At 68.5% G+C, this 40,875-nt stretch carries 45 protein-coding genes and 2 pseudogenes (1 of these 47 only partly in view); 27 read left to right on the top strand and 20 right to left on the bottom strand.

Going from position 1 to position 40,875, the window contains the following annotated elements; translation table 11 throughout:
• Nucleotides 1-205: 205 nt before the first annotated feature.
• The 4 genes from ABD256_RS25005 to ABD256_RS24990 are packed head-to-tail and all read left to right on the top strand — an operon-like array spanning nucleotide 206 to nucleotide 2,197.
• Nucleotides 206-889: a permease prefix domain 1-containing protein gene (locus ABD256_RS25005; RefSeq protein ID WP_344423539.1), complete on the top strand. Its 684-nt coding sequence runs from the start codon at nucleotides 206-208 to the stop codon at nucleotides 887-889.
• The gene (locus ABD256_RS25000) at nucleotides 886-1,188 is read left to right on the top strand and encodes a DivIVA domain-containing protein (RefSeq protein ID WP_344423536.1); all 303 of its coding nucleotides are present in this window, start codon (nucleotides 886-888) and stop codon (nucleotides 1,186-1,188) included. Before ABD256_RS25005 ends, ABD256_RS25000 begins: the two co-directional genes overlap by 4 nt.
• Nucleotides 1,185-1,637 carry an SRPBCC family protein gene (locus ABD256_RS24995; protein WP_344423534.1) on the top strand — a complete coding sequence of 151 codons (453 nt, stop codon included), beginning with the start codon at nucleotides 1,185-1,187 and terminating at the stop codon, nucleotides 1,635-1,637. Before ABD256_RS25000 ends, ABD256_RS24995 begins: the two co-directional genes overlap by 4 nt.
• Nucleotides 1,634-2,197 (top strand): DNA-3-methyladenine glycosylase I, encoded by a 564-nt coding sequence (locus ABD256_RS24990; RefSeq protein ID WP_344423531.1) that lies wholly within the window; start codon nucleotides 1,634-1,636, stop codon nucleotides 2,195-2,197. The genes ABD256_RS24995 and ABD256_RS24990 overlap by 4 nt, the downstream gene beginning before the upstream one ends.
• 624 nt (nucleotides 2,198-2,821) lie before the next feature.
• On the opposite strand, the gene ABD256_RS24985 is transcribed toward ABD256_RS24990, so the two are convergent.
• Nucleotides 2,822-3,616 carry an enoyl-CoA hydratase-related protein gene (locus ABD256_RS24985; protein ID WP_344423528.1) on the bottom strand — a complete coding sequence of 265 codons (795 nt, stop codon included), beginning with the start codon at nucleotides 3,614-3,616 and terminating at the stop codon, nucleotides 2,822-2,824.
• Between the two features lie 232 nt (nucleotides 3,617-3,848).
• Between ABD256_RS24985 and ABD256_RS24980 the strand changes: the two genes are divergently transcribed.
• Both ABD256_RS24980 and ABD256_RS24975 read left to right on the top strand, forming a co-directional pair.
• A complete protein-coding gene (locus ABD256_RS24980; RefSeq protein WP_091294302.1) occupies nucleotides 3,849-4,016 on the top strand; it encodes a DUF3117 domain-containing protein in 168 nt (55 codons plus the stop codon).
• A gap of 112 nt (nucleotides 4,017-4,128) precedes the next feature.
• On the top strand, nucleotides 4,129-5,562 hold the full coding sequence (locus tag ABD256_RS24975; protein ID WP_344423516.1) for a leucyl aminopeptidase family protein: 1,434 nt from the start codon (nucleotides 4,129-4,131) through the stop codon (nucleotides 5,560-5,562).
• On the opposite strand, the gene ABD256_RS24970 is transcribed toward ABD256_RS24975, so the two are convergent.
• Nucleotides 5,487-6,458 (bottom strand): LysR family transcriptional regulator, encoded by a 972-nt coding sequence (locus tag ABD256_RS24970; protein WP_344423514.1) that lies wholly within the window; start codon nucleotides 6,456-6,458, stop codon nucleotides 5,487-5,489. The two genes, ABD256_RS24975 and ABD256_RS24970, sit on opposite strands and share 76 nt — an antisense overlap.
• A 62-nt stretch (nucleotides 6,459-6,520) precedes the next feature.
• Between ABD256_RS24970 and ABD256_RS24965 the strand changes: the two genes are divergently transcribed.
• Nucleotides 6,521-7,741 carry an MFS transporter gene (locus ABD256_RS24965; RefSeq protein ID WP_344423511.1) on the top strand — a complete coding sequence of 407 codons (1,221 nt, stop codon included), beginning with the start codon at nucleotides 6,521-6,523 and terminating at the stop codon, nucleotides 7,739-7,741.
• Here the strand turns inward: ABD256_RS24965 and ABD256_RS24960 are convergent.
• A complete protein-coding gene (locus ABD256_RS24960) occupies nucleotides 7,697-8,353 on the bottom strand; it encodes an O-methyltransferase (protein ID WP_344423507.1) in 657 nt (218 codons plus the stop codon). The genes ABD256_RS24965 and ABD256_RS24960 overlap by 45 nt on opposite strands.
• Before the next feature lie 198 nt (nucleotides 8,354-8,551).
• Here ABD256_RS24960 and sigE point away from each other — a divergent pair, with 198 nt between their 5' ends.
• The 4 genes from sigE (at nucleotide 8,552) to tatB (ending at nucleotide 11,996) form a co-directional block, all read left to right on the top strand.
• A complete protein-coding gene (gene sigE, locus ABD256_RS24955; RefSeq protein WP_344423504.1) occupies nucleotides 8,552-9,166 on the top strand; it encodes an RNA polymerase sigma factor SigE in 615 nt (204 codons plus the stop codon).
• A 76-nt stretch (nucleotides 9,167-9,242) separates the two neighbouring features.
• On the top strand, nucleotides 9,243-9,923 hold the full coding sequence (locus ABD256_RS24950) for an anti-sigma factor family protein (protein ID WP_344423501.1): 681 nt from the start codon (nucleotides 9,243-9,245) through the stop codon (nucleotides 9,921-9,923).
• A gap of 92 nt (nucleotides 9,924-10,015) precedes the next feature.
• Nucleotides 10,016-11,539, top strand: a complete 1,524-nt coding sequence (locus ABD256_RS24945; RefSeq protein ID WP_344423498.1) for a S1C family serine protease — start codon at nucleotides 10,016-10,018, stop codon at nucleotides 11,537-11,539.
• A gap of 55 nt (nucleotides 11,540-11,594) precedes the next feature.
• On the top strand, nucleotides 11,595-11,996 hold the full coding sequence (gene tatB / locus ABD256_RS24940; RefSeq protein ID WP_344423495.1) for a Sec-independent protein translocase protein TatB: 402 nt from the start codon (nucleotides 11,595-11,597) through the stop codon (nucleotides 11,994-11,996).
• Between the two features lie 201 nt (nucleotides 11,997-12,197).
• Here the strand turns inward: tatB and ABD256_RS24935 are convergent, their stop codons facing one another.
• Genes ABD256_RS24935 through ABD256_RS24915 form a run of 5 tightly spaced genes read right to left on the bottom strand, consistent with a single transcriptional unit; the run spans nucleotide 12,198 to nucleotide 16,318 of the window.
• Nucleotides 12,198-13,343 carry an Mrp/NBP35 family ATP-binding protein gene (locus tag ABD256_RS24935; RefSeq protein WP_344423492.1) on the bottom strand — a complete coding sequence of 382 codons (1,146 nt, stop codon included), beginning with the start codon at nucleotides 13,341-13,343 and terminating at the stop codon, nucleotides 12,198-12,200.
• A gap of 41 nt (nucleotides 13,344-13,384) precedes the next feature.
• Nucleotides 13,385-13,909: a DUF1003 domain-containing protein gene (locus tag ABD256_RS24930; RefSeq protein WP_344423490.1), complete on the bottom strand. Its 525-nt coding sequence runs from the start codon at nucleotides 13,907-13,909 to the stop codon at nucleotides 13,385-13,387.
• Entirely contained in the window at nucleotides 13,902-15,197 is a 1,296-nt protein-coding gene (locus ABD256_RS24925; protein ID WP_344423488.1) for a magnesium transporter MgtE N-terminal domain-containing protein, read from the bottom strand. The genes ABD256_RS24930 and ABD256_RS24925 overlap by 8 nt, the downstream gene beginning before the upstream one ends.
• Before the next feature lie 46 nt (nucleotides 15,198-15,243).
• Nucleotides 15,244-15,420 carry a hypothetical protein gene (locus tag ABD256_RS24920; RefSeq protein WP_344423485.1) on the bottom strand — a complete coding sequence of 59 codons (177 nt, stop codon included), beginning with the start codon at nucleotides 15,418-15,420 and terminating at the stop codon, nucleotides 15,244-15,246.
• A 10-nt stretch (nucleotides 15,421-15,430) separates the two neighbouring features.
• Complete coding sequence (locus tag ABD256_RS24915) at nucleotides 15,431-16,318, bottom strand: aminoglycoside phosphotransferase family protein (RefSeq protein WP_344423482.1); 888 nt, start codon at nucleotides 16,316-16,318, stop codon at nucleotides 15,431-15,433.
• Nucleotides 16,319-16,790: 472 nt separating this feature from the next.
• Here ABD256_RS24915 and ABD256_RS24910 point away from each other — a divergent pair, with 472 nt between their 5' ends.
• From ABD256_RS24910 to ABD256_RS24860, 13 genes and pseudogenes are all read left to right on the top strand, one after another.
• Nucleotides 16,791-17,678 (top strand): slipin family protein, encoded by an 888-nt coding sequence (locus ABD256_RS24910; RefSeq protein WP_344423480.1) that lies wholly within the window; start codon nucleotides 16,791-16,793, stop codon nucleotides 17,676-17,678.
• Nucleotides 17,671-18,564: a hypothetical protein gene (locus ABD256_RS24905; RefSeq protein ID WP_344423477.1), complete on the top strand. Its 894-nt coding sequence runs from the start codon at nucleotides 17,671-17,673 to the stop codon at nucleotides 18,562-18,564. The genes ABD256_RS24910 and ABD256_RS24905 overlap by 8 nt, the downstream gene beginning before the upstream one ends.
• A gap of 62 nt (nucleotides 18,565-18,626) precedes the next feature.
• Complete coding sequence (locus ABD256_RS24900) at nucleotides 18,627-19,823, top strand: acyl-CoA dehydrogenase family protein (protein WP_344423474.1); 1,197 nt, start codon at nucleotides 18,627-18,629, stop codon at nucleotides 19,821-19,823.
• A gap of 288 nt (nucleotides 19,824-20,111) precedes the next feature.
• Complete coding sequence (locus tag ABD256_RS24895; protein ID WP_344423471.1) at nucleotides 20,112-20,681, top strand: OmpA family protein; 570 nt, start codon at nucleotides 20,112-20,114, stop codon at nucleotides 20,679-20,681.
• A 153-nt stretch (nucleotides 20,682-20,834) separates the two neighbouring features.
• A complete protein-coding gene (locus ABD256_RS24890; protein ID WP_344423468.1) occupies nucleotides 20,835-21,374 on the top strand; it encodes a YflT domain-containing protein in 540 nt (179 codons plus the stop codon).
• 273 nt (nucleotides 21,375-21,647) lie between these two features.
• On the top strand, nucleotides 21,648-22,964 hold the full coding sequence (locus ABD256_RS24885; protein ID WP_344423465.1) for an ABC transporter substrate-binding protein: 1,317 nt from the start codon (nucleotides 21,648-21,650) through the stop codon (nucleotides 22,962-22,964).
• A gap of 44 nt (nucleotides 22,965-23,008) precedes the next feature.
• On the top strand, nucleotides 23,009-23,938 hold the full coding sequence (locus ABD256_RS24880) for a carbohydrate ABC transporter permease (RefSeq protein ID WP_344423575.1): 930 nt from the start codon (nucleotides 23,009-23,011) through the stop codon (nucleotides 23,936-23,938).
• Nucleotides 23,938-24,780: a carbohydrate ABC transporter permease gene (locus ABD256_RS24875; protein ID WP_344423462.1), complete on the top strand. Its 843-nt coding sequence runs from the start codon at nucleotides 23,938-23,940 to the stop codon at nucleotides 24,778-24,780. The genes ABD256_RS24880 and ABD256_RS24875 overlap by 1 nt, the downstream gene beginning before the upstream one ends.
• 6 nt (nucleotides 24,781-24,786) lie before the next feature.
• On the top strand, nucleotides 24,787-25,968 hold the full coding sequence (locus tag ABD256_RS24870; RefSeq protein WP_344423458.1) for an ABC transporter ATP-binding protein: 1,182 nt from the start codon (nucleotides 24,787-24,789) through the stop codon (nucleotides 25,966-25,968).
• A gap of 700 nt (nucleotides 25,969-26,668) precedes the next feature.
• A pseudogene (locus ABD256_RS44475) lies at nucleotides 26,669-26,935 on the top strand (helix-turn-helix domain-containing protein); the annotation flags it as partial.
• A 54-nt stretch (nucleotides 26,936-26,989) separates the two neighbouring features.
• Nucleotides 26,990-27,145 (top strand): annotated as a pseudogene (locus tag ABD256_RS44470) (helix-turn-helix domain-containing protein); the annotation flags it as partial.
• A 649-nt stretch (nucleotides 27,146-27,794) separates the two neighbouring features.
• Nucleotides 27,795-28,343 (top strand): hypothetical protein, encoded by a 549-nt coding sequence (locus ABD256_RS24865; protein ID WP_344423455.1) that lies wholly within the window; start codon nucleotides 27,795-27,797, stop codon nucleotides 28,341-28,343.
• Nucleotides 28,344-28,363: 20 nt separating this feature from the next.
• A complete protein-coding gene (locus tag ABD256_RS24860; RefSeq protein WP_344423452.1) occupies nucleotides 28,364-28,810 on the top strand; it encodes a hypothetical protein in 447 nt (148 codons plus the stop codon).
• Between the two features lie 77 nt (nucleotides 28,811-28,887).
• Here ABD256_RS24860 and ABD256_RS24855 read toward each other — a convergent pair whose 3' ends face one another.
• Genes ABD256_RS24855 through ABD256_RS24845 form a run of 3 tightly spaced genes read right to left on the bottom strand, consistent with a single transcriptional unit; the run spans nucleotide 28,888 to nucleotide 30,875 of the window.
• Nucleotides 28,888-29,172, bottom strand: a complete 285-nt coding sequence (locus ABD256_RS24855) for a holin (protein WP_344423450.1) — start codon at nucleotides 29,170-29,172, stop codon at nucleotides 28,888-28,890.
• The gene (locus ABD256_RS24850; protein WP_344423572.1) at nucleotides 29,172-30,092 is read right to left on the bottom strand and encodes a glycoside hydrolase family 25 protein; all 921 of its coding nucleotides are present in this window, start codon (nucleotides 30,090-30,092) and stop codon (nucleotides 29,172-29,174) included. The genes ABD256_RS24855 and ABD256_RS24850 overlap by 1 nt, the downstream gene beginning before the upstream one ends.
• Before the next feature lie 24 nt (nucleotides 30,093-30,116).
• On the bottom strand, nucleotides 30,117-30,875 hold the full coding sequence (locus tag ABD256_RS24845) for a hypothetical protein (RefSeq protein ID WP_344423446.1): 759 nt from the start codon (nucleotides 30,873-30,875) through the stop codon (nucleotides 30,117-30,119).
• Between the two features lie 82 nt (nucleotides 30,876-30,957).
• On the opposite strand from ABD256_RS24845, the gene ABD256_RS24840 reads away from it, so the two are divergent.
• Complete coding sequence (locus ABD256_RS24840; RefSeq protein WP_344423443.1) at nucleotides 30,958-31,965, top strand: hypothetical protein; 1,008 nt, start codon at nucleotides 30,958-30,960, stop codon at nucleotides 31,963-31,965.
• A gap of 61 nt (nucleotides 31,966-32,026) precedes the next feature.
• On the opposite strand, the gene ABD256_RS24835 is transcribed toward ABD256_RS24840, so the two are convergent.
• The 5 genes from ABD256_RS24835 to ABD256_RS24815 all read right to left on the bottom strand — a co-directional run bounded on the left by ABD256_RS24835 (nucleotide 32,027) and on the right by ABD256_RS24815 (nucleotide 35,378).
• A complete protein-coding gene (locus ABD256_RS24835) occupies nucleotides 32,027-32,323 on the bottom strand; it encodes a hypothetical protein (protein WP_344423440.1) in 297 nt (98 codons plus the stop codon).
• Nucleotides 32,324-32,331: 8 nt separating this feature from the next.
• Nucleotides 32,332-32,514 carry a hypothetical protein gene (locus ABD256_RS24830; protein WP_344423437.1) on the bottom strand — a complete coding sequence of 61 codons (183 nt, stop codon included), beginning with the start codon at nucleotides 32,512-32,514 and terminating at the stop codon, nucleotides 32,332-32,334.
• Complete coding sequence (locus ABD256_RS24825; RefSeq protein WP_344423434.1) at nucleotides 32,514-33,308, bottom strand: hypothetical protein; 795 nt, start codon at nucleotides 33,306-33,308, stop codon at nucleotides 32,514-32,516. Before ABD256_RS24825 ends, ABD256_RS24830 begins: the two co-directional genes overlap by 1 nt.
• Nucleotides 33,309-33,641: 333 nt before the next feature.
• Entirely contained in the window at nucleotides 33,642-34,715 is a 1,074-nt protein-coding gene (locus ABD256_RS24820) for a DUF222 domain-containing protein (RefSeq protein WP_344423431.1), read from the bottom strand.
• 342 nt (nucleotides 34,716-35,057) lie between these two features.
• Entirely contained in the window at nucleotides 35,058-35,378 is a 321-nt protein-coding gene (locus ABD256_RS24815) for a hypothetical protein (RefSeq protein WP_344423428.1), read from the bottom strand.
• A gap of 191 nt (nucleotides 35,379-35,569) precedes the next feature.
• On the opposite strand from ABD256_RS24815, the gene ABD256_RS24810 reads away from it, so the two are divergent.
• Both ABD256_RS24810 and ABD256_RS24805 read left to right on the top strand, forming a co-directional pair.
• Complete coding sequence (locus ABD256_RS24810) at nucleotides 35,570-36,787, top strand: hypothetical protein (protein WP_344423425.1); 1,218 nt, start codon at nucleotides 35,570-35,572, stop codon at nucleotides 36,785-36,787.
• Between the two features lie 633 nt (nucleotides 36,788-37,420).
• Nucleotides 37,421-37,606: a PspC domain-containing protein gene (locus ABD256_RS24805; RefSeq protein WP_344423422.1), complete on the top strand. Its 186-nt coding sequence runs from the start codon at nucleotides 37,421-37,423 to the stop codon at nucleotides 37,604-37,606.
• Here ABD256_RS24805 and ABD256_RS24800 read toward each other — a convergent pair.
• The 4 genes from ABD256_RS24800 to ABD256_RS24785 all read right to left on the bottom strand — a co-directional run.
• Nucleotides 37,590-38,345: a PIG-L deacetylase family protein gene (locus tag ABD256_RS24800; protein WP_344423419.1), complete on the bottom strand. Its 756-nt coding sequence runs from the start codon at nucleotides 38,343-38,345 to the stop codon at nucleotides 37,590-37,592. The two genes, ABD256_RS24805 and ABD256_RS24800, sit on opposite strands and share 17 nt — an antisense overlap.
• Nucleotides 38,342-39,190 (bottom strand): ParB N-terminal domain-containing protein, encoded by an 849-nt coding sequence (locus tag ABD256_RS24795; RefSeq protein ID WP_344423417.1) that lies wholly within the window; start codon nucleotides 39,188-39,190, stop codon nucleotides 38,342-38,344. Before ABD256_RS24795 ends, ABD256_RS24800 begins: the two co-directional genes overlap by 4 nt.
• Nucleotides 39,187-39,855 (bottom strand): metallophosphoesterase family protein, encoded by a 669-nt coding sequence (locus ABD256_RS24790; protein WP_344423415.1) that lies wholly within the window; start codon nucleotides 39,853-39,855, stop codon nucleotides 39,187-39,189. The genes ABD256_RS24795 and ABD256_RS24790 overlap by 4 nt, the downstream gene beginning before the upstream one ends.
• A gap of 199 nt (nucleotides 39,856-40,054) precedes the next feature.
• Nucleotides 40,055-40,875 carry the 3' portion of a magnesium and cobalt transport protein CorA gene (locus tag ABD256_RS24785; protein ID WP_344423412.1) on the bottom strand. Its footprint extends 265 nt past the window's final position, so 821 of the gene's 1,086 nt are visible here — the last part of the coding sequence; its start codon lies beyond the right edge, outside the window; the stop codon is at nucleotides 40,055-40,057.

Raw genomic sequence — 40,875 nt, 5'->3', positions numbered from 1 at the left:
CCCAACGGAGGAGTCATGAGCACTGACGACGTGCTCTTCCCAACGGAGGAGTCATGAGCACCGACGACGTGCTCTTTCCAACGGAGGAGTCATGAGCACCGACGACGTGCTCTTCTCAACGGAGGAGTCATGAGCACTGACGACGTGCTCTTCCCAACGGAGGAGTCATGAGCACCGACGACGTGCTCTTTCCAACGGAGGAGTCATGAGCACCGGGGTGATCGACGGATACCTGGGTTCGCTGGGGGCGCGGCTGTACGGCCCGCGCGGGGCGAAGCGGGACCTGCTCGTCGAGGCGCGGGACGGGTTGGAGGACGCCGCGGCCGCGTACGCCGAGGCCGGGTACCCCGAGCCGGAGGCGCAGTCGCGCGCGGTGGCCGATTTCGGCGACGTGCCGGTGATCGCGCGCGAGTTCCAGGCCGAACTGGCGGTCGCGGGCGCGGTCCGCACGCTGTGGACGATGATCCTCGGGCTGTCCGCGACGCACCTGATGTGGGAGGTCGCCAGGGGCGTGTGGTGGGGCTCGTGGTCGCAGCTGCACACGCCGACCCCGCACTGGTACGTCGTGATCGCCTGGGTCTACGACGCGGTGTGGCAGGGCGTGCTGCCGGGGTTCGCGCTGCTCGCGCTGGTCGGCACCCGGTTCGCGGGCCGCCGCGCGGGGACCGTCCGGCTGATGCGCTGGCTCCGGGTGTTCCTCGCCGCGGCCGTCAGCGTGCTGGTGGCCACCCAGGCGCTGCTGCTCGGCTCGACCGGGATCATCGACGCCGCCAGGCTCATGCTTTCCGGTCCGTGCGTGGCGGTGGTGGCGATTTCGGTCGCGCTGACGGCGTGGCTCGTCGTGCTGGCGCGCCGTCTGTCGGCGTCCTGTGTCACGATCGTGGGGTGACCACCGCGCTGATCTACCTCGTTGTGATGCTGCTCGTCGCGGCCGTGGTGTTCCTGCTCGCCGCGGTCGTGTTCGGCCGTGGTGAGGAGATGGCTCCGCTGGCGCCCGGCAGCTCCCCGACGAGACTCCCGGTCGACGACATCACCGGCGAGGACGTGCAGAGCGTCCGCTACCAGCTCGTGCTGCGCGGGTACAAGATGTCCGAAGTGGACTGGGTGATGCACCGGCTCGGCGCCGAGATCGACGAGCTGCGCGCGCGGGTGCGCGAGCTGGAGGCCGCTCGGGAGAACGCGCAGTGACCGACGTGCTGCTTTCGGTCGAGATCGCCGCGCCGGCCGGGACCACCTGGCTCGCGCTGACCGACTGGGCCCGCCAGGGCGAGTGGATGCTCGGCACCGAGGTCGAAGTGCTGGCGGGCAACGGCCGCAGCGTCGGTTCGCGGCTGGCCGCGTTCACCGGTGTCGCCGGTGTCGGGTTCACCGACACCATGGAGATCATCGGCTGGGAGCCGCCCGTCCGGTGCACCGTGCGCCACCTCGGCACGCTCGTGCGCGGCACCGGCGCCTTCCACGTGCAGGACAAGGGGCCGCAGCGTTCGGTGTTCATCTGGTCGGAGCAGCTCGAGCTGCCGTTCGGGCTCGTCGGCAGGCTCGGCTGGCCGCTGGCGAAGCCCGCGTTCACGCTCGGGCTGAAGTATTCGCTGCACAGGTTCGCGAAGTTCGCGGAGAGGTATTCGGTGGGGGCATGAGCGAGTTGGTCGGTGCGGACGGGGTCGCGCGGTGCACGTGGGGGAACTCCGCGCCGGACTACGCGGAGTACCACGACAAGGAGTGGGGCGTCCCGCTCCGCGGCGAAGAAGCGCTGTACGAACGGCTTTCGCTCGAAGCGTTCCAGTCCGGGTTGTCCTGGATCGTGATCCTGCGCAAGCGGGAGGGGTTCCGGCGCGCGTTCGCCCGGTTCAAGCCGAAGAAGGTCGCCAAGTTCACCGACGCCGACGTCGAGCGGCTGCTCCAGGACGCCGGGATCGTGCGGAACCGGGCCAAGATCCTCGCCACGATCGCGAACGCCAAGGCCATCGCGAACCTCGACGAACCCCTCGACGAGCTGCTCTGGTCGTTCGCGCCGGAACGGGACAGCCGCCCGCGCACGATGGCCGACGTCCCCGCCGTCACCGACGAGTCGAAGGCGATGGCGAAGGCGTTGAAGAAGCGCGGTTTCTCCTTCGTCGGCCCGACCACGTGCTACGCGCTCATGCAGGCCACCGGCATGGTCGACGACCACGTCGAAGGCTGCTTCCGCGCCGGGTGACCGGATTCCCCGAAGGCGACCTTCGGGGAATCTGACGCCGTGAAGGCGTCCTTGAGGGCATGCGCTGGGATTTCGCGGCTCGCGCCTTGTGTCCGCGCTCGTGCCCCGAAGGCGTCCTTCAGGGCGTCGGCATCACCGTGCCGCGCGCCGTGAGGGGCGGGATGGGGGCGTCAGATTCCTTGAAGGATGCTCCTGTAGAGGTCAAAAGCGAGGTGCCCTTCACAGCATGCACTGGGACTTCGCCGTTCACGTCTCATTCTCATCTCCGCGCTGGCGCCCCAAAAAAAGGGCCTTCATAGGCGTGAATGCCACGGATGCGGCCTCCACGGACCCGCTTTGCTCCGGGCGCATGCCCCGAAGGGGCCCATGAGGGAATCTGACGCCGCGAAGGGCCCCTTCAGGGCATCAGCACCACCATGCCGCCCGCCGCGAGGGACGAGATCGCGGCGTCAGATTCCCTCAAGGCGACCTTCACGGACCAAGCCCCCGGGCGGCTCCGCGCATCCGCCACCCACCTCACCAGAATCAACGCGCACACATCATCACTGCACACATCATCACTGCACACATCATCACTGTGGCCTTCGGGCCTGCGTCCGTAGGCCACCTTCAGGAAAGGGCGCGCTACTTCCCCTGGAAGTTCGGGCGTCGCTTGGCGACGAAGGCGTCCACGGCTTCGGTGTGGTCCGCCGTCGCGCCGAGTGCGCCCTGCGCGGCGTCTTCCGCGGCCAGCGCCTCGTCGAGGGTGCTCTCCGCCGCGGTCGTCAGCACGTCCTTGATCTTCGCGTAGGCGACCGTCGGCCCCGCCGCGAACTTCGCCGCGAGCCGCTGCGCGTGCGCGGCCAACTCGTCGTCGGGCACGATCTCGGCGATCAGCCCGATCCGCAGCGCCTCCTCCGCGTCCACCGTCCGCCCGAGCAGCATCAGCTCGGCGGCGCGCCCGTACCCGATCAGCCGCTGCAACGTCCACGAAGCGCCGGAATCCGGCCCGAGGCCGACATTCGCGAAGGCCATCAGGAACGTCGACGAAGCCGCCGCGACGCGCAGGTCGGCGGCGTAGGCGAAGGCGGCGCCCGCACCGGCCGCGGTGCCGTTGACCGCGGCGATGACCGGCTTCGGCATGTCCACGATGGCGCGGACGATCGGGTTGTAGTGCTCGGCGACGGTCCGCAGCGGCGCGGGGTCGTTCGCCTTGAGCAGACCGACGTGCTCCTTGAGGTCCTGCCCGGCGCAGAACGCCTTCCCTTCGCCGGTCAGCACCACCGCGCGGACCTCGTCGTCGGCCGCGGCCTCGGTCAGCGCCGCCAGCAGGCGCTCCTTCAGCTCGACGGTCAGCGAGTTGTACGCCTTCGGGCGGTTGAGCTTCAGGGTGCGCACACCGTCGGCGTCGGCGGACAGCAGAACGTCCTCTGTGGTCACTGGGTCACTCCCTCGAGAAATTCGGACTCGTGCCGAGTCTGGCAGGCCCGCGGGGCGCATACCAGCATCGATGGGACGTGAAAAGATCGGTCCGCGTTCGCGCCGCCGCGCTGATGAGGGACAATGGACGTGACCCGGTTGGCTCAGTCATGTGGTGACCGGGCGCGCCGGTTTTAGGCGGTAGAAACTTCCCGTGAGGGAGGGCCTATTGCAAAGACGGAGGGAGCACGCTATGGCGGCCATGAAGCCCCGGACCGGAGATGGTCCCCTCGAGGTTACTAAGGAGGGGCGGGGCCTCGTGATGCGCGTACCGCTCGAGGGTGGTGGGCGACTTGTCGTCGAGCTGTCTGCCGAGGAAGCGAAAGACCTTGGTGTCGCGTTGCAGGAGGTAACCGGCTAGCCATCCCCCCTCCGCGCCACTCGCACCCCGGTCTCCCTTCGGAGGCCGGGGTTGTGGTTCAGCACCCGCGTTTCCGTCCCGTTCCCCCGAGGCAAGTGAGGTCGTAACTCCCATGGCGCGTGTCCCGGTGCCGTCCGTCCCCAGCAGGTTGCCCGAGATCGAGATCTCCAGCGCCCCCCGGCGCGGCGCGCAGTCCGCCGCACTGGTGTTCGCACCGGACGGCACCGACGGCGACCGGGCCGCGGTGGACGGCGTCCGCCCGCCCGAGCGCGCCGGCGACGTGCGCGAGGTGCCGGAGGGGAAGGACCGCTGGCTCGCCGGGGTCGGCGCGGGTGAGCCGAAGGACTTCCGCGCCGCGGGCGCCGCCCTGATCCGCGCGGTCGACGGGGACGAGAAGCCGCCGCGGATACTCGAAATCGGCCTCGCCGCCGACGTCACCGCGGAGCAGATCGAGAACCTCGTCGCGGGGCTGCTGCTCGGCGGCTACCGGTTCACCGTCACCGCCGACGCGCCCAAGCCCGGCGTCCGCACGATCCGCCTCGTGACGGGGGACGCCCACGCGGGCACCGTCGAGCGCGTCCGTCATCTCGCCGCGGCAGCCGCCTTCGCGCGCGATCTCGCGAACGCGCCCTCGAACGTCAAGGACCCGGCCTGGCTCGCGGACACCGCCTCCGCCGGGGTCGCCGGGCTCGCGAACCTCACCGCGACCGTGCGCGACGAGCGCTGGCTGCGCGACGAAGGCTTCGGCGGGGTGCTCGCCGTCGGCGGCGGCTCGGCCAGCCCGCCACGGCTGATCGAACTCGCCTACCGCCCGCGCGGCGCGAAGCGGCACCTGCTGCTCGTCGGCAAGGGCATCACCTTCGACACCGGCGGCCTCTCGATCAAACCGGCCGACGGCATGCACCTGATGCGCACCGACATGGCCGGCGGCGCCGCCGTGCTCGCGGCCACCCGCGCGATCGCCGCGCTCAAGCTGGACGTCAAGGTCACCGCGCTGGTCCCGGCCGCGGAGAACCACGTGTCCGGCACCGCCTACCGGCCGGGCGACGTCGTGCGCCACTACGGCGGCAAGACCACCGACGTCAGCAACACCGACGCCGAGGGCCGCATGGTCCTCGCCGACGCGCTCGCCTACGGGATCAAGCGCTTCCGCCCGGACGCGGTGGTCGACGTGGCCACCCTGACCGGCGCCATGAAGGTCTCGCTCGGCCTGCGCACCGGCGGGCTGTTCGCCAACGACGACGAACTGGCGCGCCGCGTCGCCGACGCGGGGGAGCGGGCGGGCGAGCAGTGGTGGCGCATGCCGCTGACCGAGGACCTCGCCGACTCCGTGCGCGGTGAGATCGGCGACGTGCGGCAGGCGCCGGGCGGGCCGGGTGGCATCGCGGCGGCGCTGTTCCTGCGCGAGTTCGTCGACGGCGCCGCCTGGGCGCACCTCGACATCGCGGGCCCCGCGCGGTCGGAGAAGAACTACGCGGACGTGGTGCCCGGCGGCACCGGTTTCGCCGCCCGCACCCTGGTCGAACTGGCCGCGTCGTACACGTGACGGATCGCGTGGTCACGGAACGCGCGAACCGCGGGCGTCGGCACACCGGATGACGGCCAGGCGAGCCCGAGCGTGCGCGTGGTCCGCGGCCGGATCGGGATCTCGACGACGCCGGCGGGCGTGCCCGGCTCGAACCGGGGCAGCAGCGAGACGCCGAGCCCCGCGGCGACGAGCCCGCGGACGGTGTCCGACTCCTGTCCTTCGAACGCGATCTTCGGCGTGAACCCGGCGTCGCGGCAGAGCCCGTCGATGATCTGGCGGAGCCCGTAGCCGTGTTCGAGCAGCACGAACGGCTCGTCGGCGAGTTCGGCGACGCGCACTTCGCGGCGGCTCGCGAGCGGGTGCTGTTCGGGCACCGTGAGGTAGAGCGGCTGCTCGCCGACCTCGACCGCGTCCACGCCGTCCCCGGTCGGTACCGGTGCGACGAGCACGAGGTCCAGTTCCCCGCGGGCGAGCCGGTCGAGGATGTCCTGGCGCGAGCCCTGGACGAGGCTGAACCGGACGCCGGGGTGCTCGGCGCGGAAGCCGCTGAGCAGGCCCGGCACGAGCGATCGGCCCAGCAGGTGCAGGAAGCCCAGCACGACCAGGCCCGTCGACGGCGAGATCTCTTCGCGGGCCTGCCGGACGCCCGCGTCGAGGGTCGTCATCGCGCGCGTGGCGGCGTCCGCCAGTAGCGCGCCCGCTCGCGTCAGCCGGACCCCTCGGCCGTCCGGCTTGGTCAGCGGCGCCCCGAACAGCTCGCCCATGGCCGCGATTCGCCTGCTGACTGTGGGCTGGGGCACGCCGACGAGGTCGGCCGCGCGGGTGATGTTGCCCGTTTCACGCACCGCCGCCAGCAGCGCGAGCGAAGGCGCCAGACCCGCCGCGAGCAGGCGGTTCACTGAATCATCCACCATTGCATGAATACTGCCAGGCGAACGTATTGGACGCATTGGTTAGCAAAGCTTACTTTCGCGAAGTGACTCTCGCGCTGTCCCGTCCCGTGGCCGCTCTCGGCACCACGCGTCGTGTCAAGATCGCGATCGCGGCGGCCGGCATCTCGTCGTTCGCCCTCCTCTACGCGCCGCAACCGGTGCTCCCGCAGCTCGCGGGCCAGTTCGGGCTCGATCCCGGCGGCGCGTCGCTCGCGGTCAGCGTGGCCACCGGCGCGCTCGCGATCGCGGTGCTGCCGATCGCGGTGCTCTCCGAGGTCGTCGGCCGCCGCCCGGTGATCATCGGGTCGGTCCTGATCTCGGCCGTGCTGGGACTGCTGCTCCCGCTGGCCCCGTCGTACGGGGCGTTGCTCGCGCTGCGGGCGGTCCAGGGCGTGGCCATCGCGGGCCTTCCCGGCGTCGCGGCCGCCTACCTCGTCGAACGGCTCGGTAAGGCCGGGGTCGCGGCGGCGGTCGGCGCGATGATCGCGGGCAACACCGTCGGCGGCATGCTCGGACGGCTGGCCAGCGGGTTCACCGCGAGCGGGCTCGGCTGGCACGGCGCGCTGCTCGTCGTCGCGCTCATCGGCACGGTGTGCTCGCTGCTCACCGTCGTCCTGCTCCCGCCCGGCGCGCGTGAAAGCACCCGCTCCCACGGGGTTTTCCGGGGTGTCCTCGCCGCGGTGCGCAGGCCGGTCCTGCTCGCCCAGTACGCCGTCGCGCTCCTCGCGATGGGCTCGTTCGTCGCGCTGTACAACGCCGCGGGCTTCCGGCTCACCGGGGCGCCGCTGAACCTCGCGCCCGCGATCGCGTCGCTGGTGTTCCTGTCCTACGCGATGGGCGCGGTGTCCTCGGCGACCGCGGGCAGGCTGATCGCCCGGTTCGGCCGCGTGCGGACGGTCGTCGTCGCGCTGGTCGTCACGGCCGCGGGCGCCGCGCTGACCATCCCCGACTCGCTGCCGCTGGTCATCCTCGGGTTCGTGGTCCTGACCGGCGGGTTCTTCGCCGCCCACGCCACCGCGAACGGCTGGGCCGCCGCCGAGGCCCCGGAAAGCGCGCGCGGGCAGGTCTCCGGGCTCTACACGCTCGCCTACTACCTCGGCAGCAGCATCGGCGGCACGCTCGGCGCGCTGGTCTTCGCGCGCGCCGGGTGGACGTGGCTGATCGTGACCGTGGCGTGCTGGCTCGCGCTCGCCGCCGTCGCGGTAGCGCTCGGGAACCGCTCAGTAGTGCGCGGCGACCAGCAGCCCGCCGCCGACCGGCAGTAGCGCGGGCACCAGGCGCTGGTCCTCGCGGATGGCCCTGGCCACTTCGCGCAACGCCAGCGTCTCGGCGTCGCGTCGGCCCTGCTCGTGGACGCGCCCGCCGCCGAGCACGCCGCAGAACGCCAGCACGCCGCCCGGCCGGAGCAGGTGCACCGCGTGCTCGTAGTAGCTCGGGTACTCCGCGCGCGTGGCATCGACGAACACCAGGTCGTACCCGCCACTGGTCAGCCTGGGCAGCACGTCGAGCGCCTGCCCCATGATCAGCCGCATCCGGCCCGGCGCGAACCCCGCGTCGAGGAAGGTCCGGCGCGCGGCGCGGTGGTACTCGGGCTCGATGTCGATCGTGGTGAGCACGCCGTCCTCGGCCATCCCGCGCAGCAGGTACAGCCCGCTCACCCCGGTGCCGGTGCCGATCTCCACCACCGCGCGGGCGCGCAGCGTGGTGGCCAGGAAGCGCAGCGTCGCACCGCAGCCCTGGTCCAGTGGTTCGCAGCCGAACTCGGCGGCGCGGCCACGGGCGGCGGCCAGTGTCTCGTCGTCCGGGAGATAGCCCTCGACGTACGCGGCGCCGTCACCGAGGCCCACCGCGGCCGGGGTCTGCGTCTCGGAGCTCACGCGAGGAGGTTAGCGCTGGTTGTCGATAAATCAGCGAAGGCTCCCCGTAACCGGGATCACCCAGGTCCGCGCGTTCTCTCAGGCTGTTCTCAGCGCTGTCTCACTACAACCATAAGGAAGCAGGAGAAACTACGTCTGTCAGACGGGAACACCGGGCGGAACGGCCGCGTTGGGTGAAGTAGTTGGGAGAACAGCCTGATGGAGGTGCCTAGCCCGCCGATGCCGAAGAGCACAGGGTCGACAGCGGAAGTGGAGCCCGTGACGGTCGACGAGGCCGCATGGACTCCGCCGTCGTGGGACGAGGTCGTCCGCGAGCACGCGGACCGCGTGTACCGCCTCGCCTACCGGCTCACCGGTAACAGCCACGACGCCGAGGACCTCACGCAGGAGACCTTCATCCGCGTCTTCCGCTCGCTGGCCTCCTACAAGCCGGGCACGTTCGAAGGCTGGCTGCACCGCATCACCACCAACCTGTTCCTCGACATGGCGCGCCGCCGCTCGCGGGTGCGCATGGAGGGCCTGCCGGAGGACACCGACCGCATCGTCGGCGACGACCCGAGCCCCGAGCAGGTCTACTCGGACACCCACCTCGACCCCGATCTCCAGGACGCGCTCGACGAGCTGCCACCGGAGTTCCGCGCCGCCGTGGTGCTGTGCGACGTCGAGGGCCTGTCCTACGAGGAGATCGGCGCGACGCTCGGGGTGAAGCTCGGCACCGTCCGCAGCCGCATCCACCGCGGCCGCCAGGCGCTGCGCGGCTCGCTCGAACGCCGTCGTGCCGCCCGTGGCGAGTCCATGAAGGTGCCGGTATGAGCGACGCTTGCGAGCGAATCGAAGACACCATGCGCCAGAAGGAATTCAACGCTGTCTCGCGGAGCGAGGCGATCGCATGAACGAAACTTCGCGAGGGTGGGGTCTCGGAGAGTCCCACCTGCTTCCGGACGCCGTCGTCGCCTTCGTCGACGGCGAGCTGTCCCTGGGAGCGCAGGACAGGGCGTCCTCGCACGTGTCGCGCTGCCCGCTGTGCGCCGCCGAGGTGACCGCGCAGCGCCAGGCGCGCGCCGAGGTCAAGCGCGCGGAGATCCCCACCATGTCGGCGGGGTTCCTGGCCAGCCTGAAGTCCATTCCCCAGCACACCGAACTGCCCAGCTCGCCGGACAACCTCGCGATCAGCGAGGACGGCACGCTGGTCGCGATCCAGCGTCCCGACCGGGTCGCCGGGCTGCGGTCGGCGAGCGCGCTCGGCGCGTCGGCGCCGCTGGGCTCGTCGTCCCCGCTCGGCAACTCCTCCACCGTGCTCGGTGGCGGCGCCGTCGGGCGTGACGGGTCGTCCTACCGCCGCCGCGCCGCACAGGGTGCCGGTGTCGTCGTGTCCGGGCTGGTGCTCAGCGCGCTGGCGCTGGTCGCGACCTCCGGCGGTGCCCCGGAGGAGAACCCGCAGAGCCCCGGTGGCGGACCGCAGCAGAACGTGCTGCGCGCGCAGTTCGGCGGCACCGGCGCGGTCAACGCCGACGTCACGCCGACTCCGGCGCCGTCGCGCCCGCCGCACGGCCTGGTGCCCCTGCCCTGACAACGCGCACTTCACCGTGGTGACGGCAGACTGGGCCGACGACGCTTGGCGTATGGTCACGCCGAGCAACCGCAGAGGCCGCAGCACGGGGAATGATGAGCGAGCACGATCCGAAGCACGCACCGGGGGAGCCGAGGCTCGCGCCGCGGCCGGTCGTGAGCCCGCCGGTGGACCCGGCCGAGGCCGCGACGTTCGGCAGGCCACGCGGCGTGGACGGCGCCTTCGACAAGCTGTACGCACCCGGTACCCAGAACGGTGCGGGCCCGAAGCAGGCGCAGCAGCCGCCGGAATCGCTCGCCGAAGCGTTCTCGCGCCCGCCCGGCGCCGAGGGCATCGTGCTGCAGCGCCCCAGCGACTACACCGAATCGAACGGGAACGGGCGCGGCGCCGAGAAGCCGCTCTGGACGCCGCCGGGTGATCCGTGGCGCGATCCCGGCGCGGGGGCGGTGCTCGCCAGTCCCGCGGTGCACACCGAGGAGCCGCGCGAAGAGGCGGAGGCCAGGCCGAAGAGCGCGATGCTGTCGCTGCCCGAGGTGCTGTTCGGGCGCCGGGTCAAACCGGTCGCGCTGGGCCTGCTCGGTGTGATCGCGCTGCTCGTCGGCGCGGTCGGCGGCCTCGTCGGCTGGTGGCTCACCGAGCAGGCGAACTCGCTCACCGGATCGGCCACGATCGCCGAGTCCGACGCCGGCAAGGAACGCGCGCCGGGTTCGGTGGCGGACGTCGCGAAGCGGGTCTCGCCCGCGGTCGTCTCGATCGAGGTCCTCTCCGGCCAGTCCGGGGTGTCCGGCTCGGGCGTGCTGATCGACCCGAAGGGCTACATCCTCACGAACAACCACGTCGTCTCGCTCGCGGCGACCGACGGCCAGGCCAAGATCACCACGGTGTTCCTGGACGGCTCCCGCCTCGAGGCGAAGATCGTCGGCACCGACCCGAAGTCCGATCTCGCGGTGATCAAGGTCAACGTCGCGAACCCGACCGTGCTCCAGATCGGCAAGTCGGGGAGCCTGCAGCCGGGCGATTCGGTGATCGCCGTCGGCTCGCCGCTCGGCCTGGAGAACACGGTCACCTCCGGTATCGTCAGCGCGCTGCACCGCCCGGTGACCGCGCAGGGCGAGAACGGCGACCCGCCGATGGCCTACGACGCGATCCAGACCGACGCGCCGATCAACCGGGGCAACTCCGGCGGCGCGCTCGTCGACTCCACCGGCGCGCTGATCGGCATCAACACCTCGATCCGCACCGACGCCGGTCCTGGCGGGCAGGGCGGCAGCATCGGCATCGGCTTCGCGATCCCGTCGGACGACGCGGTCAAGATCGCCCAGACGCTGATCAAGAGCGGCCAGGTCAAGCACGCCGACATCGGGGTGAACGCGGCGTCGGTGTCGGCGAACAGCTCCGAGGGCGCGCGCGTGCAGAACGTGCCGCCGGGCAGCCCCGCGCAGCAGGCCGGGATCGCCGAGGGCGACGTGATCACCAAGGTCGGCGACCGGATGGTCCGCACCGCCGCCGAACTGACCGTGGCGGTACGCGGCCACGCCGTCGGCGAGGTGGTACCGGTGCAGGTCGTCAGGGACGGGCGTCAGCTCACCGTTGATGTCACCTTGGGCAGCGATTGACGGGGTATTCTTGCCGGGACGCTACGGTGTCGGCGGTTCTAGGCGGAGGTACGCGGTGTTCGAGAGCGTTGGCTGGGGCGAGATCCTCGTGCTCATCGTCGCCGGGCTGTTCATCCTCGGCCCGGAGCGGCTGCCGGAAGCGGCGGCCTGGGTCGGGAAGAGCATGCGCAAGGTCCGCGAGTTCGCCACCGGCGCGCGCCAGCAGCTGCGCGACGAGATGGGCTCGGACTTCGACGATCTGCGCAAACCGCTGGAAGACCTGCGCGGGCTGCGGAACTTCGACCCGAAGCGCGCGGTCACCCAGCACCTGTTCGACGGGGACGCGGATCCGCTCGGGCTCAAGGAAAACGGCTACGGGAACGGCGGCGCCAAGCCGAACGGCTACCCGGCGTCGACCCCGCAGGCCGATCCCCTGAAGCCGGGCGAAAAACCCCCGGTCGACCCGGACGCCACCTGACCCCGTTGGCCGGGCCCTTCCCCTGCGTGCCCTGAAAGTCCTGCGTGTCCTGAAGGCGTCCTTCGCGGCATTGGATGCCCCGAAGGCTCCCTTCGGGGCACTACGCGACGGCCCCACCTTGACCTCGACAAGAGCACCCTGTTGGGGCGTCCATGCGGGACGAGGGGCCGCGAATGCCCGGCAGGGCAAGGAAAGTTCCGGTCAGCGGCCCGCGGGGGTCACGTTCAGCATCATGCCGGACAGGCCCCGCGCCCGTACGGCGAGCTTCTCGGCGGCCTGCTTGAGCACCTTCGACGCGGCCGCGTCCGGCTCGGTGAGCACGATCGGCTTGCCCGCGTCGCCCTGCTCGCGCAGCTTCGGGTCGAGCGGCACCTGGCCGAGCAGCGGCACCGTCGCGCCGGTGGTCTTGGACAGCGAGTCGGCGACCTGCTGCCCGCCGCCGGAGCCGAAGATCTCCATGCGGGTGCCGTCCGGCGTTTCGAGCCACGACATGTTCTCGATCACGCCCGCGAGCCGCTGCCGCGTCTGCACCGAGATCGCCCCCGCGCGCTCGGCGACCTCGGCCGCCGCCTGCTGCGGGGTCGTCACGACCAGGATCTCGGCGTTCGGGATGAGCTGCGCCACCGAGATCGCGATGTCGCCGGTGCCGGGCGGCAGGTCGAGCAGCAGCACGTCGAGATCGCCCCAGAACACGTCCGCGAGGAACTGCTGCAGCGCGCGGTGCAGCATCGGCCCCCGCCACACCACGGGTGTGTTGCCGGGGGTGAACATGCCGATCGAGATGACCTTCACACCGTGCGACTGCGGCGGCATGATCATGGTGTCGACCTTGGTCGGCTTCTCGCTCGCGCCGAGCATGCGCGGCACCGAGTGGCCGTAGATGTCCGCGTCGACCACGCCGACGGAGAGCCCGCGCTGCGCCATCGCGACCGCGAGGTTCACCGTGACGCTCGACTTGCCGACCCCGCCCTTGCCGGAGGCGACGCAGTACACCCTGGTCAGCGAGCCGGGCTGGGCGAACGGGATCACCGGCTCCTTCGCGTCCCCGCGCAGCGACTTCCGCAGCTCGGTGCGCTGCTCGTCGCTCATCACGTCCAGCTCGACGCGCACGTCGCGCACGCCGTCGAGCTTGCTGACGGCTTCGGTGGTGTCCTTGGTGATCGTCCCCTTCAGCGGGCAGCCGGCCACGGTGAGGTAGATGCCGACGGTGACCACGCCGTCTTCGCCGATCACGACGTCCTTGACCATGCCGAGGTCGGTGATCGGTTTCTTGATCTCCGGGTCGTAGACGCCGGCCAGCGCGGTGCGGACGTCTTCTGCCGAGGGGATCTGCTGTGTGCTGGTCACGGGTACCGGCCTTCGCTGATGGGACTGCTTCGCCCCCCATGTTACGGATGGGTAGTGCCGCTCTGGTCGGCCCTGCTCTTGGACTTCCTGCGGTTCGCGCTGACGTTGAGGTCCTCACGCAGCTTGTCCAGCTCACCACGGAGGTAGTCGCGGGTGGCGACCTCGCCGACCGCGATCCGCAGCGACGCGATTTCCCGCGCCAGGTATTCGGTGTCGGCCTTCGTCTGCGCCGCGCGGGCGCGGTCCTCGTCGAGCGAGACCCGGTCGCGGTCGTCCTGCCGGTTCTGGGCGAGCAGGATCAGCGGTGCGGCGTAGGCGGCCTGGGTGGAGAACGCCAGGTTCAGCAGGATGAACGGGTACGGGTCCCACTGCAGCGAAACCGCGGCCAGGTTCAGCGCGATCCAGACGATCACGATCAGGGTCTGCCAGAACAGGTACTTCCCGGTGCCGAGGAACCGCGCGATGCGCTCGGTGAACCGCCCGAACATGTCCGGGTCGAGGTTGAGCCCGAGCCTGCGCTGGCGGCCGGGCTGGTCGAGGTGGCGGCGCGGCAGCAGCTCAGGCATGGATCTCGCCCTCTCGTTCGCCCGCCACGTCGTGCAGGCCGGTTTCGCGCCAGTCCTCGGGCAGCAGGTGGTCGAGGACGTCGTCGACGGTGACCGCGCCGAGCAGGTGGTCCTCCGCGTCGACGACCGGCCCGCAGGCGAGGTTGTACGCGGCGAAGTAGCGGGTGACCTCGCTCAGCGGGGTGGACGGCCGCAACGCGGGGAGATCGGTGTCGACGGCGCTCGCGACGAGTTCGGCCGGCGGTTCCCGCAGCAGGCGCTGGAAGTGGACGCAGCCGACGTACCGGCCGGTCGGTGTCTCGGTCGGCGGCCTGCACACGAACACCATGCTGGCGAGCGCCGCGGGCAGCTCGGCGTTGCGGATCCTGGCGAGTGCTTCGGCGACCGTCGCGTCCGGGGCGAGCACCACCGGCTCCGGGGTCATCAGGCCGCCCGCGGTGTTCGACGAGTACGCGAGCAGCCGCCGCACCGGCGCCGACTCCTCCGGTTCCATCAGTTCCAGCAGGCGGCTCTGGTCGGCGGGGGTCAGCTCGGCGAGCAGGTCGGCGGCGTCGTCGGGGTTCATCGCTTCGAGCACGTCGGCGCCGCGTTCCTCCGGCAGGTAGGAAAGCAGCTCCTTCTGGTCGTCCTCCGGCAGTTCCTCGATGACGTCGGCGAGGCGCTCGTCGTCCATCGCGTCGGCGACTTCGTGGCGGCGCTTGAGCGGGAGGTCGCGCAGGGTCGCGGCGACGTCGACCGCGCGCATGGTGTCGAACAGCACCAGGAGCTGCCCCGCTCCCTGCGGCTGCCCGGACAGGTCGGTGAGCCCGAGCCCCGAAACCTCGGTCCACGGCACCACCTGCAGCGACGAGCGGCGGCGGCCGAGCCCGAGCCGCGTGCTGCGCTCGCGGATGGCGAGCTTCGCGAGCACCCAGTCGCGCGTCCTCGTCGGCTCCATCGCGGCGTCGATGACGGTGACCCGCGTGTCGGTGTTGGCGAGGAACGCGTGCGCGTCCAGCAGCTGCCCGACCACGAGCACTTCGTTGGGGCGCTGGTGGAAGTGGCGCATGTTGATCGAGCCGGTGGCCATCGTGATGGCGTTGGGTTCGATCGAGGTGACGCGCAGCATGGGCACGAAAACACGTCGCCGGGTGGTCAGCTCGACGACGACGCCGAGGATGCGCGGCGGCTGCGCGTCGAGCCGGAGCCCGGCGACGAGGTCGCGCACCTTGCCGATGGACTCCCCGTCGGGGCCGAACACCGGCAGGCCCGCGAGCTGAGCGGCGAAAACCCTGTTCACGGCGGCCATGGCGCCAGGCTATCGGGTGCCGGGCGCCACCGCTCGGTCGCCGATCTCACACCCGCGAGAGCCCTTCTCCAAGGGAAACGCCATTTTCGGCGCCCCGGATCGCCGCGGCGGCCAGCATCGCGAGAAGGCAGGCGAGCGTCAGGAGGCCGATGATCGCGGGCCCGCCGCCGTTGCTCGCCGCCATCTCGAACGCCGTGCCGTAGGTGGACCTGAACTCCGGCACGTGTGCGGGTTCACACCTGGGATACCGCCCATTCGGCGATCCGGATGACCTCGGGGTAGGGGAAGTCGTCGTCCTCGTCCTCGGTGAGGCCGAGCCAGTTCTCCACCGCGCGCACCAGCGTCCAGGCGAGCGCGCGGTCGCGGTCGAGACCGGCGGCCGACACCACCCCGGCGAACCGTTCGTCCAGTGTGGACTCGGTGAACCTGTTCCACAGCAAGGGGATCACACCGAATTCGACGTCGCCGGTGAGCGGCTTCGGGTCGATCACCAGCCACGGCTCGCGGGTGCCCGCCAGGACGTTCAGGTAGTGCGAGTCTTCGTTGACCAGGAGCGCGCCCGCCTCGGGGCCGAGGTTCCGGCACGCGTCGAGCGCCGCGTCCAGCATGCGGCGGGGCAGCGGTTCGGCCAGTTCCCGCCATAGCTCCGGCAGATCGGCCGCCCACCGTTCGGCTTCGGCCGCGAGCGAGCGCGACAACGGCGGCGCTGCGACCGCGAGCCTGCGCAGCAGCCCGCCCGCGATCTCGACCGCGGACCCGATCGGCTCCCCGTCCAGCGAACGCGCTTGGTCGAGCCGTTCGAGCAGCAGCGCGCCGGTCTCGTCGTGATCGAGCAGCAGCACCGAACCCGCACCGTCCCATGTGGACAGTGCGAGCCGCTCGTCGCGGGTTTCGTCGTCCTGCCAGGGGAGTTTGAGCGCCGACGGGGTGCCGTCGACGCCCACGGTGGGGTAGACCACGGCCGTGTAACCGTGCATCGGCTCGCCGTCGGGGCGGAGCTTCCACTGCTCGAAGCAGTGCTCGACGGCGGCGGGAAGCTGAGCGAGCCAGGCGCGGCCCTCGTCCCCTTCGCGTTCGGTGATTTCCTCGATGAAAGCGGCGGGGATCGGCGGAGTCGGCACACCCCCACTCTGCCAGGCGCGAACGCCATGGCTCCGGGTCCGCCGCACATGCCCCGAAGGTGCCCTTCGGGGAATCGGATGCCGTGAAGGGCGCCTTCGGGGCAGGGCAGGATCCGCTGGGACAGCGTGAGTTCGTGCGAGTGTGATCCTCGCGGGCCTTTTCCGTTCCAGCGCTTCCGCTGTGCTCTCGCGTCTCCGCTGTGCTCTCGCGCGCATTGCCGTGAAGGGGCCCTTGAGGGAATGTGGTGCCGTGAAGGGCGTCTTCGGGGCATCAGCGTTGCCGTGCCGCGCGTCGTGAGGGGTGGGAATGCGGCGTCAGATTCCCCGAAGGTGATCTTCGGGGAACCGCATGCCCCGAGAGGCACCTTCAGGGCATGCGGGAACTCGCCCTCGACCTCGATTGAGGGCATCCTTCTGCCAAGGCCGGGCGTAGCATCGAACAGGCAGGGGGCCTGCGAGATCGGGAGCCGTCATGGTGCTCGAAATCATTTCCGGAGTGCTCGCCGCCGGGGCCGTCGGCCTCGCGTCGAGCATGCGCGTGGTCCGGCAGTTCGAACGCGGGCTGGTGTTCCGGTTCGGCAGGGTGCGGCCGAAGGTGCGGGAGGCGGGCCTGGTCGCGCTCGTGCCGTTCGCCGACCGGCTGCAACGGGTGAACATGCAGGTGATCACGCTGCCCGTGCCCGCACAGGACGGCATCACCAGGGACAACGTGACGGTGCGCGTGGACGCGGTGGTGTACTTCAGGGTGGTCGACCCGGTGACCGCCGCGGTGAACGTGCAAGACTACCGGTTCGCGGTCGGCCAGGTCGCGCAGACGAGTTTGCGCTCGATCATCGGGAAGAGCGATCTCGACGATTTGCTCTCGAACCGCGAACGGCTCAACGAGGGCCTCGAGCTGATGATCGACAGCCCCGCGCTGGGCTGGGGCGTCCAGATCGACCGGGTGGAGATCAAGGACGTGGCGCTGCCGGAGACGATGAAGCGGTCCATGTCGCGGCAGGCGGAGGCCGAACGCGAGCGCCGGGCCAGGGTCATTTCGGCGGACGGCGAGCTGCAGGCTTCGCACAAGCTGGCGCAGGCGGCCGCCACGATGGCCGACACCCCGGCCGCGCTGCAACTGCGCCTGCTGGAGACGGTCGTGCAGGTGGCTTCGGAAAAGAATTCGACACTCGTGCTGCCGTTCCCGGTGGAGCTGCTGCGCTTCCTCGACCACCACACCCGCGCGGGGGAAGCAGGCTATTCCGTTGCCCAGCCCGAACGGGTGAGTGACGATATCCGGCACAGTCCGCCGGCGGACCCGCCGGCGGACGCCGAAACATCGGAGAGGAACGGGGTTGTCGAGGATGGCCGGGTTGGGTGAACGTCGTGACGCGGCGTTGCCGATGCTCACCGTGCGCCAAGCCGGCCGGGTGCGGGCGCTCGTGCGCGAGGCGCTCGCCAGGCAGGGGCGCCGGGTCACGGTCTTCCCCGGGCACGTGGAGGACGCCGACGGCGCGAAGTTCGGGCTCGGCGGGATCGCGCGGGTCCTGACCGCGAGGGCCATCCCGGAGCCGCGCTGGGGCACGCTCGTGGACGCGCACGTCGTCAGGATGCTGAGCGCGATGGCCGGTCCCGACGACTTCCGCGCGCCGACCGAGGACCTGGTGCCGCGCACGTACTTCGGGCTGTACGACCGGACGGCGCTGCCCGGCACGGGCGGCTGGGACTACGCCCGCGAGGCGCTGCCCGACGTGCTCGAGGTGTTCGTGCTGGACTGCCCGGACAGCGTGAAGACGTTCTGCGGTGACGAGGTCGCGCGCCACGGCGAACGCCGCCTCCGCCAAGCCGCGCTGGCGAACGCCAGGCGCGAAGTCCCGGGGGAGCGGCGGGACTTCGAAGGCGTCCACCTGCTGTGCAGCGAGTCGATGCACTTCGCCTCCTCGGCGCTGGTACTGCCGGAGCTGGTGCTGAAGGTGACGGGTGAGGCGCCGTCGGCGAACGGCGTGCTGGTGGCGGTGCCGTTCCGGCACCAGGTGCTGTACTCGGTGCCGAGGGACGAGCGGGCGGGCAGGTCGCTGGAGGCGATGGCGAAGATCGCGGCGGCCGAGTACCGCACCGGGACCGGGCCGATCAGCCCGCACGTGTTCTGGTGGCGCGAGGGTCAGTTCACGAAGCTCACCGAGGGAGCGCCAGGGGAGACGCCGCAGCTCGCGGTACCCGCCGAGTTCGAGGCCGTACTCGACAGCTTCGTGAGAGACCGCTCATAGGCAAGACTCGCCCGGCAGGGTCATACTCGTCGGTAACCTCGTCGTCCAGCCCAGGAGCAAGTATGGCCCGCCTTGCCCAGACCGCCGGTCTCACCGATGTGCAGTCGGAGATCCTGTCCACCGTCCGCACGTTCGTGGACAAGGAGGTGATCCCGCACGCGCAGGAGCTGGAGCACGCCGACACCTACCCGGCGGACATCGTCGAGGGCATGAAGGAGATGGGCCTGTTCGGGATCACTATTCCCGAGGAGTACGGCGGGCTCGGCGAGTCGCTGCTGACCTACGCGCTGGTGGTCGAGGAGATCGCGCGCGGCTGGATGAGCGTCTCCGGCGTGATCAACACGCATTTCATCGTGGCGCACATGATTTCCCGGCACGGCACCGAAGCGCAGAAGAAGCACTTTCTGCCGAGGATGGCCACCGGGGAGGTGCGCGGGTCGTTTTCCATGTCGGAACCGGATCTCGGCTCCGACGTCGCCGCGATCAAGACGAAGGCGAAGAAGGACGGCGACCGCTACGTCATCGACGGTTCGAAGATGTGGCTGACCAACGGCGGCAGCTCGAACCTGATCGCCTTGCTGGTGCGCACCGACGAAGGTGCCGAGAAAGCGCACCAGAACCTCACCACGTTCTTGGTGGAAAAGCCGGAAGGCTTCGGGGAAGTGGCTCCCGGGCTCACGATTCCCGGCAAGATCGAGAAAATGGGCTACAAGGGCGTCGACACCACGGAAGCGGTGTTCGACGGTTTCGAGATCGGCGCCGACAAGGTGCTCGGCGAGGCGCCGGGCAAGGGCTTCTCGTACATGATGGACGGTGTCGAGGTCGGCCGTGTCAACGTTGCCGCGCGCGCCTGCGGGATCGCGATCAGGGCGTTCGAACTCGCCGTGGACTACGCGCAGCAGCGCAAGACCTTCGGCAAGCCGATCGCCGAACACCAGGCGATCGCCTTCAAGCTGGCCGAGATGGCCACCAAGGTGGAGGCGGCGCACCTGATGATGGTGAACGCCGCGCGGTTGAAGGACTCGGGCGCGCGCAACGACGTCGAGGCCGGGATGGCCAAGCTGATCGCGAGCGAATACTGCGCCGAGGTGACCCAGGAGGCGTTCCGCATTCACGGCGGCTACGGGTACTCGAAGGAGTACGAGATCGAGCGCCTGATGCGCGAGGCGCCGTTCCTGCTGATCGGCGAAGGCACCAGCGAAATCCAGAAGACGATCATCAGCCGCGGGCTGCTGCGGGACTATAAGAGCAGGAGCTGATTCGCGCACGGTGGCGGGTCCTGCCTCACCCAGGCGTTGATGACCAGGCATTTTCCCCCGTACGGGGGTGTAACGCGAGACGACTGTCCACTGTGGGTAGCAGCTTTCACGATCAGGGCTCGAAAGCGGGCAACCAAGATCGTCGATGGTTCGCGTGAAAACTCACCCCGGGTGATCTTCTGGCCCTCCACCACACTTTCACCCGCGCATTTCCGAGTTTCCGCGCGGTGTGGACCGCGTTAGGTTCTCGCCCCGGTTGCGATTCATTTTCCAGGGCAGGAGGACCCCGTGGTTCGACGTATCACCGTCACTCGCGCGAAAGGTATCGCCGGTATCGCCGCCGCAGCGCTGGCCCTTGCCGGGCTCGCCGGTTGCGGTGACGACAACAACCAGTCCGGCAGCGGGAACGGGAACGGCAGCAGTTCGGCACCGGCACCGGCGCCGAACGGCCAGGGCGATCAGAACGGCCAGAACGGGCAGAACGACCCGAACGGCGCGCAGAACGGTTCGCAGGCCGCGCAGGCGCTGCAGACGAAGCTGGACGAGCTGATGAAGGCGACTCCGATCAGCTTCGAGCGCGAGAAGACCGAACTGACCGAGCAGAGCAAGGAGACCGTCAAGAAGGCGGCCGAAGCCGCCGCGGGCGCGGCGGGGACCAAGCTCGAAGTCACCGCGTCGGCGGGCTACGACGACGCGGCGAAGGCGACGGAAGTTTCGCAGCAGCGCGCCGACGCCGTGGTCAAGGAGATGACGGCGAACGGGGTGCCCGCCGACCGCGTGACGGCGAAGGGCACCGGCAACGAGGGCGTCGCGGGCGACGAAAAGGCCGCGACCTCGGTGAAGATCAAGGCATCCTGACCGGGTACCGGTGAGAAAACGGCGAGGGCCGCCCCGCAACGGGGCGGCCCTCGCCGCCGTACGGGGGAGTCTTGCCCGGTCGGGTTCGCATGACCTGCCGCAGGTTGGCAGGATGGGTGATACGCCCCTTCTCTTCTTCCGACAGCGCAGGTGATGATCGTGACCGGTCCGTTCTCCTCCGGCGGGCGCCCGAACGCCGGCGTCCCCCGCGTTCCGACGCCTCCGACGGGATGGCCGATCGGCTCCTACGACCACTACACCGAAGCGCAGCGCGCGGTGGAGCACCTCGCGGACAGCGATTTCGCGGTGCAGGACGTGACCATCGTCGGCGTCGACCTGATGCTGGTGGAGCGCGTCATCGGCAGGCTCTCCTGGGGCAAGGTGCTCGGCACCGCCGCGGTGTCCGGTGCCTGGTTCGGCCTGCTCATCGGCGTGCTGCTGAGCATGTTCAACCCCGGCAGCGGCGGCGGCATCAACTTCGCGCCGATCCTGGTCGGCGTGCTCGCGGGCATGCTGTTCGCGCTCGTGTTCGGCGCCGCGAGTTACGCGTCCACGAAGGGGCGCCGCGACTTCTCGTCGTCGAGCCAGCTGGTGGCAGGCCGCTACGACGTGCTGTGCCAGCCGCGCAGTGCCGAACAGGGCCGCGATCTGCTGGCGAAACTCGCGATGCGGCCGTCCGGCTCGACGAGCTGACCCCTACCCGAACGGGTAGGGGTTCGGACCCGTTACCCTGGCGGATTTTTCTGCGCCACTATCCGGTCATACCTTTTCCTGAATCGTTACGGTTCCTGCTTGCGGGCCGTGATCCCCGGGCATAAGTTGCAGTGCACCGGTCGGGCGCCGCGTGCTGTTGCGTGCGGTTCGCCCGGCGTCATGCACGTCGGGGTGCAGGTCGCGGTCCTTCCCGCCGCACCGCGTTCCTCTCCAGTCCGTGCTGGGGCGTGCGCGCAGGGAAGGGAGACCTTGATGGGGAAAGGGATCACGCGGCGAGGGCGGCCGCCCGCGAGGGCCGTCGCCGTGTTCTGCACTGGGGTGCTCGCCGCCGGGACGCTCGCCGCATGCGGGAGTTCCGGTGGCCTCAAGATCAACGTCTACCAGGCGCCGGAAGACAACTTCCAGTCCGTGGTGGACAACTGCAACAAGCAGGCGAACGGGCGCTACGAGATCGTCTACAACAAGCTGCCGCGCGGCTCGGACGACCAGCGCCTGCAGATGGCTCGCCGGCTCGCGGCCGGTGACCAGTCGCTCGACGTGCTCGGGCTCGACGTCACCTGGGTGCCGGAGTTCGCCGAGGCGGGCTGGGCCGAGGAGTGGACGGGCCAGCACAAGGAGACCGCGTCCGCCGGGGTGCTGCCCGCGCCGCTGAAGACGGCGGAGTGGAACGGCAAGCTGTACGGGGCGCCGAAGAACACCAACGTGCAGCTGCTCTGGTACGACGACAGGGTCACCCCGAAACCGCCTGCCACCTGGGACGAGATGATCGCCCAGTCGAAACAGCTGAAGGCGCAGGGCAAGCCGTACCAGATCGTGTTCACCGGTGCCCAATACGAGGGACTGGTGGTCGTCTACAACACGCTCGTGCAGTCGGCGGGCGGGCACATCCTGTCCGAGGACGGCAAATCCGTCGTGCTGGACGAGGGTGCGGTGAAGGCGCTGGAGATCCTGAAGAACGTGACCGCGTCGGGGATCACCGACCCGTCGCTCACCACGTTCCAGGAGGACGAGACGCGCCAGGCGTTCCAGCAGGGCAACGCGGCCTTCGAGCTGAACTGGCCGTTCGTCTACCCCTCCTTCGCCAAGGAGAAGAAGGCGGATCTGCCGCACTTCAAGTGGGCGAAGTACCCGGAGGTGAACCCCGGCGACACGGCGAAGACCACGATCGGCGGCATCGACTTCGCGGTGAGCACGTACTCGCAGCACAAGCCGGAGGCGTTCGAGGCCGCGTTGTGCTTGCGCAGCCCGGAAAACCAGAAGTTCTCCGCGCTCAAGGACGGCGTGCCGCCGACGCTGGAGTCGATCTACGGCGACGACACGCCGCTCGACCCCAGCAAGCCCGAGGGCAGTGACAACCCGAGCATGGGCAGCACGTACCCGATGCGGGCGACCATTGTGGACGCTCTGAAGACCGCGTCGCTGCGCCCGCTCACACCCGCGTACCAGAGCATGTCGACGGTGATGTCGAAGGTGCTCTCGCCGCCCGCCGAAATCGACCCGCGGAAGACCGCGGACCGGCTGCGCAAGGAACTGAACGACGCACTCGAGTCGAAGGGGGTGATCCCGTGACCCAGCAGGGACCCTCACCGGCCGAAACGGTCGTGGGCTCGACGATGCTCCAGCAGCGCGGCGGTGGCCACCGCAAGGCGAAACCCGCGCTCAGCGAAGGGAAGAAGGCCGAACGCAAGCTCGGGCTGCTGCTCTGCGCGCCCGCCGCGATCGTGATGCTCGCGGTCACCGGCTGGCCGATCATCTACTCGGTGTGGCTGTCGTTGCAGCGCTACGACCTGCGCTTCCCGGCGCAGCAGGAGTTCGTCGGCTTCGACAACTACGCCGCGGTGCTGTCCAACGGCTACTGGTGGACCGCGTTCGGCACCACGATGGGGCTGACCGTGGTGTCGGTGGCCATCGAGTTCGTGCTCGGCATGGCGCTCGCACTGATCATGCACCGCACCATCGTCGCCAGGGGGCTGGTGCGCACGGTCGCGCTGATCCCCTACGGCATCGTCACCGTGGTCGCCGCGTTCTCGTGGTACTACGCGTGGACGCCGAAAACCGGGTACCTCGCGAACCTGCTGGCCCCCGATTCGGCTCTGCTGACCGAAAAGCTCCCGTCGCTGCTGCTGATCGTCATCGCCGAGGTGTGGAAGACCACTCCGTTCATGGCGCTGCTGCTGATGGCGGGCCTCGCGCTGGTACCGGACGATCTGCTGAAGGCGGCGTCGATGGACGGGGCGAACGCGTGGCAGCGGTTCACCAAGGTGATGGTGCCGGTGATGAAACCGGCGATCCTGGTCGCGCTGCTGTTCCGCACCCTCGACGCGTTCCGCATCTTCGACAACATCTTCGTGCTCACGAAGGGAGCCCAAGATACGTCGTCGGTGTCGATGCAGACCTACAACAACCTGGTCAAGGGGTTGAACCTCGGGATCGGGTCGACGATGGCGGTGCTGATCTTCCTCACGGTCGCGATCATCGCCTTCGTCTTCATCAAGCTGTTCGGGACGGCCGCGCCCGGCAGCGACGAGGGGGGTAAGCGCTGATGGTGATGGGTGGAGCGATCACGACCGGTCGCAAGGTCAAGTGGACGCTGACCGACATCCTCGTGGTGGTGTACGCGCTCGTCCCGGTGCTGTGGATCGTGTCGCTGTCGTTCAAGACGAAGGAAACGCTGAAGGACGGGAGTTTCATCCCGCAGTCGTGGACCTTCCAGAACTACCTCGACATCTTCGCCACCGACGAGTTCATCCGCGCGCTGGTGAACTCGATCAGCATCGCGCTGATCGCCACCGTGATCGCGGTGGTGCTCGGCACGATGGCGGCGTACGCGATCGCGCGGCTCGACTTCCCCGGCAAGCAGGTGCTGGTCGGGCTGTCGCTGCTGATCGCGATGTTCCCGCAGGTCTCGCTGGTCACGCCGTTGTTCAACATCGAGCGCACGCTCGGGTTGTTCGACACCTGGCCCGGCCTGATCCTGCCGTACATCACGTTCGCGCTGCCGCTGGCGATCTACACGTTGTCCGCGTTCTTCCGGGAAATCCCGTGGGAGCTGGAAAAGGCGGCCAAGATGGACGGCGCCACGCCGGCGCAGGCGTTCCGCAAGGTGATCGCGCCGCTGGCCGCGCCTGGCGTGTTCACCACGGCGATCCTGGTGTTCATCCTCTGCTGGAACGACTTCCTGTTCGCGATCTCGCTGACCTCGACGAGCGCGTCGAGGACGGTGCCCGCGGCGCTGTCGTTCTTCACCGGGTCCTCGCAGTTCGAGGACCCGACGGGCACGATCTCCGCGGCCGCCGTGGTGATCACGATCCCGATCATCCTGTTCGTGTTGTTCTTCCAGCGCCGCATCGTCGCGGGGCTGACCTCCGGTGCGGTGAAGGGCTGAGGCGCCATGGCTGAAATTGTGCTCGACAAGGTGAGCAAGAAGTACCCGGACGGCGCGCTCGCGGTGTCCGAGGTCAATCTCGAAATCGCGGACGGCGAGTTCATCATCCTGGTCGGCCCGTCCGGCTGCGGGAAGTCCACCACGCTGAACATGGTCGCGGGCCTGGAGGACATCTCCTCCGGCGAGCTGCGCATCGACGGCAAGCGGGTGAACGAAAAAGCGCCGAAGGACAGGGACATCGCCATGGTGTTCCAGTCCTACGCGCTCTACCCGCACATGAGCGTCCGCGAGAACATGGCGTTCCCGCTCCGGCTCGCCAAGGTTGCCGACGCCACGGTGAAGTCCAAAGTGGAGGAAGCGGCGCAGATCCTCGACCTGACGCAGCACCTCGACCGCAAACCGGCCAACCTCTCCGGTGGCCAGCGGCAGCGGGTCGCGATGGGACGCGCGATCGTGCGCAACCCCAAGGCGTTCCTGATGGACGAGCCACTGTCCAATCTGGACGCCAAGCTGCGCGGGCAGATGCGCACCTCGGTGTCGAAGATCCAGAAGCAGCTCGGCACCACCACGCTGTACGTCACGCACGACCAGACCGAGGCGATGACGCTCGGCGACCGCGTCGTGGTGCTGCGGGCGGGGTACGTCCAGCAGATCGGGTCGCCGCAGTTCCTCTACGAGCAGCCGGCGAACCTGTTCGTCGCCGGCTTCATCGGCTCGCCGTCGATGAACTTCATCCCGGCGACGCTGGAGGACGGCCAGTTGCGCAGCGCGCTCGGCTCCACGACGCTGCCCGATCGTCTCCGCAGGCTGGTCGAGTCGGCGAACGCGCCGAGGGAGGTCATCGCGGGCATCCGGCCGGAGCACTTCGAGGACGCCTCGCTGGTCGACGACGCGCAGAAGGGGACGGGTGCCACGTTCACCGCGCGCGTCGACGTGCTGGAGTCGATGGGCTCGGAGAAGTTCGCGCACTTCAGCCTCGAAGGCGAGGCCGCGACCTCTTCGGAGCTGGCGGAGCTCGCCGCGGACAGCGGATCCTCGGACGTACCCGGTGACGCGTCGCAGATCGTGGCGCGGCTGTCCGCGGCGTCGCCCACGGCGGAGAACCAGGACGTCGAGCTGTGGTACGACGCCGACAAGATCAAGCTGTTCGACCCTTCGTCGGGGAAGAACCTGACCTACTCGGAATAGCGTGCACGAAGGAGCCTGGGCCGTTCTTCGCGACGGCCCCGGCTCCTTCGCGTCCCAGGTGACTTCGCGCAAGCCGTAGTCGCGCAGTATTTCCGCCAGGGGAGTCAGCTCCTGGAACGCGCCGGGTGGCGGATCGATGTAGAAGCCGTTGGATGGCTTGCCTTCCACGGTCGGCGCTTCCCGCCAGATGGTGCCGTCGTTGTCGACCAGAGTGAGCAAGTGGTCGTAGCAGCTGGGGCACGCGGTCGACCGGCTCCATTCGACCGGATCGACCTGAACCAGTTCGGCGGGTGCGACCTGCCGACCGCGATCCAGCCGGACTTTCGGTGCCAGCTCGTAATGCCGCCACCGGCGGTGCAGCACTTCATCAGCGGCGAGTCGGACGCAGATCGCATGGAAGCTCATGGGATTACCTGATTGTCGTGGTGCACTTTGCCAGAGGAAGAACCGCCATCTGAGGAACAGCGGGGTCCGGTATCTGCGCCTGGCTATGACCAGCACCTCCCCGGTCTGGTGCGCCAGGCGGAGCCGTCGGGAGCCGCTGACGTACAGCACCGCGACTTCGCCTGACGTGGACAAACTGTCGAAGGACAATTGTCCACGCTAAACCTGATCGGGGATACATGTCGCGAGCAGGTTGTGACGCTAGGCTTCCCGCACGGCAGCCACGCCCACACGAGCGAAGAAGCGACTTGGTGCGCACTTGCGATCTCTCCGGGAGGGCGCCGGGCTACTTCTGCGGGACGCTACGGGGGAGCTGAAGCTGTCCGCTGATGCCGTTGTCAGCCGGTACGAGTCCGGTCACAACCGACCGCAATGGGCTTCGGTCAAAGCACTGTTGGCGCTCTACGAAGCGAGTAACGAAGACCGGGAACGGGCGGCGGTGTTGTGGGAAGAGGCTGGCGTGCCGGTGCCGCAAGTACGGCTACCCGCAGCAGCGCACAGCTTGTCGGTGGGCGTGAGGTGATGAGGGTGCAACTCGAACGACTCATCGAGATGAGCAAGCGACCGAAATCCGCCGACGGCATACCTTGAGTACCCCGCAGGCGGCGCCTGGGTGGACAATGGAGGCGACGTACAGCACCTCTCGGCCATGTTCGACGGTGTCAGCGCTGATAAAGCGCTGTCGCCATCAGACACGGTTGAGTTCATCAGGGGCCTGGTCAGGGAGCTGTGAAGGACCACACCGCGCATTGGCGCAAGAGCAGCTACAGCGGAGCCAGCGAAGGTTCGACGAAGAAGCGAAGCCTGCGGTTCTTGACCGTAACTTGGGGCCTCGCTCTTCACTTTCCGTGCTGAGGTGAGGGCAGAGATCGCCTGGCTACAGCAGGTGCATGCTGCCTTGGCCGACATGGTGAGGTATCGCGCGGCGCGGTCCTTGGTGTCCCGGACGCCTACCTCGCGGGTGGTGACGGCTTATACGCCAGAGGGGCGCGAGAGGTTCGTCCGTTTCGATCGGACCGGCGGTGTCCGGGCGCTGCCCGACCGGGGGCGTCGGCTGGGCGCCTGGAAAGGCGCCCCTCTCCAGGCGCGCCGGGGTGAAGAGGGGCGCCTCGGGCTTGCTGTGGGTGGCGACTTAGCGCATTCGGGGCGGCGCTTGCTAGGGCGAGATGCTCCGCGGAGATGGCCAATGCGTCACCTACCTGGCGGTATCCTTGTTGGTTTCTGGCTTTGTACGGTGCATGACAAGGGGAGGTAGTAGGGGGCATTTCATTATTCACGTGGCCGGACACTTGATGTGCCGTCGTGTGCAGCGGGCAGCAGCCGCGCCCCTATCTTAATCCCCGTTCGAGATTACTACTTAATTTCAACTAGAGGTGGGGAAAGTGTACGGAGCAATATTGCGACTGAGATCAGGGTTTGTCGTATCTGCCGTGTTGTCATTGATGTTGGCGACACTGTTTTCGGCCGCCGCTGGCGCGAGTCCTAAACCTTCCGAAAAGCAAGTCACCTGCACCGGGGGCGTAGCGGGTACGCCAGGTGGAAGTAACTGGCGAAACGAAGACGAGTTTCCGAATGTTAAACGGTACTATGATGGTAGTGCGGCCGTTCGAATTAACTGCAACGGCCCCGTCGAAGCGATTCGAGTCACGGGATTGTACTACTATTCTGATGGCAATAATGTCGTTACCGGAGCGGATCATTTTTGCTTCAACACCGATCACTGCGACGGCGTCGCGTTCGCGGCTGCGCTATACTTCAGCGCGTACATCAACTGTGACAAGAAGGCGGTAGGTGACTACGCGCGGACCGCAGGAAGCTATCACCTTCCGGGTGGTCCGGACACGGTCATCCCGAGTGCCGCGGAGGGGCCGAAGGTGGAGACGCGTAACCAGCTGCTCGACCCGGCGTGTCAGAACGGTTACAAACACTAGACGACTAAAGGGATGACAACTTGGCTGACAAGAAACGTGAAAGCGTAATCGCGCAGAGGGTCGGGGCGACACTCGCTGTCGGACATTCCCCGCGCGGCACGGTGAACGTCATCCTGGTCGCACTCACTGAGCAGTTCATGGACATGCGGATCAGCTACATAGCGCACGAGGACCTGTTTAGTTCATGGAAGGCGGATGAATTCCTGTCAAAGGCAGTTCATGAGTATGGGACCTACAAGTCGGCCGAGTTGCGATCAGGGAACCTGCGCGATGGCTTCCCAGGTGACGACCCACGTATTTCACTCCTGTCCGCAGCCAAGGATGATGCCCGGTCGGGCTGGGCCATGATTCGTGTTACGCCTCCGCCGACTGCTGGAGACCTCACCACGCACATCGCCGTGCCCGATCTTGACATCGAATTGCGCGCTGCAATCCGGGCTCGGATCATTCCTGACGCGAATATCTAGCAAGCATGCAGAAAACCGCCCCCTGGATCCCGTAAGGGAACCAGGGGGCGGCTCGTGTTGTCGTGACGATGGTTGGGTCAGGGTCGCTGTCCATCGAGCGCGACGCCTGCGTTGTCGCGGGCGCGCAACCCAGCACCCTGAGGGGGGCGGATCACGCTCGCCGTCGACGGTGTGCCGAATGGGGCGCTGGTAATCGAGGTGAGCACGCTGGCCACGGCGGCGAAGCCTGCGAGGCTGAGCCCGGTTGGCCAGTCGACAGCGAGCAGGCCGGTCCCGGCGGTGGCGAGCCAGGCCGCGAGGGCTCCGGCGAAGGACTTGACCGCGCGTTCGATGGCGTCTTTCCAGAAGGCTGCGGAGAACATCAGGCCACCTCGGGGGTGGTGGTGCCGTGTCCGTTCACGTTCACGTCCACCTGCACGACGGCGTTCTTGATCGCGTCCTGGACGGCTTGGCGGAGCGCGTCGAGGTCGATGTGGCCTTGGTCGGCGACTGCCTTGGTGAGCTGGGCGATCACGGTGTCCTGTGCGGCGTTCTGGGCGTAGATCGCGTTCACGGTGGCGAAGACGGGCTTCGGACCTGCGTCGCCGCCGCCGTAGAACCCGGCGAGGTAGGTGTTCGCGACGGCGTCCTTCAGGCTGATGTTCGTGCCGTTCGGGCGCTTGCCGATCGGAGCGTTGAGCAGTTCGTCCACTGTGGGCATGGTGTCCTCCGATGCTGTTGCGAAGTGGTTGTTGGTGTAGGACTCGTTGAGGTCGACGGCGCTGGCCTGGATGCCTGGAATGTGGCCGGAGCTGGAGTACTGGTGTACGTCGTAGTGCCCGGCGGCCGGGTCGGGGCGTGCGCCGTAGCGCGCGATCCAGATGGTCAGTCCGGGAATGCCCCACTGGTCCGGCCGGGTCGTCTTCGCGAACGCGTTGTTCAGGTAGACCCCGGGCCGGAACCCGAGATCGGCGACGCGGCGGCAGAGCCGGATCCCGAAGTCGCGCGCCCCGGCGTTCGGCCCGAACGGCGCTTCTAGATCGAGCGCGGGCACCAGCCCGGTGGCGTTGAGCCTGCGCACCTCGGCGACGAAGATCTCCGCCTGCCGTTCCGGCGTCGGGGAAAGCTGCGCGTAGTGGTATCCGCCCACCGGGATGCCGACCGAGTGCGCACCGTTCACGATCGCGTCGGCAGGCCCCGCCGTCGCGATACCGCCGCCGTCGGTGACCTTCGTCCACACGTACCCCACGCCGTGCGCCTTGACCGCGTTCCAGTCGGTGACCGTCTGGATCTTCCGGTAGATATCGATGCCGAGCGTCGTGGTTGGTCACCTCGTTGTTGTTGGTGTGCTCGGGTTTTCCGGTGGTGGTGTGGTGTGGCAGGTGTAGGTGGGGGCGGTGTCCGGGGAGCCGTCGTCGCGCAGGCAGGTGCGGATCGAGCCGTCGGTGTAGGTCTCGGTCGTCCGGGCCGCGGGTGCGGCGTCGCGGCCGGGAACTCCGGGAGCGCCGGGGATTCCGGGTGGCCCGGAGGGGCCGGTGGTGCCGCGGCAGGGTGCGGCCGGGTCGCCGCAGTAGGCGGTGACCGCGGCGGCGATCTGGTCCGGGGTGATGGCCGGGGCGGGTGTTCCGTCGTGGCCGTCGGTGCCGTCGCGTCCGTCTTGCCCGGGGCGGGGTGTGGGGATGTGGGCGACGACGGTGTTCACGATCGCGTCGACGTCGGGTGCGGCGCCGGACGGGCCGCGGCATCCGTCGTGGGTGGCGCAGTAGTCGAACACTGCGGTGCGCACGGCGGCGGGCGGTGGTGCGGGTGGTGTGCCGGACCGGTCGACCTCGGCGGCCTGCTGGCAGGCGGCGCCGAGTTCGGCGGCGGCGGGACCGCCGCGGGCGCAGGCGTCGGTGACCTGCGCGGCCAGCGAGCGGGCCTGCCCGGTGGCGGTGTCCGCGCGGCGGTCGGCGGTTTCCTTGTCGGTGGTGGCGGTGAGCTGGCTGATCACCAGGAACCCGACTCCGGCCAAGGCGACGGCGAGGGCCAGAACCGCAGGCTTAAGCCGCCGGGTTCCACCGGAGCAGGTGAGGGGCACAGCCATCATCCTTTCGTGGATGGACACTGCGCCGACTCAAGGCTGAGCGGACACTGAGATTGACACAGCTTCTAGAGGGGTGGTCATAGTGAGCGGGAAGATATTCACCACTGAGATCAGAAAAATAATCGTTGTCGGCATTTTTGGGGCATTGCTTGGCGCTATGCTACCCGGAAATGCTGCGGCAGCACCGCCGCAAAGAGAGTCACTGTTCATAAGTCATACAATCGAAGGCCACGCTTCTGATAACCCGTCCTACGCGGCTGCCACCGTGGTAGTTAATGGTCAAGCATTGTTCGATGGTGACCACTACAGACTTACCGGATCAATCAAAGTCAGGTGCTATCAAAATATCGCTGCTGGCGCCGGTGTTTTGCACTGGCGCGCAAATGGCCAGGAGCGCACTCAGACAGTCAAATGCAATTCATTCTACGGCTTTGAGACCGAACGTGAGAATATCCACGCCGCCGAAGGTGTGATGGGCGCTGACGGTGCCGTGGCTGCATGGGCGTGCTGGACAGGAGGCGACGGGGGGCGCAATCCGATCACCCCGGGTCATCGATGCAGTAGTCCCGAGATCTTCCATGCTGGCGCCCAGCTCAATATGCCGCCCCTTGCGTCCACGGCGCAAGACAAGATAAAAGGATATGAGTTTGAGTTGACCGGTCAAGCTCAAGTGCATTTCTGGCAGCGCGGCTATCGGGTTCGCATTACAGCAGAGCTGAAGGGAACCGAGAGGGATCCGGAAGGAGTACCTAAACCGAATCCAGGTCAACCCGACCCGGAAGCCGGGGATCCAGAGTCCGGAGATCCAGGGCAGGATGATTCTGACTCGATGGGGCCGGAAGAACGCTTGGGCTGCATTGAGGATATGCGGGTAATGGCGCATTGGAAAACTGTTCCCGACGGGATTGAGCACAGTGCATTCATGTGGTGTCAAGACCCTTACGATTATGGGGACTTTCCCGCGGTGACAGGCTCCGGGGCTCTGAATATCGGCCAACACCTGGAGGTGTGGCTGTGTGCGATGAGCAGCTATCAACCATGGCATTGCAGCAAACCGGCCACGATTTCTCCCCCAGGCAAGCGGGCCTGACTGACCTCCTTAAGACACAGGTAGGCAGACGATCCCATCAGGAGCGGCCATACCCACCCCGCTAGTCCTGATCAGCACGCCTCGCTCTCCGCTTGGCGGCGGCGGCGCGGTCCTCGGCGGCGCGGCGTAGTTCGCGTTCCTCGTCGACGCGGGCGTGCAGCTGGTCGACCGCGTCCCGCAGTTCGGCGAGGTCCGCTTTCAGCTCGGCGATCTCCTCGTCGTGCGCGCGGTTGAGCCGGGACAGTTCGGCGGTGTAGCGGCGGTCGCTGGTGACCAGCAGGCGCGCCATCCACCCGATGATGCCCATCACCAGTACCCCGATCCCTCCTGGCAGGGCCACGCTGGCGAGGGCGTTCATCGCGCTCCTTACTGGCGCGCTTCCAGTGCCGCGACCCGGTTTTCGAGCGTGGTGATTCTGCTGTCGAACGTGGCGGGCTCGGCGGAGGTGAGGGTGGGGACACGGCGGCCGAGTTCGCGGAGTTCGCGGCGGATGCTGCGGAGTTCGTCGAGGAGGCTGGTGTTGGGGCTGGGTACCCCGGGCATGCTCATCAGGCCCCCTGGAGTGGCTGGAGGGTGAGTTTCGCGGTGTGCGGGTCGTCGCCGTTGCTGGCGCCGAGGATCCGGATCGGGTAGGTGCCGTCGGTGATGACGCGGTGGCCGTGGACGTTGGCGACGCCGGTGTCTCCGGCGGCGAGCAGGTCCAACGACGGGGATCGGGTGGGGTGGCCTTGGCCGTCGTCTCCGGCGGCGCGGACGGTGATGTCCCAGGAGATCGTAGGCCGGTAGTAGGTGGTGACATACTTCTTGGCCCAGCCGTCCAGGGTGGATTTCACGCTGGCCGAGATGTGTTCGCCGCCTTGGTCTTCCGGCAGCGGCCAGCCCGCGTTGATGAGGGTGAGGTCTTGATAGTGGCCGTAGACGAGCTGGCGTTCGCTGCCCGCACCGCGTTCGAAGCGCGCGAAGGTTTGGCGGGAGGCGTCGCGGTCGACGGAGACGCGGATGAGCGCGGCGCCGTAATCCCAGGCGTGCGGGTAGCCGGTGGTGTCGCCGAGGTTGGGGTTGCCGATACGCATGCGCCACTGGATCGCAGAGTGGGTAGCGTCTGCCCATTCGGGACGAAATTCGATCTCGGGACCGTCGATGACTTCGGAGAGCTCGCGTAGGCGTTCGCCAATGGAGCCAAGGTCGTATCCCTTGTAGTGGCGTTCGGCGTCACCGGAGATGTCGTCGGGCAGCACGATGGGCAGGGCGCCGCCGTAGCGTTGAGTGGGGATCTCGACGAGGCGTTTGGCGATAACGACACTAAACCGGTCATCTTCCAAATCATCGAGCAGTCGCCCCATTCTTCACGATCCTTCGAGGCAAACTCCGATGCCGACCCCGCTTCGGAGTAGCGGTCGAACACCGGCCACTCCTTGTACTCGCACTCGCGGGTGTTGAGCTTGTTCTGTTCCGGGAGTGACCTTCCCTTGCCCTTGCGCGGATCGCTCACACGGTTGTTGATTGCCGCAACTCTGGGCTCACCATCCGAACGCCGCTTCAGCGTCGAAACCGCGCTGCGGTCACGCTTCGGCGGTCTCACGCCAAGCGGACGCGTAGAATTCATGCTGATCACTCCAAGCCTCAGGTGGAAGGAATGCCCTGGTCAGGGCGTTGGTGGCCACCTGAGACCCAGGCTAGATCAGAACCCCCGTTTGACGCACACCCTGGTGTGCGTGGCAGTGGCGTGGTTTGCGGGTGCAGCCGGGAAAAGAGCAGCCGCGGTCGCGGATGGCGAGCATGAGGCGGAGGCCTTCGGTGACCACTCGTTTGGCGCGGCCGTACTCCAGTGGTTGCCCGTCGGTGCCGAGTACGGTGGGGATGACTTTGCAGTCACACGCCAGAATCCGGGCTTCGCTGGCGGTGATGGCGGTGACCATGTCCAGGCAGGCTTGCCCGAGTCCACTTTGGAGCACTTCGAGGGGGATGGTGACGACGATGTCACCTCGGGTGCTGCTGTGGTTGGGTGCGTCCGGGTGGCTGGCGGCGAGGTCCACGATCTCCATGAACGCATCCCCGTAGCGCTCTGCTTTCCCGCGAACCAGGGGATTGTCCTCTTTATGGGGCAGTGCCAGGGGTTCCAGGAGTGCGAGGGTTTTCGCGCCGGACACCGGGTCGAGGTAGCCGTCGAATTTGATCGAGCCGTCTTTGCCTTGGCGGTACCGGAACGTGCGGGAGGGTTCGGGGGTGTCGCGGGGTTCGGCGCCGTCGGGGTCGAGGGTGTCGCGCAACCGCCGACCCGCCTCGGCGACCTCCGCCGTGGTCGCGGTCCGGGCGAGATCGACGAGAGTTTTCTCGGTCTTCTCCCGCTCTTCGACCGGCACAGTGCCCGGAATAGCCTGCAGTGCCGACACGACCCCATCCACGTGCAGTGGCGAGATCGCTCCTTCGGTTGCGGCTTCTCCGGTCAGTGGTGCAACTGCGGGAATCTCCGCGCCGCCAACGCTTCGGCTGGGGTTGAGCGCTAGGGCCCGCGCCACCAGCTTCCGCACTGCGGCCGGGGAAGTCCGCGCCACCTCCGCCACCAGTGCGGCGGTGGAGGGGTAGCCAAGTTCGCGCGAGGCGCCGTTGTCCAGTTCCGCGATCACGCGGCAGACCACGGATTCCTGCTGCCACAGGGACATCAACTCTTCCCGCAGCAGCGCGGCCTTCTCGTCCGCGGCGAGCTGCCACAGCTCCCGCTGCGGTTCAAAAGAAGAGTTCTTGGACACCTCTCAATTCTACCGCGATCGCACAGAGGTTCGACTGATCCATCCAGGTGAACCTTCTTCGGCTGTCCAAAGTGGACAAGGGAAAAATGGTGCCGGTAAGGGAAAAGTCCGGCTATGCAACAGGCGGTCGACCTGGAACGTCGAACCTCTCTCGGTTCAAAGCCTTCTTTGAACCGCCGTTCGACACGGCGACAGGCGCCGCGACACGACCAACTGCGAAAGCACGATTTTCCATTCAGGAGGGGAGCTTCGGCAGGACGAACTCGGCGACCTTTCTTGGCCCGCGCGCAGCTCTCGGCCGTGGCGGGTGCATCGATCTCCTTCGCGGTGAAGAGCGTCGCTTCACCACGGCCGTTCGACGGTCGTTCGGCGCGCAGTGTGCACGAAGAGCCGTCGAGGAGTTGGGACACCTTTTCCCCCGCGACGGTGACCGTGGTGCCGGAGACTGGCCAAGGAGTTCGCCGGGTAGTCGACGTGCTGGACGCGCTTCTCGGCGACCGCGGCCAGAACACCGGTCACCGCCTTGTCGGCCTTTGCGCGGCGCTTTTCAGCGGTGTCACCGGAGAATTCGACCGTGACGCGCACGCTGTCGGCGAACGCTGCGGCCGCGGTCAAGTCCGCGGGCGGTGGTGGCGGTGGCGCCGCCGAACAGCTCGTGATCATCAGAACCCCAGTCCCCAGTGATGCGGCGACGACGCGCACGCCAAGCCTCATGGCGGTCCTATCGCCGCTTGCGGCCGAAATGTCACCGCTGTTATCCGTTGGCGATCCTTTTTCCCGGCGCGCTCAACCTTTCCCGGCGCCCGCCCGTATCGGATGGCGAACAGGTGCTCTGATCACGGGAGGAAGACTCGATGAACATCACGCCGAGCCGGCCGAGGCTCGTCGCGCTGGTTGCCGCGTGCGGGCTCGCACTGGGCTTGAACGCCCAGGTCGCGACCGCGCAGCCGGACGAGGGCTGGCGACTCGACCAGCCGCTCGACAGCACGGTCGACCGGATCTACAGCGACGTCGCGGCCACGGGCGGTGACAACGCCTGGGCGGTCGGGATGAAGCGCGCCACCGGGGGTACCGGCGCCGAGATCGCGCTGACGCACTACGACGGCAAGGCCTGGACCGATGCCGCACCAGCACCGGTGAGCGGGCCCGCGAGGCTCGACGTGGTCGCGGCGGCGGCGCCCGACGACGTCTGGGCGGCGGGCTCCGCGAGCGGTGTGGCCGCCGCGGACGTCCGAGCCCACCGCGCGATTCCGGCGGGATCGAGCGGGGCCAGCGTCGTCCAGCACTGGGATGGCAAGGCGTGGCAGGCCATCGAACGCCTCACGCCCGCGCCCGGCTGGCAGTCCTTCGTTTCCGACATCGCCGCCTTCGGCGGGAATTCGGTGTGGTTGACCGGGTTCGACTTCCAGGAGTCCACCAGCTCGTACGAGTACCGCCTGGAGAAGTGGGACGGCAAGGCGTGGCAGAAGGTCGCGCTGCCACCAGGCCCGAACGGGAAGACAGCGACGCCGTGGACGATCGTGGGTTCCGGTCCGGAGGACATCACGCTCAGCGCGGACGTGACCGAAGGCAAGAAGGCCATCCCGCTGGTGTACCACTGGGACGGTCGCGTGTGGACGGTCCAGGAAGTGCCGGTGCCCTCGGACTACCCGACCGGCTGGATCGCGAACCGCATCGCGGCGGACGCGAAGGGCGGCGTCTACGCCGTGGGCAGGCCGAACGAGTGGAATCCCTCCCAGAATCCCGGTTTCGTCGCGCACTGGGACGGCAAGCAGTGGGCTTCGGTGCCCGCGAGCCCGTTCACCGAGGCGAATGCGACGACAGTGGACAATGACGGCAGGTTGTGGACGGCGGGCTGGGCCGACGGCAAGCCGCACATGCAGTTCGTCGTGTGGACCGGTAAGGAGTGGCAGAAGGACGAGCTGCCCGCGGAAGGCACCTCGCGTGCCGAGCAGAGTTCGGTGCTGGCGATGGCACCGGTGCCCGGTACGAAGAAGCTGCTCGCCGCCGGCCTGTTCAGCTCGAACGACCTCAAGAACACCTGGGGCATGCTCGCCGCCAAAGGCTTCTGACGCTCTTTCCCTCGCGTGGGTTGGCTGACGCCCTGAAGGCCACGTTCACGGCACTGAGTGCCGTGGAGGATGCTCCTATAGAGGCCGAGGTGAGGTCCGCTGCGCATGCCCTGAAGGGGCCCTTCGGGGAATCTGACGCCGCGAAGGTGACCTTCAGGGCATGCGCTGGGATTTCGCCGCCCGCGCCTCTTTCCCCCGTCCGCGCTCAGGCTCCTGCAGGGGCCTTCAGGGATGTGCATGCCGCGGATGTGGCCTTCACCGGGGCTGCTCCGCTCCAGGGCGCATGCCCTGAAGGCGCCCTTGAGGGAATCTGACGCCGCGAAGGACACCTTCAGGGCATCAGCACCACCACGCCGCACGCCGTGAGGGGCGAGATCGCGGCGTCAGATTCCCCGAAGGCGCCCTTCACGGACCAAGGCCCCGACGGCTCCACGCATCCGCCACCCACCTCACCGGAACCGACGCGCACACATCACTGTGGCCTTCACGGCATTCCGCGGCCACCCCTGAGGGCTCACGAAGGAGCCACTAGGGGGTGAGTCATTCCTTGGCACGATGCGCTGCCCGCCCGCCGGGGTGAGGATGGGGTGGAAAGGGCGTCAGTACGTCCGGCGAAGCAGGAGAGGGAGTTTCATGAGCGGCACCAGTTTGTCCCGCCCGCGCAGCGGCCGGATGCTCGGCGGCGTGTGCGCGGGTCTCGCCCGCCGGTTCGGCACCACGCCGGGCAGGATGCGCCTGCTGTTCGTGATCTCGTGCATCCTGCCCGGTCCGCAGTTCCTGATCTACCTGATCCTGTGGCTCGTCATTCCCGAGGACTGACCGACGGCTGATCGGGAACGGTGGCGATGTACCACTCGCGGCCGAGCAGCAGGCCGAACACCGGGGCGGGCAGTTTCACCAGGAACCGGAACACCGCCGCCGAGCGGCCGCTGCCGCGCAGCACGGATTCGTGCGCGGCGAGCGCGGCCTGCTTCCGCCGCGCGTACCGGCGCAGGTCGAACCGGTGCGTGATCGCCGAGCGGGGGCTGTAGAGCAGCGAGTCGTAGCCGAACGGGATCCGCAGCAGCCTCGTCAGGCGGACCGCCCTGGCGAGGGCGTCGCGGGGCATGGTCGCCTCCAGCACGGCCGGTGTCCCGGCGAGTTCGGCGGCGCGCTTGCCGACCTCGTGCACCCGCACGTGGTCCCGGTGGCCGTAGCCGCCGTTCGCGTCGTAGGTCAGCAGCACCGACGCGCTTTCCTCGCGCAGCAAGGAGGCGAGCCGTTCGGCGGCCTCTTCGACGGGCACCCTCACGAAACGCGGGCGGTCCGGCGGATCGGGGTAGAGCAGCGGCCCGTGCCCGCTGTCCGCGTATCCCAAGTGCTCCACGCGCCGCACGCCGAGGATTCGCGCGCTGGCGCGGAGTTCGTTGAGCCGCGTCGGTTCGCTTTCGCCGATCACGCCGTCGGTGGCGACCACGATCACCACGCGGTGCCCGTCGTCGGCGGCGCGGGCGAGGGTGCCGCCGGTGAGCAGCGCCTCGTCGTCGGGATGCGCGTGGAACGCGACGATCGTGCTCATCGGCCCCGCGTCCGCACGGCTTCGATGACCTCGTCGTCCCACCGGTGCGTCCGGATCAGCCGGTACCGCTCGCCCGCGACCCACAGGTACGCCTCCGCTTCGGTCCGGTCGCCGATCAGGTCCGCCTGCCGCAGCATGTCCACCACCGGCACGAATTCCTCGTCGTGCCAGCGCTGCGCGACGCGCGCCCTGTCCAGGAACGCGCCTTCGTCCTGCATGAGCCGGAACCCCCACGCTTCGACGTGTTCGCCCAGTTTCGCGTAGTCCCAAGGATCCGAGACCAGTACGGCCGCGCGCGCCTGCCCGGTCAGCGGGACGCGTTCGAGGAACAGCCGCCGGTAGTCCTTGACGATCAGGTCGCCGCGGAACCGGATACCGCTCGGGTCGAGCTTCGTCCGCACGTCCGTGACCTGAGCCTCTATTGTGGACAGTCCGAGCGCGTGCGCGACGGAAACCCGGTGGTGGCCGTCGATGATGAAGTGCAGTTCGCCGACGCGGTACACCTCGATCGGCGGGATGTGCTCGCCGCGCCGCGTCGCGAGCGCTAACCGTTCCCACCGTTCGCGCACCCGGGCCGAGGTCGGGCGGAACCGGCGGTCGAAGTCGCGGCCCCGGTCCACGCTGCCGACGATCGAGTCGAGCCGGATCACGCGCGCCCCGATCCGGCGCTCGCCCTGGTAGCCGAGCGCGTCGACGACCTCGGAGAACGGCAGCATGATGTTGACGTCGTCGGGTTCGCCGCGCAGCCATTTCGCCAGCCGCGACAGCACCTGCCGCCGCCTCGCGCGGAGGAAGTCGTGCTCGGCGTCGGCGCGCGGGAACCCGGTGTCCCTGCTGGGGCTCACGATTTCACGCCAGCCTGCTCGAACTCCATCAGGTGCCGTCCGACCACGTTGCGCACCACCGTTTCCCCCATCCTCCGGTCGGGCACGTCCTCGCCGTAGGGGTGGATGTGCCCGTGCAACAGCCATTTCGGGTTGAGCCGCGCCACCACCTGGTGCAGACAGTCGAATCCGCGGTGCGGCGGGTCGTCCCGGTCGCCGACGCCGAGCGGTGGCGCGTGCGTCAGCAGGATGTCGACGCCGCGGCCGTCACGGCGGCGACGGCGCTCCGCCCGGCGGACGAGCCCGCGGGCACGGCGTGCCTGCTGGCGTTGCGTCCACTGGTTCGGCCCGTCGTGGTACCGCACCGAGCCGCCGAGCCCCGCCACCCGCAGCCCGGCCACGTCGACCACGCGGCCGTCCGCGTTCACGCCGCCTTCCGGCCCGGGCCACGAAGCGGGGAAACCGTCCTTCATGGACAGTCCGCCGTACCGGGTGAAGCCGCTGAGATCGGCGTCGTGGTTGCCCGGCACGAAAACGCACGGTGCGTCGAGCGCGCTGGCGAGGAAGCCGAGGTAGGCGTACGGCAGGTCACCGGCGCCGATGACGAGATCGGCGGAGCAGCCGCGGACCGCGTCGGTCCACAGCCGCTCGTCGACCTCGTCGGCGACCACCAGCGCGCGGAGCATGCGCCAAGGGTACGTCGGTGCGGCTACTTCCCGCGTGCGAGCGCGGGGTCCTTCATGATGATCGCGGTGATCACGACGAGCCAGACGACGGCCATGGCGAGGCCCCAGAACTTCACGTTGGTCAGCAGGCGTGGCATGAGGAAACCCCCGTTGTTTCGGGCGGTGGGAAAAGGGCGGTGGGGTCCTGAACCGCGTGGCCTCAGAGCCAGCGGTTCTTCCGCAGTATTCGGTACAGCAGCAGGCAGATCCCCAGAATCACGCCCATCACCAGCGGGTAGCCGAACTGCCAGTGCAGTTCCGGCATGAAGTCGAAGTTCATCCCGTAGATACCGGCTCCCGCGGTGGGGACGGCCACGATGCCGGCCCACGCGGTGATCTTGCGCATGTCGGTGTTCTGCTGCAGCGTGATCTTCGCGAGCGTGGCGTCGACCAGCGTGGTGAGCAGCTCGTCGAAACCGGCGACGCGTTCGGAGACGTTCGTGAGGTGGTCGTCGACGTCGCGGAAGTACGAGCGCACCTCGTCCGGGATGAGCCGGGTGTAGCCCTCCGCGAGCCGTTTGAGCGGGGTCGCCAGCGGCATCACGGCGCGGCGCAGTTCGAGCACCTCGCGCTTCATGAAGTAGATGGTCTCGGCGGTCACCGACGAGCGCGGCGCGAACACCAGCGTCTCCATCTCGTCCATGTCCTCTTCGAGGTGGTCGGTGACGTCGAGGTAGTGGTCGACCACGTGGTCGGCGATCGCGTGCAGCACGCTGGCCGGGCCGTGCCGGAGCTGATCGGGCTCGCGGTCCAGTTCGGCGCGCAGGCGGGCGAGCCCGGAGTGGTTCCCGTGCCGGACGGTGATGATGAAGTCCCTGCCGAGGAACGCCATCAGCTCGCCGGTTTCGACGATTTCGTTGGCCGTGCTGGGCGACTCGTGCTCGACGTACCGGACGGTCTTGAGGACCATGAACAGCGTTTCGTCGTACCGCTCCAGCTTGGGCCGCTGGTGCGCGTGCACCGCGTCCTCCACCGCGAGCT

The sequence above is a fragment of the Amycolatopsis minnesotensis genome (assembly GCF_039529815.1).
GTDB classification, from domain to species: domain Bacteria; phylum Actinomycetota; class Actinomycetes; order Mycobacteriales; family Pseudonocardiaceae; genus Amycolatopsis; species Amycolatopsis minnesotensis.
Note: the sequence above shows the minus strand (reverse complement) of the source record. Positions and strands in the feature narration are given on the sequence as shown.

Bases quoted from the DNA above. Each gene is read 5' to 3' on its own strand.
- ABD256_RS24930 (WP_344423490.1), bottom strand. From the start codon at position 13,909: ATGCCTGAGCTGCTGCCGCGCCGCCACCTCGACCAGCCCGGCCGCCAG.
- ABD256_RS24800 (WP_344423419.1), bottom strand. From the start codon at position 38,345: ATGAGCACGATCGTCGCGTTCCACGCGCATCCCGACGACGAGGCGCTG.
- ABD256_RS24945 (WP_344423498.1), top strand. From the start codon at position 10,016: ATGATGAGCGAGCACGATCCGAAGCACGCACCGGGGGAGCCGAGGCTC.
- ABD256_RS24975 (WP_344423516.1), top strand. From the start codon at position 4,129: ATGGCGCGTGTCCCGGTGCCGTCCGTCCCCAGCAGGTTGCCCGAGATC.
- ABD256_RS24815 (WP_344423428.1), bottom strand. From the start codon at position 35,378: ATGATCACGAGCTGTTCGGCGGCGCCACCGCCACCACCGCCCGCGGAC.
- ABD256_RS24835 (WP_344423440.1), bottom strand. From the start codon at position 32,323: ATGAACGCCCTCGCCAGCGTGGCCCTGCCAGGAGGGATCGGGGTACTG.
- sigE (WP_344423504.1), top strand. From the start codon at position 8,552: ATGGAGGTGCCTAGCCCGCCGATGCCGAAGAGCACAGGGTCGACAGCG.
- ABD256_RS24970 (WP_344423514.1), bottom strand. From the start codon at position 6,458: ATGGTGGATGATTCAGTGAACCGCCTGCTCGCGGCGGGTCTGGCGCCT.
- ABD256_RS24810 (WP_344423425.1), top strand. From the start codon at position 35,570: ATGAACATCACGCCGAGCCGGCCGAGGCTCGTCGCGCTGGTTGCCGCG.
- ABD256_RS24885 (WP_344423465.1), top strand. From the start codon at position 21,648: ATGGGGAAAGGGATCACGCGGCGAGGGCGGCCGCCCGCGAGGGCCGTC.
- ABD256_RS24875 (WP_344423462.1), top strand. From the start codon at position 23,938: ATGGTGATGGGTGGAGCGATCACGACCGGTCGCAAGGTCAAGTGGACG.
- ABD256_RS24900 (WP_344423474.1), top strand. From the start codon at position 18,627: ATGGCCCGCCTTGCCCAGACCGCCGGTCTCACCGATGTGCAGTCGGAG.
- ABD256_RS24830 (WP_344423437.1), bottom strand. From the start codon at position 32,514: ATGAGCATGCCCGGGGTACCCAGCCCCAACACCAGCCTCCTCGACGAA.
- ABD256_RS24825 (WP_344423434.1), bottom strand. From the start codon at position 33,308: ATGGGGCGACTGCTCGATGATTTGGAAGATGACCGGTTTAGTGTCGTT.
- ABD256_RS24890 (WP_344423468.1), top strand. From the start codon at position 20,835: ATGATCGTGACCGGTCCGTTCTCCTCCGGCGGGCGCCCGAACGCCGGC.
- ABD256_RS24845 (WP_344423446.1), bottom strand. From the start codon at position 30,875: ATGGCTGTGCCCCTCACCTGCTCCGGTGGAACCCGGCGGCTTAAGCCT.
- ABD256_RS25005 (WP_344423539.1), top strand. From the start codon at position 206: ATGAGCACCGGGGTGATCGACGGATACCTGGGTTCGCTGGGGGCGCGG.
- ABD256_RS24870 (WP_344423458.1), top strand. From the start codon at position 24,787: ATGGCTGAAATTGTGCTCGACAAGGTGAGCAAGAAGTACCCGGACGGC.
- ABD256_RS24855 (WP_344423450.1), bottom strand. From the start codon at position 29,172: ATGTTCTCCGCAGCCTTCTGGAAAGACGCCATCGAACGCGCGGTCAAG.
- ABD256_RS24910 (WP_344423480.1), top strand. From the start codon at position 16,791: ATGGTGCTCGAAATCATTTCCGGAGTGCTCGCCGCCGGGGCCGTCGGC.
- ABD256_RS24980 (WP_091294302.1), top strand. From the start codon at position 3,849: ATGGCGGCCATGAAGCCCCGGACCGGAGATGGTCCCCTCGAGGTTACT.
- ABD256_RS24950 (WP_344423501.1), top strand. From the start codon at position 9,243: ATGAACGAAACTTCGCGAGGGTGGGGTCTCGGAGAGTCCCACCTGCTT.
- ABD256_RS24925 (WP_344423488.1), bottom strand. From the start codon at position 15,197: ATGGCCGCCGTGAACAGGGTTTTCGCCGCTCAGCTCGCGGGCCTGCCG.
- ABD256_RS24880 (WP_344423575.1), top strand. From the start codon at position 23,009: ATGCTCCAGCAGCGCGGCGGTGGCCACCGCAAGGCGAAACCCGCGCTC.
- ABD256_RS24805 (WP_344423422.1), top strand. From the start codon at position 37,421: ATGAGCGGCACCAGTTTGTCCCGCCCGCGCAGCGGCCGGATGCTCGGC.
- ABD256_RS24990 (WP_344423531.1), top strand. From the start codon at position 1,634: ATGAGCGAGTTGGTCGGTGCGGACGGGGTCGCGCGGTGCACGTGGGGG.
- ABD256_RS24790 (WP_344423415.1), bottom strand. From the start codon at position 39,855: ATGCTCCGCGCGCTGGTGGTCGCCGACGAGGTCGACGAGCGGCTGTGG.